This window comes from Tardiphaga sp., from assembly GCF_041424195.1.
Taxonomy (GTDB): Bacteria; Pseudomonadota; Alphaproteobacteria; order Rhizobiales; family Xanthobacteraceae; genus Tardiphaga.
Map to the genome: position 1 here is coordinate 56308 of NZ_JBGMOE010000070.1, position 40690 is coordinate 96997.

The window sequence follows — 40690 nt, forward strand, 5'->3', positions numbered from 1 at the left end:
GTCGAGAAAATCGAAGACGTGATTGTCCGCTCCGCGGAACAGGTGGCTGGCCAGATGCGCGCTGCCAAGGAAGCGATCTCCACTGTCATCTTCGGCCAGGAACGCGTCGTCGAAAACACACTGGTGACGATCCTCTCCGGCGGCCATGCGCTGCTGATCGGCGTCCCCGGTCTCGCCAAGACCAAGCTGGTGGAAACGCTGGGCGTCACGCTCGGCCTCGATGCCAAGCGCATCCAGTTCACCCCCGACCTGATGCCATCAGACATTCTGGGCGCCGAAGTGCTGGACGAGAGCATCGCCGGCAAGCGCTCGTTCCGCTTCATCTCCGGGCCGGTGTTCGCGCAGCTCCTGATGGCCGACGAAATCAACCGCGCCAGCCCGCGCACACAATCCGCGCTGCTGCAGGCGATGCAGGAACAGCACATCACCGTGGCCGGTGCGCGGCACGACCTGCCGAAGCCGTTCCATGTGCTGGCCACGCAGAACCCGCTGGAACAGGAAGGCACCTATCCGCTGCCCGAAGCGCAGCTCGATCGCTTCCTGATGGAAATCGACGTCGATTATCCGGATCGCGATGCCGAGCGCCGCATCCTGTTTGAAACCACCGGTGCCGAGGAAACCATCGCCAAGGCCGCAGTGACCGCCGACACGCTGATCACAGCACAGCGGCTGGTGCGCCGCCTGCCGGTCGGCGACAGCGTCGTCGAAGCGATCCTGACACTGGTGCGCTCCGCACGTCCGGGACCGGACGCCGGCGACGCCAGCAAGCTCATCGCATGGGGTCCCGGCCCGCGCGCCTCGCAATCGCTGATGCTGGCAGTGCGTGCGCGCGCATTGCTCGATGGCCGCCTCGCGCCCTCGATCGACGACGTACTCGACCTCGCCGAACCGATCCTGAAGCATCGTATGGCACTGACCTTCACGGCGCGTGCCGAAGGCCGCACGGTCGCCGATGTGATCCGTCAGCTCAAATCGCGGATCGGTTGATGGCCGCAGTGCCGGATCACGCCACGCAGGAGATCATCGCAGTCCGCCGCGCCGATGGCGAAAGCCGTACGCTTGCTGCATCGCTGCCGCGTCTAGTGCTGGAGGCCCGGCGCATTGCTGCGACCGTCATCCATGGCCTGCATGGCCGGCGCCGCGCCGGCCATGGCGAGAGCTTCTGGCAGTATCGTCGTTTCGTCTCCGGCGAGCCGTCGCAGAATGTGGACTGGCGCCGTTCGGCGCGCGACGACCATTTGTATGTCCGCGAGCAGGAATGGGAAGCCGCGCACACAGTTTGGCTGTGGCCGGACCGTTCGCTGTCGATGGCCTTTGCCTCCAAGGGCGCGCGCGACAGCAAGCTAGAACGCGCGCTGATCGTCACCTTCGCGCTGGCCGAATTGCTGGTCGCCGGCGGCGAGCGTGTCGGCGTGCCCGGCCTGATGAATCCGACCTCCAGCCGCAGCGTCATCGACAAGATGGCGCAGGCGATGCTGCACGACACCACCAACCGCGCCAGCCTGCCGCCATCCTTCGTGCCGTCGGCGCTGGCCGAGATCGTGGTGCTCGGCGACTTCTGGTCGCCAATGCCGGAGATCAAGGAGATGCTCGCTGGTCTGTCATCGTCCGGCGCGCATGGCGCGCTGGTGCAGATCGTCGATCCCGCGGAAGAAAGCTTCCCTTATTCCGGCCGCGTCGAATTCGTCGAGCCGGAAAGCGGCAATGTCATCACCGCCGGCCGTGCACAGACCTGGGCCGAGGATTATGTGGCACGCGTCGCCGCGCATCGCGAGGAAATCCGCGCCGAGACGGGCAAGCTCGGCTGGCTGTTCTCGACACACACCACCAGCCGCTCGGCCGCTGAGCTGCTGCTGTTCCTGCATGGCGGCATGATGGTCAACAAATCTGCCGGCGGCGGCGTCATGGTCAAGGCAGGACGTTCAACATGATCGGTGGCTTCCCGCTCGCCTTCGCCCAACCGCTGCTGCTGCTCGGCCTGATCAGTCTTCCCGTGCTGTGGTGGCTGCTGCGCGTGATGCCGCCGCGTCCGCAGCGCATCGCATTTCCGCCGACACGCTTGTTGTTCGACATCACGCCCAAGGAAGAGACCCCGTCGCGCTCGCCATGGTGGCTGACGCTGCTGCGCCTGCTGGCTGCGGCGCTCATCATCTTCGCCGCCGCCGGCCCAATCTGGAATCCGCAAACCGGCACGGCCGGCAGTAACGCACCGCTGACCATCCTGCTCGATGACGGCTGGAGTGCTGCAGCGAGCTGGGACGCACGCGTCAAGGCCGCAGACGAGCTGATCGCCAATGCCGACAGCAATCGCCGCGGCGTGGCCCTCGTTCCGCTGTCGGAGCCGAACCGCGACATCACAATGCTGCCCGGCGGCACTGCGCGCGTCGCACTGCGCCAGCTCTCGCCGAAACCTTACGCGATCGACCGCGTCGATACGCTGCCGGCGCTGGAGCGCTTCCTGAAAGCCACCGGCGACAGCGAAATCGTCTGGCTCTCGGATGGCGTCGACACCGGCCGCGGTGCGGATTTCGCGCAGGGCCTTGGAAAGACCATCGGCGACCGCACTCTGACCATCTATGACGGCGGCGCCACGCCGGCCCATGCGCTGGTGGCAGCAGAAAATGCTGCGGCCAAGATGACCGTGAAGGTACTGCGTGCCAATAGCGGCGGCCCCGATGGGGGCGTGGTGCGCGGCCTCGACCAGAAGGGATCGCCGGTCGGCGAGGCCAAGTTCCTGTTCACGCCGAATGATCGCGAGACCGAGGCCTCCTTCGATCTGCCGGTCGAACTGCGCAACGACATCGCAAGACTCGAAATCACCGGGGAGCGCTCGGCCGGAGCCGTGCAACTGCTAGACAAGCGCTGGCGCCGCCGCGCCATCGGCATCGTCTCAGGCGCCACCAGCGACACCGCGCAGCCACTGCTGGCCTCGACCTTCTATCTGACCCGCGCACTCGCACCGTTCGCCGATATACGGCTCGGCGATCGCGGCGCGCCGCAGCAGGCAATCACGCAATTCCTCGACCAGAAACTACCGATGATCGTGCTGGCCGATGTCGGCACGCTGTCGCCGGAAATCCGCGAGCGTCTGAATGCCTGGATCGATGCGGGCGGTGTACTGGTACGCTTCGCCGGTCCGCGCCTCGCGCAGGGCGATGACGATCTCGTCCCGGTGAAACTGCGCCGCGGCGACCGTAGCCTCGGCGGCAGCCTGACCTGGGAGAAGCCGCAGCATCTGGCTTCCTTTGCCGCCGATGGCCCATTCGCCGGCCTCCCTGTGCCGAAAGACGTTACCGTGAACCGTCAGGTGCTGGCCGAGCCGAATGCAGCACTGGCCTCGAAGAGCTGGGCCTCGCTGGTCGACGGCACACCGCTGGTCACAGGCGAGCGCCGTGGCAAAGGTCTTGTGACGCTATTCCATGTCAGCGCCGATATGCGCTGGTCGGACCTGCCGTTGTCTGGCACCTTCGTCGAGATGCTGCGCAGGGTCGTCGATATCTCCGGCTACACGTCCACGCCCGGCGCAGGTGTTGCCGGCGAGACCGGCGCGGAGACGGTTGCGCCGCTGCGTACGCTGGACGGCTTCGGTACCTTCACCCCGCCACCATCGACGGCCAAGCCGCTCGCCACTGACTATCGTGACCGCGCCACGCTCGACCACCCGCCGGGCTTCTATGGTCCTGCCGATGGTCCCCTGGCGGTGAATGCGCTGGCATCAGCCGATCGCATCGGCCCGATCGATTTCTCAGGCCTGAAGGCCAACCGCGCCAGCTACACCAATGCCGAACCGCGCGACCTCCGCGGCATCCTGCTGTCGACCGCACTGGCCCTGTTTCTGGTGGACGCGATCATCGTCGCGCTGCTCGGCGGCGCCATCGCGTCGATGTTCCGGCGCCGCGCCGTCTCGACCGTCCTTGCCGTGGCGCTCGCGCTCGGCACCATGATGGGTGCACCGGCGCCATCGCGTGCCGATCGGGCCAGCGACGATTTCGCTGTCAAAGCAGTGTCGCAGACTCGGCTCGCTTACGTCGTCACCGGGAATGCCGATGTCGACTCGATCGTGAAATCGGGCATGACCGGGCTGACGCTGTTCCTCGCACAGCGCACAGCGCTGGAAGCCGGCGAACCGGTCGGCGTCGACCCATCGCGCGACGAATTGTCGTTCTTCCCGCTGATCTACTGGCCGATCATTCCCGGCGCGGCCAAGCCGCCGCAGGATGCCATCAACCGCATTGACGCTTACATGAAACAAGGCGGCACGGTGCTGTTCGACACCCGCGATGCCATCGAAGCGCCGCCCGGACCGAATGGCGAATCGCAGACGCCGGGCATGCTGACGCTGCGCAACATCCTCTCCTCGCTCGATGTGCCCGAGCTCGAGCCGGTGCCGCGCGAACATGTGCTGACCAAGACCTTCTACCTGCTGCGCGACTTCCCCGGCCGTTTCAATTCCGGCCCGACTTGGGTCGAGACGCTGCCGCGCGACGACGGCGACGACGCTGCCTCGCGTCCGGCCCGCGGCGGTGACGGTGTGTCGCCGATCATCATCACCTCGAACGATCTCGCCGGTGCCTGGGCGATGCGCCCCGACGGCCAGCCGATGCTGCCGCTGACACCTGGCGAACCGCGCCAGCGCGAATTCGCATTCCGCGCCGGCGTCAACATCGTGATGTATACGCTGACCGGCAACTACAAGGCCGACCAGGTGCACGCGCCGGCGCTCATCGAACGTCTCGGACAATAGGAGCGCGACATGCAATACGGCATCGCGTTTACGCCTCTCGTCCCGACCATCGTGCTGTGGATCGGCCTCGCCGCCATCGTGGTGATCGCTGCGCTGCTGTTGTTTGGCCGCGCGCGCGGCGCTGCCGTGCGTGTGGCCGCATTGGCGCTGATCCTGCTGGCGCTCGCCAATCCATCCTTCACGCGCGAGGAGCGAGAGCCGCTGTCCTCGGTGGCAGCTGTCGTCATCGACAAGAGCCCGAGCCAGAGTTTCGGCGAGCGCGCGAAAGAAACCGAGGAAGCACAGAAGCAGCTCATCGACCGGCTGAAACAGGTCAAAGGCCTCGAGGTCCGTGTCGTCGAAGCCGGACAGGCGGATGGTGAGACCGACGGCACCAAATTGTTCGGCGCGCTGTCCTCCGCGCTCTCCGATGTCCCGACCGACCGCGTCGCCGGCGCTTTCCTGATCACCGATGGCCGCGTCCACGACATTCCGGCCAACCTCGCCGGCCTCGGCTTCAATGCACCGGTGCATGCGCTGATCACCGGCCGTAAAGACGAGCGTGATCGCCGCATCGCCATCACCGCCGCCCCGCGCTTCGGCATTGTCGGCCAGTCACAACGCGTCACGTTTCGCCTGGACGATCAGGGCGCCACCGGCGAGCGCGCCCGCGTCGCCATCCGCCGCGACGGCGATACGCTGAGCGAGCGCACGGTGCTGTCGGGCCAGACCGTCAGTATTGATATCGACATCAAACATGCCGGCCCGAACATCGTCGAGATCGAGGCCTCGCCGCTCGACAACGAACTCACCCTGGTCAACAACCGCGCCGTGATCGCCATCGACGGCGTTCGCGACAAGCTCCGCGTGCTCCTGGTCTCCGGCGAGCCGCATTCCGGCGAACGCACATGGCGCAATCTGCTGAAGTCCGACGCCTCGATCGACCTCGTCCACTTTACGATTCTGCGTCCGCCGGAGAAGCAGGACGGCACGCCGATCAACGAGCTGTCGCTGATTGCGTTTCCGACCCGCGAACTGTTTCAGCAGAAGATTCACGAATTCCAGCTGATCATCTTCGATCGGTATGCCCGCCAGGGCGTGCTGCCGATCGCCTATTTCGACAATATCGCACGCTATGTCCGCGCCGGCGGCGCGGTGCTGGTCTCAGCCGGTCCCGATTACGCATCGAACACCTCGATCTGGCGCACGCCGCTGGATTCGGTGCTGCCCGCCGAACCCGTCGGGGTCAGCGAGAAGCCGTTCTATGCGCATCTCAGCGATATCGGTAAGCGGCACCCGGTGACGCGCGGCCTTGAAGGCTCCAATTCCGAGCCACCGAAATGGAGCCGCTTCTTCCGCACTGTCGAGACCCGCAACACCACCACGCCGCCCGTCATGACCGGCGCCGATGGCCAGCCGCTGCTGCTGCTCTCGCGCTCCGGCGAAGGCCGCGTCGCTCTGCTGCTGTCGGATCATATCTGGCTGTGGGCGCGAGGCTATGAAGGCGGCGGCCCGCATCTCGATCTGCTTCGCCGCATGTCGCATTGGCTGATGAAGCAGCCGGACCTCGACGAGGAAGCGCTGAAGCTGCAGAGCCAGGGCAAGGATCTCGTCGTGCTGCGCCAGACCATGGGCGATACCGTGCAGCCGGTGACCGTCACCTCGCCATCCGGCAAGACCCGCGAACTGACGCTCAATGCCGGCGAGCCCGGCCTGTGGCGCGCGACCACGCCGGCCGATGAGCTCGGCCTGTGGCAGGCCACCGACGGCACGTTGAAGGCGCTGATCAATGTCGGCCCGATCAACCCGAAGGAATTCTCGGAAGTCACCTCGACCACCGAGATGCTGAAGCCACTGGCGCAGGCCAGCGGCGGCGATGCCCGCCGCATCAATGAAGGCTCGGGCGTCGAGTTGCCGCGCATCGTTCCGGTGCGCTCGTCGACGGTGTTCCGCGGCGACGGCTGGATGGGCGTGCACATGCGCGATGCCAGTGTGGTCCGCGGCGTCGGCGTTCTGCCGATGTTTGCCGGCCTGATCGGGCTATTGCTGCTGCTCGGCGCATTCGCTGCGACGTGGCTCCGGGAGAGCCGATAATACGAACCAATGGCGGCGCGGGTCATTGCGCCGCGAGGTTCATCTCCCGCGTGAGACGCCCCCATTTGGCGCTTTCCGAGCGGATATAGGCGGCGAAGGCTTCCGGCGTCATTGGTGCCGGCTGCGCACCGATCGTCCGCAGTTTCTCGATCACGTCCGGATCGCCCAGAGCCTTGACGAATGCGGCGTTCAAGCGCGTCACGATGTCACCAGGTGTCGCGGCGGGAGCGACGAGGCCGAACCAGCCCGTCGATTCAAACCCGGCAATACCTTGTTCATCGAGTGTGGGTACTCCGGGAAGGAACGGCACGCGCTTGGCGCTGGTGACGCCGAGTGGTTTCAATCGGCCGGCACGGATCAATTCCAACGAACTGGGGATGTCCAGCACCGCGAGCGGAATATGCCCGGCAAGGACATCGGTCACCGCAGGCCCTGTGCCCCGATAGGGAACCAGAGTCAGTTTGACATTCGTTGTTTGGAGAAACAGCGCAGCCGTCATGTGCATCACGGTGCCGTTGCCGCCATATCCCACCGATAGTTGCCCGGGCTTTGCAGCAGCAGCCGCAAGCGCCTCTTTCAGCGTGGCAAATGCGGCGTCAGGCGCTGCGACCAGCACAAACGGGATATCGGCAAGCAGCGTAATCGGTGCCAGATCCTTGATCGGATCGAAAGACGTCGACGGGCTAATGTGAGGGTTGATGGTCAATGCGCCTGCCGGCGCCACGCCGAGAGTGTACCCGTCGGGCTTGGCCTGCGCCACGGCCTGCATGCCGATATTGCCGCCCGCACCGCCACGATTTTCGATGATGAAGCCCTGCTTCAGATCTGCAGCGATGACCGGTTCAAGCGCACGAATAAAGATGTCGGCGCTGCCGCCTGGCGGGAAGGTGACGACAATCTTGATGAGTTGGTCAGGATACGCGGCCCACACAGGCGTCGTCGCACCGACCACGATCGAACAGGCCGCGCCCGCAAGCAACATCCTGCGGGTGGGAGCGAATACGGTCATGCGATTGCTCCCGAAACAGTATGCGAAGCCGAGCTTTCGTGTGGGGCTGCACTCCGATGAGCAGACACGGCTCTGCCGGTAATGAGTTCGATCAATGCTGCGGGATCCGACGGAGGGAGACGGCCACGCCAGGCAATATGCTGATCTGGCCGCACCAGCAGCAGTGTTTCATCGGGTTGCCCTGCATCGGCCTCCGCGATTGACAGATCGATCAGCGTCAGAGGAACTCCGTTGCGACGCGCGGCTTCGCTGAGCGCAGTCACGTCGCAGGTCGGATCGTAGCGCAACAGCGTATAGCCGGGCCCCATCGCGTCAAAGATCGAGCGGCCATCGCTTAGCCAGACATGCGGCATCCGCGCGCCCGGCGCCGTCGAAGGTTCAAAGTCACCCATCGTATAGGCCGGCGGTCCCTCGCCATCATAGGCGATAACCGGCGACTGATCGTAAAAATAGCCGAAGTTGAGTCCCGCGCAGCAATACTGCTTCACGTTCAGATCGTAGGCGGCACGGCCGACCGCGGCACGCGCCGCTCCACCCGCTTCGCTGTCTTCCTCGATCACCGCAGGTACTGCGCCGCGCTGGCTGATGCTGGCCAGCGCATGCTCCATAGCAAACCGCGACACCTGATCGGTGATCGGCTGACGTTCGGCCGCATAGGCATCGAGCAGACCAACATCAGCCCAGCCGTTGAGATGCGCTGCGAGCATCCAGCTGAGCGAAACCGCATCGGCGATACCGGCATTCATTCCGTAGCCGGCATAAGGCATCCAGAGATGCGCGGCATCCCCGCAGATGAAGGCGCGACGGTCGCGGAAGCGATCGGCGACGAGACGGCGCCCGACCCAGTCTTCCTTGCTGACGATCTTGTAATTGAAATCAGGTCCGACGCCCAGAATTGTACGGATAGACCAGTCGCGATCGACCGAGTCGAATTCCAGCTCGTCCGGTTTGAGGTGATTGTGGATCAGCCAACGGTCATGCCCGTCGATGGCAACGACAGTGCCGGTCCGGCGCGGATTGAGCGCCAGCACCATCCAGGCCGGTGTGTGCGACTGCATCAGGATCTTCAGATCCGGCGCATCGATAAGGGTCGACTGGACGCGCTGGATCACAGGCGTGCCGACAAAAGACGCGCCGATCAACTTGCGCGTCAGCGAGCGACCGCCATCGCATCCAATGAGAAATTTGGCACGGATGGTGAAGGATCGGTTCTCGGCGAGCGCACGAGCCTCGACCGAGACACCCGATATATCCTGATCGAAATGCACCATCTCGGTGCGGGACAGAATCGTGATCCTGGGATTGGCGGCTGCGTTCGCAAACAAGACAGGTTCCAGATAGATCTGGTTGATGCGGTGCGGCGGCTCGGGTGTCGGCCACCACGTGTCGGGTCCATCCGTTGCGGTGTAGCGTGTCGCGCGCGACGGAATGACGATCCGGCTGAGTTCGATGCCCGTTGCCGTCGTGCGATACGAACAATCATTGGGAAAGTCGGGCGGCAGACCGGCGTCGCGGATCTGGGCCACGATGCCGAGCCGGCGAAAAACCTCCATCGATCGCGCCGACACATGATTGCATTTGACATTGGGCGGCTCGCCGGCGTGCCGCGTCTCCAGCACGATCACGTCTATCCCTCTGGATGCGAGATCGAGGGCAGCGGTGAGGCCCACGGGCCCGGCGCCGACAATAACGACGGATGTCTCATAGTCTTGCATGGCTCGCTTCCTCGACCGCGTCTGCGCGCGTTACGTTGAAGCTAGCCACAACTCTTGATAAGAGAAGTCGCTTTTCCAGTATTGATTGATAAGATTACCTCATGAATATCACCCTTCGCCAACTGGAAGCGCTGGTCGCGGTCAGCCGCACGGGCTCGATGACGCGCGCAGCTCAAGAACTTCACATCACCCAGGCTGCGGTCAGCCTGCTGCTCCGCCAACTTGAATTGCAGCTGGGCCTGCCAATGTTCGATCGCACGACCCGGTCGTGTATACCGACCGCAGCCGGACGCGACGCAGTCCGAGCCGCAGAACGTATGTTGGGCGACGCGCTCAGCCTTACGCGTCAGATGCGCAGCCTGTCGGAAGCACGGAGCGGCACAGTCGTCTTCGTCGCATCGGCCGGTGCAGCCTCCGCGCTCATGCCGGCAGTGCTCGCGACATTCCGCACCGCTTATCCCGACGTTGATGTCATCATGCGCGATGTCGCATCCGATCAGCTTGTCAGCGCACTGCTCGCGTCGGACGCCGAATTCGCCATCGGCAGCGTGGATGGCCCGGTGCCCGAGGTGACGCTGACGCCTCTGGTGAGAGGACGTCTCAGCGCCATCGGCTGGCCAGGTTGCCCGATCGCAGCAATGCAAACGCTATCGTGGGATGAACTTGCTGATCTGCCGACCATCGCGATGCATCGCGACACGCTGATCCGCGCACAGATCGACAGACGATTGGGGCGCGACGGCAAGGTGCTGACCCCGACCCATGAAGTATCCCTCATCAACACGGCGCTCTCGATGACGGCGAAGGGCATCGGCTATGCGATCTTGCCCTCCTATATGATGCCGACCGAGCAATATCCGGGTCTGATCGCTTTCCAGCTCGTGCGACCGGCGATCACGCGGCAACTGTCCTGGATTCAGCAAACCGGGCGCAGCCTGTCACCCGCAGCGCTGCAGTTTCAGAAGACGACGGCGCATGTACTGGCCAGCGCGCACGCGACGGCCATTGCAAGGCGCCCGACGGGGTAACGCACAATTGCGATGTCGCTTGTCATGGGCATGGATTGGCCAACATCGATCGACGCCAAGCGTTGCCGTAATCCCACAGCCTGCCGGGTTTCTGTGTCCAGAGATGACTGACCGTTGACACCCGGCCACCTGCTACGCGATGTTACAATATAACATCGGCGCTGGTGGACCTCTCCGCCGCCCGATGCGGGGCGGCCTGTCGGCATGAAGTGGTTTCGGACGAATATCAGGAATGGGGCAAAGCTGGCGCTGTTCGCGCTGGCAGTGCAGCTTATTCTGTCGTTCGGCCATGTCCATGGCGCGACGGTGCATGCGGCACCTCTCGACGCAACCATCGCGCGCGCGGCCAGCGCTGCAGCGCAGACGCCGGCCACCCCCGATACCGACCACCATCATCGCGCCACCGATCCCTGCGCGATCTGTGCCGTCATGGCGATGGCGGGCACGGCGTTGTTCGCCACGCCGCCGGTTCTTCTGCTGCCGCGGGCCACCGTCTTGCTGCAGCGGATCACCGAAGCCGAATTCGACCATCTCGACGCCATCAGCGGCGCGTCGCAGCCGCGCGGCCCTCCTGCGTCCTGACACGACCTTTGACGATCGCTGCCGCGAATTCCTCGCGAACGGCGTAACCGAAGTCAGATTCGCGGTACCGCGAGTCCCGGCCCAAGCGCACAGACCGCGCAGCCGGTGAAGTCAGGACAAACCTATGTCGATTCAATTCAAGCGCGCCCTCCTGCTCGGCACATCCGCCGTCGTGGGACTGAGCTGCCTCCCGCCATCCGCGCTGGCGCAGACGCAGTTGCCCGCCGTGGAAGTCACCGCGCCGAGCCCGATCGTGCGCCGCAAGCCGGTGCCGTCGCGCACCGCGCATACCCACGTCACGCGCCCGGCGCCGAACCGCAATGCTGCCCCGGTGCCCGTTGAAGCGGAGCCTGTTGTACAAGCCCAGCAGGGCGAACTCCCGATCGTCACCGATCAGTTCGCCACCGTTACCGTGGTGCCGAATGACGAAATCCGCCGCTCCGGCGCCTCGACGCTCGGCGACCTCCTCGCCAACAAGCCCGGCATCACCGGCTCCGGCTACGCGCCGGGCGCGTCGAGCCGGCCGATCATCAGGGGCCTCGACGTCAATCGCGTCGGCATTGTCGAGAACGGCATTGGCAGTAACGGCGCATCCGATCTCGGCGAAGATCATTTCGTACCCGTCGATCCATTTGCCGCCAATCAGGTTGAGGTGATCCGCGGCCCCGCGACGCTGCGCTACGGCTCGCAATCGATCGGCGGCGTGGTCAGCGCGTCGAACAATCGGATCCCCGATGCGCTGCCGAACTGCGCCGTGGCGGCGCCGTTCCAGAGCTACGGCATGCCGGTGAAGGCGCCGGCCGCCGGTCTCGCGGCGCCGGGCTGCATGAATGCCGAAGTCCGCACCTCGTTCAGTTCGGTGGATCGCGGTGTTGATGGCGGCATCCTGCTCGATGCCGGTGGCGGCAATGTCGCCGTCCATGCCGACGTCTATGGCCGCAAGGCTGGCGACTACAACGTACCGAGCTATCCCTATGCCGAGCCCGGCCTGGCCTTCAACGGCAAGCAGCCAAATTCGTCGAACCAGTCGGCTGGCGCCTCGGTCGGAGGATCGTATTTCTTCACCGGCGGTTACATCGGCGCGGCGATCACGCAGAACAACACGACCTATCGCATTCCGGGCGCTGAAGGCGCGCAGGTCGGCACCCGTATCGCCGGACAGCAGACCAAGTTCACGGCCAAGGGCGAGTATCGTCCGGACGCCGCGGCAATCGAGGCGATCCGCTTCTGGGTCGGCGCGACCAACTACAAGCACAACGAGATCGGCCTTGCCGACGCCAGCGATCTCTTGTCCGACGGCGTGCGCCAGACCTTCACCAACAAGGAGCAGGAAGGCCGGCTCGAAGTGCAGATGATGCCCTTCAACGCGCGCTTCGCCACGATCACCTCGGCCTTCGGCCTGCAGGTCAATCATCAGGAACTGACGGCACCGAGCCCCGATGACATCGGCAGTCCTCTCAATGGTCTGTGGGATCCGAACAAGAACACAAGGGTTGCGGGCTACAGCTTCAACGAATTCAAGTTCACCGAAACGACGAAGGCGCAGATCGCCGGCCGCATCGAGCATGTCGAACTCTCCGGCACGACTCCGTCGTCGATTCCGAACGAGTTCGATCTCAACGCAGATCCGGGCGCAATCGGTCCGGCGGTCGGGCGTAACCTCACCTTCACGCCGAAGAGCGGAAGCATCGGCCTGATCCAGGATCTGCCGTGGTATGGGCTCTCCGCCAGCGTCACCGCGCAATATACCGAGCGAGCGCCGAAGCCCGCTGAACTGTTCTCCCGCGGCGGACATGATGCGACCGAGACTTTCGATATCGGCAATCCCAATCTCGGTATCGAGACGGCGAAGTCGGTCGAACTCGGCCTGCGCCGCGCTGCCGGCCCGTTCCGCTTCGAGCTCACCGGCTACTACACGCAGTATAACGGCTTCATCTATCGTCGCCTGACCGGCAACACTTGCGGAGATGGCGTCTGCCAGGCCGGCCTCGGCCTCGGACTGAACCAGGCGATCTATTCGCAGCGTGACGCCACCTTCCGCGGCGGTGAATTCCAGAGCCAGCTCGATGTTGCGCAGATCTATGGCGGCACATGGGGCATCGAGACCCAGGCCGACATCGTCCGCGCGACCTTCAGCGACGGCACCAATGTGCCGCGTATCCCGCCGGTGCGTGCCGGCGGCGGCCTGTTCTGGCGCGATGCCAACTGGTTCGCCCGCGTGAACCTGCTGCATGCCTTCGCGCAGAACGACATCGCTCCGATCGCGGAAACGCCGACATCGGGCTACAATCTGCTGAAGGCGGAAGTGAGCTACAAGACGCTGCTCGATCCGCGCATCTACGGCGCCAAGGAAATGACCCTCGGCGTTGTCGGCAACAATCTGCTCAACGAGAACATTCGCAATGCGGTGTCCTATAACAAGGACAACGTATTGCAGCCCGGGCTGAACGTGCGGGCTTTTGCGAGTGTGAAGTTCTAGAGCAACCTGCACTCGACATTCCGGGATGCGCCGACTTCGGCGCAGACCCGGAATGACATTGCTTGGTAGAGAAGTTACTTCGCTTGATGGAGAAGTTACTTCGCCGCGTCCCAGTCCGGCCGGACAGCGCCCGCAAGACCCGCAGCGGCTCCTGCCACCAGCTCCAGAACCAGCAGCCGGTTCTGATCGACGGGACCGGGCATGGTCACATTGCCCTTCGGGATCGCCTTGAACCCGACCCGGCGGTAATAGGGCTCGTCGCCAACCAGCACGATGAGCTTGTGGCCCTTCTTGCGCGCATCCTCGATGGCGCGATCCAGCAGCTTGCGGCCGACGCCGCGGCTGCGGAACGGCGGCTCGACGGTCAGCGGCCCGAGCAGCAGTGCCGGTGTATCGCCCACACAGATCGGCAATTGCCGGACCGAGCCGACGAGCAGCGTGCCAATCCGTGCCGTGAAGGACAGATCGAGTAGATGGCTGACATGTTCGCGCAGCCGGTAGGCTGACAGCACGTAGCGGCCCGGGCCGAAGGTGCGGGCATGCAGCCGCTCGATGATCTGGGCGTCGTTGGCGGTTTCCGCCAGGATGGTCAGAGAAAGGTCATTCATGTCGGGAGGCGGGATAGCATTTGGCGGGCGCGCGGTCCATTGCCCGGGCGGACGGGATCAGACCCGCCAGGTGGCGCTGATCGGCCTGCCGTCGAAGATCTCGGCCAGCCGCTGCCGGGTGCCCTCCGTGGTGTCGTGAGGCAGGGCATTGAGGGCGAAGAAGCCGGTTTCGGCGATTTCGCGATTGGGCTCGGGCAACCGGTCCTGCCGGAACTGCCTGACCACATAGACCGCCACATGGTCGCGGATCGAGACATGGCTGTTGAGAAACACGCCATGCAGAACCGGCTCGCCGGTGAGTTCGATACGGCCTTCTTCGCGCAGCTCCATGTCCAGCGCCTCGCGAAAGGTCTGGCCAACCTCGACGCCGCCGCCGGGCAGATACCAGCCGGTGACATAGGTATGCCGGACCAGAAACACGCGATTGGCGTCGTCGAGCACCACGGCGCGGACACCCAGGGTCATGCCGCGCGCGAAGCGGAAATAGAGGTGCACGCATTTGCGCAGGGTCGGCTCCAGCCGTTGCCGAAACGTCGGTGAGGTCATCGCGGCAAATTCCTGGCTGGCGACACGGTGGGTGCTTGCGTCATATGCCCCACCTTGCCAAAACATGCAGGGATTTCACAGGCATGAGGGCGCATTGAGCCGGCTTGTTCACACACGCGCAGGGGCGGATCGCTTCTTATGACGGCCTTCACCCTCGCGCATCTGTCCGATCCGCATGTTCCGCCGATGCCGGAGCCGCAATGGCGCGAGCTCCTGGGGCAGCGCGTGCTCGGTTACCTGAACTGGCGGCGCAACCGGCACCTGATCCACCGCCGCGATATGCTGGATGTCATCGTCAGCGACATGCAGGCGCAGCAGCCAGACCATATCGCCGTGACCGGCGATCTCGTGAACCTCGCATTGGCAGCGGAATTCCCACGCGCACGGCGCTGGATCGAAAGCGTGGGCACGCCCGATCATGTGTCGCTGGTCCCCGGCAATCACGACGCCTATGTGCGCGGAGCGGCGCAGCGCTTTGCCGAGACCTTCGGCGACTACATGCGTAGCGACGATACCGCCAAGACGCGCTTTCCATTCCTGCGCATCCGCGGTCCGCTGGCGCTGATCGGCGTGTCATCCAGTGTGCCGACCGCGCCCTTCATGGCCACAGGCTGGCTCAGGCCGGAGCAGCATGACGAGCTCGATCGCATGCTTGCGGCGCTCGCGGACGCACATCTGTTTCGTGTGCTGCTGATCCATCATCCGCTACGCTCACAGCATTGGCAAAAGCGCTTGACGGATTCCGACACGCTGCAGGCGCTGCTGAAACGCCATGGCGTCGAACTGATCCTGCACGGCCACGACCACATTCATTCGACCATGTGGTTCGACGGCCCGCAGCGGCGCATTCCCGCTATCGGCGTGCCGTCGGCGTCATCCATCGCACACGGCCGCAAGCCGGCGGCGGCGTATAATCTATTCGCCATCGAACGCGACGGCGAACGCTGGCGCTGCGAACAGACGGTGCGCGGATTCGGCGATGGCAACATGGTGCATGAGATCAAGCGGGTGATGCTGTAACGCCGCTTTCTCCAGGTCATTGCGGGCGAAGCAATCCAGTTCTTACTTTGTTTGCGGTCTTCTGGGATTGCCGCGTCGCTTCGCTCCTCGCAATGACCAGCGACTAGTGTCCGCGCACGGATACTAACAACGCCAGGGCAAATAACCCCGCGATGCCGACTACAATGCCAAACAGGAACGGCCAGAATCTGCTGCGCGGTTTCTTCACCGGTGTCGGCACAAGCGGCGGCCACGTGGTCACCATCGCATGTTCGCGTTCGATCATACGGCGCGCGACATAGTCGGTCACGGCTTTCACGATGACAGGAATATCATGAGCCTCCGCCAGCACCACGCGGCCATGGCGGGTGTCTTGCACGAAGCGATATGTGCGCTTGTCGCGCCCCATGGCGACATGGGCGACCATGTCAACCCACAGCCGCGGCGTGTCGCCCTGGCTGACGCCCCGGTCGAACATCTCGATGCCATCAGGAATCTCGGCAAACAGCGGATCGAGCGCCTCGTTGAGTATCTCGAGGCGCGCCACTTCGGCATCCCGCAATTCGACGACGACACCGGTGCGATCGGCTGCCTCGATACGGGCCTTGCGCAGGGCGTCGCGCAGACGCATCGGCTTGGCTTCCTCGACAGGCTTCGTCCCGTTACTCGCCACGCTGGACCTCTTTCTGGCTGCCTCAAGCGCGGCAGCCGCCCACATTAACCTATCAGCTACCATAAGTGCCGCAAAGACCGTTTGTTTCCAGTTACTTGCACCCCGAATGCACCAACGGCCCCACCCGGTTGCCCGGATGAGGCCGTTGATTTCCTTGGACGTTTTCTTATGCGGCAAACCAGCGACAGGCTTGAGACAATCCAGCGGCCGTAACGCCGCGGCGATGTCAGCCTCAAGCGACCTTGTCAGTCTTAGGCGACCTGGCGGCTCGGCTCTTCGACGATGGAAAAGCGGACGCCGGCACGGTGGCGATTCTCTTCAGACACAATCTTCCAGGCCTCTTCGGCCTGCTTGCGCGTCTTGAACGGACCCTGCACCTGGGCCGAGCCTTCGACCAGCTTGTGGAAGTTCATCGAGCCGAACTCGCCGCCGATGACCCAGAAATTGCTGCCGTGTGACATGTCGTGCTCCTGTTCTATCTTCCAAATCGACATTCGTGACATGCGATGCATTCACCGTGTGAAGAGATAACTCCATATCGGCCAAATCCGCCAGATAGCTTGCGTTTGAATGGTGATGTGATGTAACATAGCGACTTGTAATAATGTCAATTTGTCAATTTTGTCACAATTACCAGCCGAGCGGCGACTCGGAACCAGGAATTGACGCATATGGCGGGCGAGTCGGGCAAGAAACTGTTCGTGGGACCGCGCTTCAGGCGCATCCGGCAGCAACAGGGCCTGTCCCAAACCCAGATGGCCGAGGGTCTCGGGATTTCACCAAGCTATATCAACCTGATCGAGCGCAACCAGCGGCCGGTCACCGCGCAACTCTTGTTGCGACTGGCTGAAACCTACGACCTCGATCTGCGCGACCTCGCGACTGCGGATGAGGATCGTTTCTTTGCAGAGCTGAACGAGATCTTTTCCGATCCGCTGTTTCGCCAGATCGACTTGCCGAAGCAGGAATTGCGCGACCTTGCCGAACTTTGTCCCGGCGTCACGCATTCGTTGCAGCGGCTCTATGCAGCCTATACCGAAGCGCGGCGAGGCGAGACCATGGTGGCGGCGCAGATGGCCGATCGCCAAGAGGGCGCGCAGTTCGAGGCCAATCCGATCGAACGCGTGCGCGACCTCATCGAGGCCAACCGCAACTACTTTCCCGAACTCGAGCAGGCCGCCGAAGGGCTGCGCGACGAAATCAACGTGCCGTCGCAGGATCTGTTTGCGGCGCTGAGCACGCGGCTGCGTGACAAATACTCGATAGTCACCCGCATCATGCCGGTGGACGTCATGCGCGAAACGCTAAGGCGGTTTGACCGGCATCGCCGGCAATTGCTGATCTCGGAAATGGTCGATGCACCCGGCCGCGCGTTTCAGGTCGCGTTCCAGATCGGCCTCGTCGAGTGTTCGTCCAATTTCGAAAGCATCATCGGCCGCGCCGGACCGCTCGACGACACGCCGCGCCGGCTCTATCGCATCACGCTGGCGAACTACTTCGCCGCCGCCGTGCTGATGCCTTACGGCGCGTTTCATGCCGCGGCAGAAGCGTTGAGCTACGACGTGCAGGTGCTCGGCCAGCGCTTCAATGTCGGCTTCGAGCAAATCTGCCATCGCCTGACCACGCTGCAGCGGCCGAACACGCGCGGCGTGCCGTTCTTCATGCTGCGCGTCGACAATGCCGGTAACGTCTCGAAGCGGTTCTCGTCCGGCACCTTCCCGTTTTCGAAATTCGGCGGCACCTGCCCGCTGTGGAATGTGCACTCGACCTTCGACACGCCGGACCGCCTCCTGAGCCAGGTGATCGAACTCCCGGACGGCAGCCGCTACTTTTCGCTGGCGCAGACGCTGCGCCGGCCCGCGGCGCCGCATCCCCAGCCACAACCGCGCTTCGCCATCGGCCTCGGCTGCGAGATCCGCCACGCCGGCAAGCTCGTCTATTCCGCAGGCCTCGATCTGGAAAAAACCGAAGGCACGCCGATCGGCGTCAATTGCCGCCTCTGCGAACGCGAGAACTGCAGCCAGCGCGCCGAGCCGCCGATCACGCGCAGCCTGATCCTGGACGAGAACACGCGGCGGGTGTCGAGTTTTGCTTTTAGTAATGCGCGGGAGTTGTAGTCGGACTGGTTCTTCGAAGGCCCCCCTCACAGTAACGGCGGAAATGGAAACACCGTCATGGCCGGGCTTGACCCGGCCATCCACGTCTTGCTTGGTAGCACTCGGACGAAGACGTGGATGCCCGGCATATGCCGGGCATGACGACGGAGAGAACGATTCATGCTGCGCATCCGGCTATCGACCAGACTTGCAATCCTCATTGCAGCATTGACCTTTATCTCCCTCGCCTCCCCCGCCTCCGCCCAACGCGGCGCGTCCTGCCATGGCGGCCAGAGTTTCGATCAATTCCTCGCCGGGCTGAAACAGCAGGCCGTCACTGCCGGCGTATCGCAGCGCGCGATGGCGGAGGCCTCGCCTTACCTCGTCTACGACCAGGGCATCGTCAACCGCGACCGTGGGCAGCGGGTATTCGGGCAGTTGTTCACGCAGTTCGCCGGACGCATGGCCGCAGACTACCGGATGCAGAACGGGCAGCTCAAGATCAAGCAGAACGCTGCAGCCTTTGCGCGTGCAGAGAAAGAGTATGGCGTACCGCCAGCGGTCATCGCCGCGTTCTGGGCGCTGGAAAGCGACTTCGGCGTGCAGATGGGCAATCTGCAGACGCTGCGTTCGCTGGTGTCGCTGGCCTATGACTGCCGGCGCTCGAAGATGTTTCAGGACGAGACCATCGCCGCGCTGAAGATCATCGATCGCGGCGACTTGTCGCCGGCGGAGATGATCGGATCATGGGCCGGCGAGCTCGGCCAGACGCAATTCCTGCCAACGCATTACTTCAACTATGCCGTAGACTATGACGGCGATGGCCATCGCAATTTGCTGCGCAGCCCCGCCGACGTGATCGGCGCCACCGCCCACTATATTTCCACCGGCCTGAAATGGCGGCGCGGCGAACCGTGGTTGCAGGAGGTGCGGGTCACCGACAACGTGCCGTGGGATCAGGCCGATCTCACCATCCAGTTGCCGCGCGCCAAATGGGCGTCATTCGGCGTCTCCTATCCCGACGGGCGGCCGCTGCCGAATGACAGCATGCCGGCCTCACTGCTGCTGCCGATGGGACGGCACGGCCCCGCCTTCCTCGCTTACGCTAATTTCGCCGCCTATACGGAATGGAACAACTCGCTGATCTATTCGACCACCGCGGCCTATCTCGCCACCCGCATCAATGGCGCATCCAAGATGCGGCAGCCCTCCGCCCCTGTCGCGCAGCTGTCACATCCCGAATTGCGCGAGCTGCAGCAACTGCTGGCAAAGCGCGGCTTCAATGTCGGTAAGATCGACGGCATCCTCGGCCAGCAGAGCCGCACGGCCGTCAAGGCCATGCAGGTCAAATTCGGCCTGCCGGCGGATTCCTGGCCTACGGCCGAGTTACTCGCTGCATTGAGATCCGGGCGCTAAGTCAGATCCGAGAAACGGTATCCACTTATCGCGATCATCCTCGAAATTTCTTCTCTTTTGTGAGGCCGCGGCGGTTGAATTCGGCTGGCCGCGCCCCAAGTCCATGCAGCAGCATCTTTCTCGAAACCCGCCGCTGTGCCTCGAAACACATCACAAAAGAGCATCCACATGCCGTTCTATGATTCTGTCGTGCCCGCCTATCTGCAGATGCTGGGCAGCTTGTCCGCGAGCCTGAAAAAGGCCGAAGCCTATGCTGCCGCAAGGAAGATCGAGCCCGGCGTCCTGCTCGGCACACGGCTCTTCCCGGACATGCTTCCGCTGAGCCGGCAGGTCCAGCTCTCCTGCGATTTCGCCACCAAGGGCAGCGCGCGCCTCTCGGGCAGCGAAGTGCCGGCGGTACCGGACACCGAGACGACCTTCGATGAATTGCAGGCGCGCATCACCAGAACCGTCGATTATCTGAAGAACTACAAGCCCGCCCAATTCGACGGCGGAGAAACCCGGGAGATCACCTTCCCCACCGGCCCCGGCAAGACCACCACCATGTCAGGCCAGGAATTCCTCACCAGCTTCTCGCTGCCAAGCTTCTATTTCCACGTCACCACTGCCCACGGCATCCTGCGGATGTGCGGTATCGATGTGGGCAAGCGCGACTTCCTCGGCGCGCAGTAAGACGCGCGATCGCCACAGGATAATCGACTGCCGACGGCACGATGGAGAGATCATGATCATTCAATTCACCATCGCCACGACTGCTTTATTCTGAACGAAAAAACACGCAGCACAGAGGCATTGCCAAGGCGCTGCGCGATCCCCAATTCGATCTCGTCCTTCATCGACTGGAAAACTTACATGAGCACGTCCAAACTGTTTGAACCCTATAAACTCGGCAACATCACACTTTCGAACCGCACTGCTATGGCGCCGCTGACGCGCAATCGTGCGATCGAGGGCTTCGTGCCGAACCCGCTCGCCGTCGATTACTACAGCCAGCGCGCCAGCGCCGGCCTCCTGATCACCGAGGCCAGCCAAATCTCCCAGCAGGGTCAGGGCTATCAGGACACGCCCGGCATCTACACGAAGGAGCAGGTCGCCGGCTGGAAGAAGGTGACCGATGCAGTTCACGCCAAGGGCGGCCACATCTTCATCCAGCTCTGGCATGTCGGCCGCATCTCACATACCAGCCTGCAGCCGAATGGCGGCGCGCCAGTCTCGGCTTCGGCGATCGCCGCCAAGACCAAGACCTTCGTCAACAACACCTTCACCGACGTCTCCGAGCCCCGTGCGCTCGAGCTCGCCGAAATCCCCGGCCTGATTGATGACTACAAGCGCGCCGCCAGGAATGCGGTCGAGGCCGGTTTCGACGGCGTCGAGATTCATGCTGCCAATGGCTATCTGCTCGAGCAGTTCGCACGCAACTCGACCAACAAGCGCACGGATGCCTATGGCGGCTCGCTGGAGAACCGCGCCAGGCTGATCCTCGAAGTGGCTCAGGCCGTGAGCAGGGAAATCGGCGGCGCCAGGACCGGCATCCGCATCTCACCGGTCACGCCGGCCAATGACGCGGCCATCGACAGCGATGCGCAAAAGCTGTTCGATTACATCACCGACGGGCTCAGCGCCGAGAAGCTGGTCTATCTCCATGTTGTCGAAGGCGCGACCGGTGGCCCGCGTGACAATGCACCGTTCGATTACGCCAGCCTGCGCAAACGCTTCAAGGGTACCTATATCGCCAATAACGGCTTTGATCTCGCGCTGGCCAACAAGGTGCTCGCTGCCGACGCAGCCGACCTGATCGCCTTCGGCAAGCCTTTCATTTCGAACCCGGATCTGGTCGAGCGCCTGAAGTCCGGCGCGCCACTCAACGATGCCGACAAGGCGACGTTCTATGGCGGCGGCGCGAAGGGCTACACGGATTATCCGGTGCTGGGCGCGAAGCAGGCGGCGGAGTGAGCACGCCATTCCGGTTCGCGCGCAAGAGCGCGCGTCCGGGAATGACAGCAAAAGAAAAGGCCGGGATCGCTCCCGGCCTTTTTTGTTGTTCAGAAAACTCGCTTTAGTTCGAAGCGCGCTTCTGCGGAGGCGATGCAGGCCACGACTTGATCAGGGTGTCGTAGTCCACCGTCTCGCCCTTCGGCTTCTCGTTCGCCAGCTTGCGCTGGGGCGCGATATTGCCGTCCTTGGCGGACTTCGCGTACCAGAACTCGGCGGTTTCCTTCTTGTTCAGCTTCGGTCCGCATTCGCCCTGAACCTTGGATCGTTCAAGACGTTCGAGCACCGAATCCTGCGCTGCAGCCAGCGAGTCCATCGCCTGCTGCGGGGTCTTCGCACCGGACGACGCATCGCCGATGTTCTGCCACCACAACTGTGCCAGCTTCGGATAATCCGGGATGTTGTTGCCGGTCGGCGACCACTGCACGCGGGCTGGCGAGCGATAGAACTCGATCAGACCACCGAGCTTCGGTGCACGTTCGGTGAATGACTTGTCCCAGATGTCGGACTCACGAATGAAGGTGAGACCGACATGGCTCTTCTTCAGGCTCACCGATTTGGAGGCGATGAACTGCAGATAGAGCCAGGCTGCCTTGCGGCGATCCGCCGGAGTCGACTTCAGAAGCGTGGCTGAACCCACGTCCTGGTAGCCGAGCTTCATGCCCTCCTTCCAGTACGCACCATGCGGCGACGGAGCCATGCGCCACTTCGGCGTACCATCGGCATTCATGACCGGCAGACCGGGCTTCACCATATCGGCGGTGAAGGCGGTGTACCAGAACATCTGCTGCGCGATGTTGCCTTGTGCGGGCACCGGACCCGACTCCGAGAAGGTCATGCCCTGTGCCTGCGGCGGAGCATATTTCTTCATCCAGTCGAGATACTTGACGATCGAATAAACGGCAGCCGGACCGTTGGTGTCACCGCCACGCTCGACGGAGGAACCGACCGGACGGCAGCCTTCCATGCGGATACCCCATTCATCGACGGGGAGGCCGTTCGGAAGACCTTTGTCGCCATTGCCGGCCATGGACAGCCAGGCGTCGGTGAAGCGCCAGCCGAGCGAGGGATCCTTCTTGCCGTAGTCCATGTGGCCATAGACCTTGACGCCGTTGATCTCCTTGATGTCGTTGGTGAAGAACTCGGCAATATCTTCATAAGCCGACCAGTTCACGGGAACGCCGAGATCGTAGCCATACTTGGCCTTGAACTTCGCCTTGTAGTCAGGATTGGTGAACCAGTCGTACCGGAACCAATACAAGTTCGCGAACTGCTGGTCGGGCAGTTGGTACATTTTCTTGTCGGGCGCGGTGGTGAAGGACGTGCCGATGAAATCCTTCACGTCCAGCATCGGATCGGTGACGTCCTTGCCCTCGCCGGTCATGTAATCCGACAGCGCGATGGTCTGGCCGTAGCGGAAATGCGTGCCGATCAGATCCGAGTCGTTGATCCAGCCGTCATACACATTCTTGCCCGACTGCATCTGGGTCTGCAGCTTTTCGACCACGTCGCCTTCCTGGATCAGGTCGTGCTTGAGCTTGATCCCGGTGATTTCGGAGAACGCCTTGGCCAGCGTCTTGGATTCATATTCGTGGGTCGTCAGGGTTTCGGAGACGACGTTGATCTCCATGCCCTTGAACGGCTCGGCAGCCTTGGCGAACCACTGCATTTCCTTCAGCTGCTCTGCCTTCGACAGCGTCGACGGCTGGAATTCGCTGTCGATCCACTTTTGCGCCGTGGCGTCGTCGGCCTTCACGGGCAGAGCCAGCGTCACGGTCGCAGCGATCAGCGCTACGGCGCTGGTCATCATGATGGCGCGCGTCGATCCACGCCTGGTGAGTGTCGTCAGTTGTCTCATCGTGTCCTCCCTCGTTTATGTTTCAGACCCGGATTGATCCCGCGTCTGACCTTCCTCACTCGTCAGACGGTGCGAAAAATCGCCACCGCCGAGACCAGCGAAATCAATGTCGCGAACCACAGGTTCGAGATTTCAAGACCTTCCTCGCCGATCGGCAGCGTCGCGATTGGATCGCTGCCGACAAAGCCGATCCACAACAGGTGGATGACCGCCGCCGCGATCAGCGACAGGAACAAGCGGTCGCCGCGCGTGGTGGGAATGCGCAGGATGCCGATGCGCTCGGCTTCGGGATAGGCAACCGCGAGCCACGTCATCGTGGCCAGCGTAATCGCCAGCAGCGCGAAGAAGATCGCGGTCGGCGGCGTCCAGGCCATCCATGCGATGTTTTCCATGACGACCTCCTAGACTCTGCCGAGCGCGAAACCGCGCGCGATATAATTGCGGACGAACCAGATGACGAGGGCACCGGGAATGATGGTCAGCACGCCGGCGGCGGCGAGCAGGCCCCAGTCCATGCCGGAGGCCGACACGGTGCGCGTCATCACGGCGGAGATCGGCTTAGCATTCACCGAGGTCAGCGTGCGCGCGAGCAGCAATTCGACCCAGGAGAACATGAAGCAGAAGAAGGCAGCGACGCCGATGCCCGATGCGATCAGCGGCACCAGAATCTTCACGAAGAACTTCGGAAACGAATAGCCATCGAGAAACGCCGTCTCGTCGATCTCGCGCGGCACGCCCGAGACGAAACCTTCGAGGATCCAGACTGCGAGGGGCACGTTGAACAGGCAATGGGCCAGTGCCACCGCCCACGGCGTGTCGAACAGGCCGATCGCCGAATAGAGATTGAAGAACGGCAGCGCGAACACCGCGGGCGGCGCCATCCGGTTCGACAGCAGCCAGAAGAACAGGTGCTTGTCGCCGAGGAATCGATAGCGCGAGAACGCATAGGCCGCGGGCAGCGCAAAGGAGATCGACAGGATGGTGTTGATGATGACGTATTTCAGCGAATTGATGTAGCCGGAATACCAGCTCTCGTCGGTGAAGATCCGGGTGTAATTTGCCAGCGTCGGCGCATGCGGCCACAGCGTCATGGTCGAGACGATTTCGCCATTGGTCTTGAAGCTCATATTCACGAGCCAGTAGATCGGCAACAGCAGGAAGATCAGGAACAGCGTCAGGATAACGCGGCGACCGGGGATCGTATGCATCAGACCGCTCCCTCGCGCCTGGTGTGATCGACGCCGACATTGGTCATCACGGTGTAGAACACCCAGCACACGATCAGCACGATGATGTTGTAGACCAGCGACAGCGCCGCGGCCTTGCCAAGATCGAACTGGCCGAGCGCGATCTTGACGAGTTCGATGGAGACGAAGGTGGTCGAATTGCCGGGTCCGCCGCCGGTGACGACGAAGGGCTCGGTATAGATCATGAAACTGTCCATGAAGCGCAGCAGCACGCCGATCAGCAGCACGCGGTTGAGCTTCGGCAGCTGGATAGCCCGGAAAACTGCCCAGCGTGACGCACCGTCGATCTGTGCCGCCTGGTAATAGGCATCGGGAATCGATTTCAGGCCCGCATAACACAGCAACGCGACGAGGCTGGTCCAGTGCCAGACATCCATGACGATGACTGTCGCCCAGGCATCGAACTCGTTCGATACGTAATTATAGTCGATGCCCATGTGATTGAGCGTGTAGCCGAGCAGGCCAATGTCGGGACGGCCGAATATCTGCCAGATGGTGCCGACCACGTTCCATGGAATCAAAAGCGGCAGCGCGAGGATCACCAGGCAGGCTGCGACGCGCCAGCCGTCACGCGGCATCGACAGCGCGACCAGAATGCCGAGCGGCACTTCGATGGCGAGGATGATCGCAGAGAACGCCAGATTGCGCAGCAGCGACGCGAAGAAGCGCCCGCCGAGATCGCTGGAGGGATCGAGCAATTCCTTGAACCAGCCGACACCGTTCCAGAAGAACTGGTTATTGCCGAAGGTGTCCTGCATCGAATAGTTCACCACCGTCATCAGCGGCAGCACGGCGGAGAATGCCACGATCAGGAACACTGGAAGTACCAGGAACCAGGCTTTTTGGTTGACTGTCTTGTCCATCACGCGGCCCCTTCGACGAGACGGCTATTGGCATAAACGTGCACCCGCGACGGATCGAACACCAGCCCGACATCACCGCCGGAGACAGAAAATCCGGCGGGCACGCGCGCGGCAACCTTCACGCCGCCAATGCGCACCCGCGCGAAGCTGATGCGACCGAGATCATCGATGCGCTCGACCTGCGCCCTGAGCAAGCCCGGCGCGGGCGCCGCAACATGGACGAATTCGGGGCGAATGCCGATTTCGATTGTCGCGCCCGCTGGCATCTGATCGTAGCTGCCATTGAGCGCGATGACATGACCGCCAATGCGTGCCTCGCGGCCACTGACCTCGGCAGGCACGATATTCATGCCGGGCGATCCGATGAAATAGCCGACAAACGTATGCGCCGGCTTGTCGAACAATTCCTGCGGCGTGCCGGACTGCACGACGCGGCCGTCATGCATCACCACCACCGTATCGGCAAATGTCAGCGCTTCCGTCTGATCGTGGGTCACATAAATCATGGTCAGATCCAGCGCGCGGTGCAGCGCCTTCAACTTCGATCGCAATTCCCATTTCAGATGCGGATCGATCACCGTGAGCGGCTCATCGAACAGCACGGCGGCGACATCGGAGCGCACAAGACCACGCCCCAGCGAAATCTTCTGCTTGGCGTCCGGCGTCAGCCGCGTCGCCTTGCGGTTCAAATACGGCGTGAGGTCGAGCAGTCCGGCGATTTCTTTCACGCGGGCGTCGATCTGCGCGCGCGGCACGCCGCGATTCTTCAGCGGAAATGCGAGATTCTCGCCGACGGTCATGGTGTCGTAGATGACGGGAAACTGGAACACCTGCGCGATGTTGCGCTTCTGGGTCGACAGCGGCGTGACGTCCTTGCCGTCGAAGAGGATCTGGCCGCGCGACGGCGTGACGATACCGGAGATCAGGTTCAGCAACGTCGTCTTGCCGCAGCCGCTTGGTCCGAGCAGCGCATAGGCGCCGCCCTGCCGCCACGTCATCGAGATGGGCTTCAGTGCAAAAGATTCCGGATCGGCATCGTTGCCGCTGTAGGATTGCGCGAGATCGACGAGATCGATGCGGGCCATGTTACGCTCCCTGCGCCATGTTGGGAGCGGCGACCAGACGATCGCTACCATCGAAGACGAACAGATTTTCAGGATCGAGCACGGCGTCGAGCATGTGGCCTGGCTCGAATTCATGCACACCCTGCAGCACCGCAACCCAATTGGCAGCATCACGCTTCAGATGGACGAAGCTTTCCGACCCGGTGATTTCGGTGACCGTCACTTCCGCCGGAAATGCATGCCGTCCGGCAAGACCACTGGCGACTTCGAGCTGATGCGCGCGGAAGCCAACGCGATAGCTGCCGTCGGCGAGGTTGGCATAGAGCCCGCTGGCGGGCGCCGTCGCACCGCCGGCATACTGCACGTTGCCGTTCTTCTTCTCGATCGCAACAAGATTGAGCGGTGGGTCGGAGAACACTTCGGCGGCCTTGAGGGTCTCCGGATGCCGATAGACTTTCGAAGTCCGGCCGACCTGCAGGACCTGGCCTTCCCACAGGCACACGGTGCTGCCGCCCAACAGGAGCGCTTCCGATGGCTCGGTGGTCGCGTAAACGAAGATCGCGCCGGAGGCCTCGAAAATCTTCGGCAGTTCGGTGCGCAGCTCTTCGCGGAGCTTGTAATCGAGATTGGCGAGCGGCTCGTCGAGCAGCACGAGATCGGCGCCCTTGACCAGGGCCCGGGCAATCGCCGTGCGCTGCTGCTGGCCGCCGGAGAGCTGAAGCGGCGTGCGTTTCAGATAGGGCTCGAGCTTGAGCAACGCCGCGGCCTCGTGCACGCGGGTTTCAATCTCGGCTTTGGGCTTGCCCTGCACGCGCAGCGGCGACGCGATGTTCTCATACACCGTCAGCGACGGGTAATTGATGAACTGCTGATAGACCATTGCCACCGAGCGCTTGCGGATGTCGATGCCAGTGACGTTCTTGCCATCGACCAGCACGCGGCCCTGCACCGGCTTGTCGAGCCCGGCCAGCAATCGCATGATCGAGGTCTTGCCGGCCAATGTCGGCCCGAGCAGCACATTCAGGGTGCCACGCTCCAGCGTCAGCGAGACGTCACGGATCGTCGTGACGCCATCCACCATCTGCGAGACGTGATCGAGCGCAACGCTCATGACCGCGCTCCCGCTTCACGCATCGAACCGGCAGGCTGGGTGCGATTGACCTGCAGCCATTGATCGAGCGCCGCGATCTCACCCTTCGACAGGCGCAGGCCCAGTTTGGAACGGCGCCAGACGATATCCTCGGCACTGACGGCCCATTCATTGGCCATGAGATAGCGCACTTCCCGCTCGCAGAGCGTTGCACCAAAGGCCTGACCGAGATCGGCCGCGGACTTCGCGACGCCCAGCATCTTCGCGGCGCGCGTGCCATAGGCATGCGCCAATCGGTTGGCATGCGTCCGCGTGAGGAACGGATAGTCGCGCAACAGTTCTGCGATCAGCGCATCGACCGCGGAGACATCGAAATCGCCCCCGGGCAGCGAGGCGCCTGCCGTCCAGCCTTCCCTGGCCTTGGTGCCCTTGAGATAAGGCGCGAGCTTCTGCAAGGCTTCTTCGGCGAGGCGGCGATAGGTCGTGATCTTGCCGCCATAAATCGACAGCAGCGGCAGTCCGCCAGGCAGATCGAGTTCGAACACATAATCGCGCGTCGCCGCCTTGGCCTCATTGGCGCCGTCGTCATAGAGCGGACGGACACCGGAATAGGTCCACACCACGTCTTCGGCGAGCACGGGCCTGGCGAGATATTCGCTCACCGACTTGCAGAGATAGTTGATCTCATCGGCGGAGATTTTCACGTCGGCGGGATCCCCGTGATAGTCGATATCGGTAGTGCCAATCAGGGTGAAATCGTCCTGATAGGGAATCGCAAATACGATACGACCATCAGCATTCTGGAAGATATAGGCGCGGTCGTGGGCGTAGAGCTTCGGCACCACGATATGCGAACCCTGCACCAGACGGACTTTCGCCTTTGCATTGACGCCGGCGCCGACCGCCAGAACATTCTCGACCCACGGGCCGCCGGCATTGACCAGCGCGCGCGCGCTGATGGTTGAGCGTTCGCCCGTCGACGTGTCCTGCACCGTGACCTGCCACAGGCCATCGGCCTGTCGAATCTCGGTCGCGCGCGTACGCGTCCGGATCACAGCGCCACGATCGGCGGCATCACGGGCGGTCAGCACCACGAGGCGGGCGTCATCGACGAAACAATCGGAATATTCGAAACCGCGGGTGAAGCGGCCGGGAGCCAGCGGCTTGCCGGTCTCGTCTTTGGTGAGATCGAGCGTACGGGTGGCCGGAAGAAGTTTTCGGCCGCCGATATAGTCGTACAGGAACAGACCGAGCCGCAGCAGCCAGGCCGGGCGCAGCCCAGCATGATGCGGCAGCACAAAGCGCAGCGGACGGATGATATGCGGCGCGATCTGCCAGAGGATTTCGCGCTCAAGCAGCGCGTGGCGAACCAGTTTGAAGTCGTAATATTCGAGGTAGCGCAGGCCGCCATGGATAAGCTTGGTCGACCAGGACGACGTCCCGCTGGCCAGATCGTTCATCTCGCAGAGGAAGACGGAATTGCCGCGGCCGACAGCATCGCGGGCAATACCGCAGCCGTTCACACCGCCACCAATGATTGTAAGGTCGTAGATCTGACCCACCCCGTCTCCCCTCCTGCGCCAATTGTCTGGCGCCTTCCTTGGGACGCGCCATCTTCGCTTTCAGCGATTTGGCTTTCGCTTTTCATTAAAGCACAACCAAAAGCGAAAGCAACTGGCGTTTTCGGGGTCTGAACAGCTCTAAAGCGGGGTCGGTTCCGGTTCCAGATCGTCGGAATCATCCGCCGACCCCGGTAAAGCCGCGATCACCTTGACGCCCCGGCTCCGGCAGATCTCCTGCAAGGACGGCGGCAACGGCACGTCGGTCACGAAGGTCTGGACCTGGCTGATATGGGCGATGCGAACGGCGGCCGAGCGCCGCAATTTGGTCGAATCGCACACCAGCATGACGCTGCGGGCATTGGCGATGATCGCCTGCGCCGCCTGCACCTCGCGATAGTCGAAGTCGAGGAGCGCGCCCTCCTCGTCGATTGCCGAGGCGCCGATGATGGCGTAATCGACCTTGAACTGGCCGATCAGCTTGATCGCCGTGGAGCCGATCACCGCGCCATCAGAGCGACGCACGGTGCCGCCGGCCACGATCACCTCTATATGCGGATGCCGATAGAGCATCATCGCGACATTGAGGTTGTTGGTGATGACCAGCAGGTTTTCGTGATTGGTCAGCGCGCTCGCCACTTCCTCGGTCGTGGTGCCGATATTGATGAATAGCGACGAGCCGTTCGGAATCTGTGCGGCGGCGGCGACCCCGATCGCCTTCTTCTCTTCGGCAGCCACGAAGCGCCGCGCTTCATAGGCAAGGTTCTCCACACCGGACGCGACAATGGCGCCGCCGTGAATACGCGTCAGCAGCCGCTGGTCACAGAGATCGTTGAGATCCTTGCGGATGGTCTGTGCGGACACCTCGAACCGGCGCACGAGGTCGTCGACCATCACGCGACCGAAGGCGCGCGCATGGTTCAGGATTTCGGATTGGCGATGGGTCAGGCCAGCAGTCACAGCAGCACCTCGGAGCAAACGATTCCATGGTGCGGTTGTTGGCGGCGATGGTCAACGCGGCAATGCAGCGTCGTTAAGCCGTCACGGTCGTCTGAGCGCCCTGCGCGGCGAACTGGAAGGCGGCACGTTCGGCTTCACGCGCATTGCGAAAGAGCTGGCCTTCCATGGGGTTGAAACGATGAGACGCGGCGAAGAACCGGTAGCCGTCGGGATCGCGAACGACGATACCGGCAGCCTGCGATGAGACTTCGATGATGTAAGTGTCTGACATGGCGGCCCCCACGCGATAGGCGAAGCATATTCCGGGCCATTAACCTGGAAGGGGGGATTTCGTTCCCGCGTCAGTCTGAAATCATTCAGGTCGCAATCGTCCCGTCGGGGCGCTTGATCGGTTGCGGGCGGCCGGCCTCGTCGATGGACACGAAGGTGAAATTGCCATCTGTCACCAGGATCGGGGCGCTTTCGTTGCGGCGCAGAACCCAGGCCTCGATATGCACCGTCAGCGAGGTGCGGCCCATGCGTACCAGGTCAGCATGCACTGAGACGACATCGCCGACATGAACGGCCTTGCGGAAGGTCATCGCCTCGATGGCAACCGTGACGGTGCGCGTCTTGGCTACTTTTGCGGCGAAGATACCGCCGCCAAGATCCATCTGGCTCAGTAGCCAGCCGCCAAAAATATCGCCATTGGCATTGGTATCCGCCGGCATCGCCACCGTGCGGATGGTAAGATCGCCTGTCGGTTCCGCACCCAGTCCCGTCACTGGCTGCGTCTTTGATTCATTCATCTGCAAAGCCTGCCGTAAATTGCGTCATCATCTAAAGGTCTCCCAGCCGGCATCCGGCGCGAATCGATCGCCAAACTTGGCAGCGAGAGTCCGCAGCGTCGCGGTGATATTCTCGGTTCCGCGCGTCCGCGCATAGTTCAGCGGGCCGCCGCGGAACGGGGCATAGCCGGTGCCGAAGATCATTGCGCCATCGACTACATCGGGATTGTCAACGATGCCTTCGCGGAGACAGGCGACGCAGACATTGGACATCGGCAGCACCAGGCGATCGATCATCTCCTGCGTCGGCCGCGCCATGGCAACTGCGCTGGAACTCTTCTCGGCCTTGCCGTCACGCCACGTATAGAAGCCCTTGCCGGTCTTCTTGCCGAGCTCACCCTTGTTGACCTTCTCGCGCAACCAGGCCGGCGTCGGCGGCAGCAGGTCGCCGAACCTGGAGCGCAGCATGTCGCCGACCGCCAGGCAGATGTCGAGACCGACCTGATCGGCCAGTTCAATGGGTCCCATCGGCATGCCGAACTGCTCGGCGGCGGCGTCGATGGTTTCCTTGTCGACCTTCTCCTCCATCAGCATCATCGCCTCGAGCATGTAAGGCGTCAGCGCACGATTGACGAGGAAGCCGGGCGAACTCTTCACCGGCAGCGGCAGGCGATCGATGGCGCCGACAAAGGCCGTGGCCTTCCTCAGCATCTCCGCATCGACCCCGTCATGGCTGATGACCTCGACGAGCTGCAGACGCGATACCGGATTGAAGAAGTGCAGGCCAAGCAACCGCTCCGGCCTGGCGAGCGTGCTGCGCAGATCCTGCAGCGGGATGCTCGACGTGTTGGTGGCGAGAATTGCATCCGGCTTCATGCGCGGCTCGATACCGGCATAGACTTTCTGCTTCAACTCAAGCTTCTCCGACACCGCCTCGATGATCAGGTCGGCGTTGCGAACGCCCTCGCCGTCCATATCGGGGATCAGGCGATCCAGCGTGTCGCGCTGGTCGGTGCGCTTGCAGATAATCTTGCTGTAGAGATCGGCGGCGCGCCTGATCGCACCGGCGATCGGCTCGGGCTTCATGTCGGCCAGCGTCACGCGTATGTCCTGATGCGCGCACCAGGCCGCGATGTCGCCGCCCATGGCGCCGGCGCCGATCACATGAACATGCTTGATTGTATTGCCGTCGCCGGCGAGCTTCTTCATCTGCTCGCGCAGGAAGAACACGCGGATCAGGTTCTGCGCCGTCGGCGTCACCATCAGCCGGGCAAAGGACGCCTTCTCGGCGTTCAACATCGCGGCACGGTCGCCGCCATGTTTCTCCCACAGATCAATCAGCGCGTAAGGCGCGGGATAATGTTCGCGCGGCGCTGCTTTCCCGGCCTCGGCCACCATGCGCGAGGCGAGAATGCCGCGCACCGGCGAGAAGTTCATGATCGGGATCAACGGACTCGGCTTGGCGCGCTTGAGCTTGCCGAACACTGCATCGCGCACGGCGTTGCGGACATGGCGCTCTTCGGTCACCGCATCGACAAGACCGATCGCTTTTGCCTTGCGGGAATCGATGGTCTTGCCGGTCAGCATCAGCGGCATCGCCTGCATCGGACCCACCAGATCCGTGAAGCGCGCTGTGCCGCCCAAACCTGGATGCAGGCCGAGCATGACTTCCGGGAAACCGAAGCGCGCACCATCGATAGCGATGCGCATCTGGCAAGCCAATGCCACTTCGAGACCGCCACCGAGACAGAAACCGTGGATCACGGCCACCGTCGGAATCTTCAGCGCCTCGAAGCGATCGATCACCGCATGGGCGCGGCTGATCTGCGTTTCCACTTCCGACGGGTCGCTGGCACCGCGAAATTCATTGACGTCGGCGCCCGCGATGAAGCCGGAAGGTTTGGCCGAACGGATTACGATGCCGGTCGGACGCTGGGCTTCCAGCGCATTCAGCACCTGATCGAATTCTTCCAGCACCACAGCCGACAGCGTATTGGCGCTGGCATCCGCGCGATCAAACAACAGCCATGCGATGCCATCGGCATCGCGCGTCAGCTTGAAGTGGCGATAGGCGCCTGATGCGTCGGGAGCAGGCCCGAGTTCCAGCACGCGATCCCCAAGAACGTCCATGATCTTGCTGTCCATGACGCCCTCACACCGTCTCGATCAACATCGCACCACCGAGGCCGCCGCCGATACATTCGGTAGCGATTCCCCGTTTGGTGCCGAGCCGCTTCATCGCATTGACGAGATGCAGCACAATGCGGTTGCCTGACGTGCCGACGGGGTGGCCGAGGCTGATCGCACCGCCATCGACATTGAGCCTGGCGCGATCGATCTCGCCGGCAGCGCCATCGAGGCCGAGCACTTCGCGGCAGAATTTCTCGTCCTTCCAGGCGGCGAGACAGCCGAGAACCTGCGTCGCGAAGGCTTCGTTCAATTCCCAGGTCTCTATGTCCTGAATCGTCATGTTGTTGCGCTTGAGGAGGTCGTTCGACGACAACACCGGACCGAGCCCCATAATCGACGGATCGAGCGCCGACCACTGGCTATCGACGATCACAGCCTTCGGCGTGAGACCATGTCTTGCTACCGCTTCTTCGGACGCAAGGATGGTCCATGATGCACCATCGGTGATCTGCGAGGAATTTCCGGCAGTGACCTGCCCCCAGGGACGTTCGAATACCGGCTTCAGTGTTGCGAGCTTGTCGACCGACGAATCCGCGCGAACGCCGTCATCGTGGTCGTAGAAATTGCCCTTGCGATCGAAGGCGGTCTCGACTTCGCCCTTCAGCCAACCCTGTTCCTGCGCATGGGCAAGGCGCCTGTGGCTTTCGACGGCATAGGCATCAGCCTGCGCGCGCGTGATGCCGAACAAATGCCCAACCTTTTCGGCCGTCTGGCCCATATTGAGGTCGGTGATCGGATCGGTAAGCCCGCGTTCGAGGCCGATGACCGGCTTGAAATAAGCCGGCCGGGCCTTGGCGATCGCCGCCACCTTGCCGAGCACACCCTTGGCCGTGGCAAGCCCGGCGAACCAGCGCACACCGTTCTGCGGCCACACCAGTGGCGCGTGGCTGAGCGCCTCGGCGCCGCCGGCGAGAATCAGATCGGCATTGCCTTCGCGGATATAGCGATAGCCGGTATCGATCGACTGCATGCCGGAGCCGCAATTGATCTGCACGGTGAAGGCGACCATCGCCTCGCCCATGCCAAGCCGAAGCGCGGCGACGCGCGCCGGGTTCATCTCGTCGGCAATGACATTGACGCAGCCGAGGATCACCTGATCGAAGGCATCGGGTGCAAATGGCTGCCGCGCCAACAGCGGGCGGCCACATTGAACAGCAAGATCGACAGGAGTGAAAGGGCCGGGGCCGCTGCGCGCTTTCAGGAACGGCGTGCGGCTGCCATCGACGATATAGACTGGTCTTGTCATGAGGGTCTTGCCATCAGCTTGCTGCCCGCTGCTCACCAAGTTCCTGGAAGAACTGGCGCACGTTATCGGACTTCTTATAGCCGGGCGACAGCTCTTCCGGCGCAAAGTGATCGACCTCGATCACCAGCTTGACGGCTTCCTGCGCGGCGGCGAGCTTTTCGCCCTCGGCCTGAGTGATGACGCCCTGTGCCACTGCATCCTTCCAGTTCTTGAGCTTTGCCGTGCGGATGCGCTTGGCAATATCGTCACTCGATGTCACCAGTTTGAACGCCTTCTCCAGCCGCGCCAGCCCGCGATCGTCGTCAACATGCGAAAGGTCTGGCGTTAGGCGATCGCGCGTCGCCGACGGCTCCAGGATCATCTGGGCACAGCGATGCACCACACGATCCGACGGGCCGAGCACCGAGGCGCCATAGGGCTGCACCACGAATTTCAGGATCGCGGCAACGAAGCGGTTCGGCAGATTGGCCAAAATCTCCGCCAAGCGGTTCTCGATGGTCTTGAAGCCGGATGCCATGCACCATTCGAGCGCCGGCAGATCGTCCTGCTGGCGGCCTTCGTCCTCCCAGCGTTTCAGGGCTGCGGACAGCAGATACAATTCAGAGAGAATGTCGCCAAAGCGCGCCGACAGCATTTCCTTGCGCTTCAGCGCGCCGCCGAGCGTCAGTAGCGCCATATCGGCACACAATGCGAAGGCCGACGAATAGCGCGAGAGCTGGCGATAGAACTGCGTGGCATCGCCCGCATCCGGTGCCGGCGCGAACATTCCGCCGGTCCAGCTGCGCCCCCACGCGCGAAACAGCGTGGTGACGCTGTGGCCTACATGTTTCCAGAACGTGGTATCGAAGGCGTCGAGGCCCTTTGTCTTGTCGGGTTCGCTGAGCGCGTTCATTTCGTCGAGCAGATAGGGATGCGCACGGATGGCCCCCTGCCCGAATACGATGAGATTGCGCGTCAGGATGTTCGCGCCTTCCACGGTGATGCCGACCGGCACTGCACGATAGAGATTGCCCATATAGTTTTGGGGGCCGTCGATCACAGCCTTGCCGCCATGGATGTCCATCGCATCGTCAATGGCAAGGCGCATGCGTTCGGTGGCGTGCAGTTTCATGATGCCGGAGATCACAGCCGGGTGGCGGCCTTCGTTGAGCGCCGCGGATGTCAACCGACGTGCCGCATCGAGCAGATAGGCCGTGCCGGCGATGCGGGCGAGCGGCTCCTCGATACCCTCGAACTTGCTGATCGAGATGTTGAACTGCTCGCGAATGCGGGCATAGGCACCGGTCGTGCGGGCTGCATAGGCGGCGCCGGCCGCCGACAGCGACGGCAATGAGATGCCACGGCCGGCGGCGAGCGCCGACATCAGCATCTTCCAGCCCTGACCAAGCCGCTCCTGGCCGCCGATGATGTAGTCGAGCGGAATGAACACGTCGCGGCCCCAGTTCGGGCCGTTCTGGAACACCTGCATCGACGGCAGATGACGCTGGCCGATCTCGACGCCCGGAAGGTCGTGCGGGATCAGCGCAACCGTGATGCCGAGCTCGTCCTGATTGCCGACGAGATGATCGGGATCATAGGCCTTGAAGGCGAGACCGATCAGCGTCGCGACCGGGCCGAGCGTGATATAGCGCTTGTGCCAGTTGAGGCGCAGGCCCAGAACCTCCTGGCCTTCGAACGTGCCCTTGCAGATGATGCCGCTGTCGATCATCGAGGCCGCGTCGGAGCCCGCTTCCGGGCTGGTGAGGCCGAAACAGGGAATGTCGCGTCCATCGGCGAGGCGCGGCAGCCAGCGCTGGCGCTGCGCGTCGGTGCCAAATTTCATGAGCAATTCGCCTGGGCCGAGCGAGTTGGGCACCATCACAGTGACCGCGGCGACCACCGAACGCGACGAAATCTTCCGGACCACTTCCGAATGGGCATAGGGCGAGAAGCCGAGACCTCCGAATTCCTTCGGAATGATCATGCCGAAGAACTTTTCGCGCTTGATGAACTCCCAGACTTCCGGCGGCAGATCGCGCAATTCCCAATTGATCTTCCAGTCGTCGATCATTTCGCAGAGACGATCCACAGGCCCGGTCATGAAAGCCTGCTCTTCAGCCGTCAGCGTCGCGGGCTTGACGGCGAGCAGCTTGGCCCAGTCCGGATTGCCGGTGAACAGGTCCGCATCCCACCAGACGTCGCCGGCTTCCAGCGCCTCGCGCTCGGTATCGGACATTTTCGGCAACACGCCCTTGGCCCAACCGAAGATCGGCTTGGTGAGGTAATCGCGGCGCAAGCTGGACGAGCTCATGGAGGCTTCCTCTCGATCGCGGCGGCCGGCAGTCCGGGCGGACAGCGGGCGCCAAAAGGCAGACGCTCTTAGCGGGACGGTGTCGGTGTCACTTTAGCTTTCGCATTGAAATTTAAGCGAAAATCGGACAGCATCGAGCCATCATTAACGGCAGGATACCGCAACGGTTCCCGAAAGGCGATTTTCCACCGCGTGACCAGTGGTCGCGCGACCGAAACGCCGAAAGAACAGACAGCCTCAGTCCGGGCGGGCCATCTCGAACATGGCGTCCTGCTTGATATGGAAGTAATCGCCGCGGCGGCCGGCGCGCAGAATCGGGCCGGCGAGCGCGGTCTGGTACACGCCATCCACAATCAGGGTCTTGTCGATATGCACGGCGACCACCTCCCCCATGGTGAGGAAGGCGTTGGCCGAGGCGCCGTTCGCGCCCTTGAGCTCGATGACCTGGGTGACCTTGCACTCGAACGCGACCCGGGCTTCGCCGACCCGTGGCACATTGACCAGCTTGCTCGGCACCGGCGTCAGACCGGCAAGCTCGAATTCATCCACTTCCGGGCCAACACTCGCGGACGTCGCGTTCATCTGCTTGGCCAGATCCATGGTGGCCAGATTCCAGACGAATTCCTTTGTCGCCTGCATGTTGCGGGCGGAATCCTTGAGGCCGATGCTGGAGAAACCGATCAGCGGCGGGGTGTAGTTGAAGGCGTTGAAGAAGCTGTAGGGCGCCAGATTGACATGGCCGTTGGCATCCCGCGAAGACACCCAACCGATCGGGCGCGGGCCGATGATGGCATTGAAAGGATCGTGTTTGAGGCCGTGGCCGTTGGCGGGCTCATAGGAATGCAGATCGAATGCGGTCACGCGAAGATCCCCTGAATTGACGTCAGGAAGATCGTCTAGACCCGCGGTGCCAGCCCGGCAAGAACGAAGTCGATCATCTGGTCCAGGGTCGGGCCGGGCTTCTCGGCGCATTGCGCGATCATCTGCGGGTGGAAATACCGCAGCATCGCCGTGCATGTGCACATGGCGGCCAGTTCGACGTCAGGGGCATGAAATTCGCCCTTGGCGGCGCCATCCGCGATGACGCCACCGATGGTGCCGGTGATCCGCTCCATATGGGCCGTGCAAACCTCCCAGCTCTCTTCCATGGCGATGGCGACCATCTCATGCAGCTTGGCATCGCCAACATAGCGCTCGGCGTTCATCTGATGGATCGTCGTCAGCAACTCACGAAGTCGTTGCGCCGCGGGCTCCGGGTTGGCAACGATCACCCCGGCGGCCTCTTCGACTTCCCCCATCAGCCGCTGCGCGACGGCAGAAATGATCGACTTCTTCGAATCGAAGAAGCGATAGACATTCGCTGGCGACATCCGCAGCACCTTGGCGATATCAGCCACGGTGGTCTTCTGGTAGCCGATTTCACGAAACAGCTTTTCCGCGACCACAACGATGCGGCCCCGCATATCGGCTTCAACGTGATCAGAAATCAGGGTCATCTCGGACAGCAGTCTTCAATTATTCGGCAGCAAGCGGAAAGGCCTGTTGCTTGTCGTGATGTTGCGGTGCGTGATGATCGACATCCTCACCCGATCCGCGTTCATCCAGGCTCTTGCGAAACCATAGCGCATAGAGACCCGGGAGATACAACAACGTCAAGAACGTCGCCACAAACAATCCACCCATGATGGTGACCGCCATCGGGCCCCAGAAGGCCGAACGCGACAGCGGGATCATCGCCAGGATGGCCGCCAGCGCCGTCAGGATGACCGGACGCGCACGGCGCACGGTCGCCTCGATGATGGCTTCGCGGCGGGTCAGGCCGTGCTGCACGTCGGTTTCGATCTGATCCACCAGAATGACGGCGTTGCGCATGATCATGCCCGCCAGCGCAATCAGGCCGAGCAGTGCCACGAAGCCGAACGGCTTGTTGGCAATGTTCAGCGCCAAAGAGGCACCGACGATGCCGAGCGGCGCCGTCAGGAACACCAGGATCAGCCGCGAGAAGCTCTGCAACTGCACCATCAGAAGCGTCAGCATGATGATCATCATCAGCGGAAACAGCACGGCAATAGAGGCATTGCCCTTGCTGGATTCTTCCACCGCGCCGCCGATCTCGATACGGTAGGCCGGCTGCAGGCTGTCGCGGATTTGCTGCAGTTGCGGCCAGATCTGGTTGGTGACATCCGGCGGCTGCACGCCATCGACGACGTCGCCACGTACGGTGATCGCCATGTCGCGGTTACGGCGCCAGAGGATCGGCTCTTCATGGGCGTATTCGATCTTCGCCACCTGCGACAGCGGCACCGGGACGCCGTTGCGCGACATGATGGTGAGATCGCCCACACGGCCGAGGTCGAGACGCTCCGAGGGCACGGCACGGGCGACAACGCCGACCTTCTCGATCCCGTCTCGCACGGTCGTGACCGAGGCGCCGGAGATCAGCATGGCCAGGGATTGTGACAGCTCCTGCGGCGTCAGGCCGAGCGCACGGGCGCGGTCCTGGTCGACCACCAGCCTGAGAGACGGCGTCTGCTCGTTCCAGTCGAGCTGCGGATCGACCATGTTCTTGTTGGCGCGCATCACTTCGCGCACTCTGTAAGCGATATCGCGCACGGTCGCGGTATCCGGCCCGATGACGCGGAACTGGACGGGGAAACCGACCGGCGGACCGAAATTGAAGCGATCGACACGCACGCGCGCTTCCGGGAGCTGGCCATCGGCGACGGCCTTCTCGATCCTGGACTTGATGCGCTCGCGTGCCTCGACATCCCTGGACACGATCACGATCTCAGCGAAGGCCTCATTCGGAAGTTGCGGATTGAGGCCGAGCCAGAAGCGCGGCGAGCCACGGCCGACATAGGCCGTGTAGGTGGCGATGTCCTTGTCGTCCTTGAGCAGCTTCTCGGCGTCCTTGACGGCCTTTTCGGTTACGCCGAATGCCGTACCTTCCGGCAGACGCAACTGCAGGAACAGTTCGGGGCGTTCAGACAGCGGGAAGAACTGCTGCTGGACATGGCCGAAGCCGACAATGGCCGCAATGAAGATACCGACGGTGGCAGCCACCACCTTGACGCGGTGCGTGACGCACCACTGCACGACGCTGCGCAGACTGCGATAAATGCGCGTCTCATAGACCGCATGCGGATCGTAATTGGCCTTGCCGTGAGCAGCAAAGTTCGGCAGCAACTTGACGCCGATATAGGGCGTGAAGATCACCGCGACGAACCATGAAGCGATCAGCGCAATCGCGACCACCCAGAAGATGCCACCGGCATATTCGCCGACTGCGGAATTGGCGAAGCCGATCGGCAGGAAGCCGACAGCCGTGATGAGCGTGCCGGTTAGCATCGGAAACGCCGTCGACTCCCAGGCAAAGGACGCCGCGCGCACGCGGTCCCAGCCCTGCTCCATTTTCACCACCATCATCTCGACCGCAATGATCGCGTCGTCGACAAGGAGGCCGAGCGCGATGATCAGCGCGCCTAGCGTGATGCGATGCAGGTCCATGCCCATCGCATTCATGACCATGAAGACGATGCCAAGCACCAGCGGCACCGACAGCGCCACCACGATGCCGGTGCGCCAGCCGAGCGCCA

General features: G+C 62.8%; 34 protein-coding genes (1 of these 34 cut by a window edge). 12 read left to right on the forward strand and 22 right to left on the reverse strand.

What is annotated here, in order from left to right; translation table 11 throughout:
• The 4 genes in view from ACEK02_RS11125 to ACEK02_RS11140 are tightly spaced (at most 9 nt apart) and all read left to right on the forward strand, a layout consistent with a single transcriptional unit that may run on beyond the window.
• On the forward strand, window positions 1-987 hold the 3' portion of the coding sequence (locus ACEK02_RS11125) for an AAA family ATPase (RefSeq protein ID WP_371421765.1). 18 nt of this gene lie to the left of the window's left edge; the window shows 987 of its 1005 coding nt (coding positions 19-1005); its start codon lies beyond the left edge, outside the window; its stop codon occupies window positions 985-987.
• Window positions 987-1931: a DUF58 domain-containing protein gene (locus ACEK02_RS11130; protein ID WP_371421766.1), complete on the forward strand. Its 945-nt coding sequence runs from the start codon at window positions 987-989 to the stop codon at window positions 1929-1931. The genes ACEK02_RS11125 and ACEK02_RS11130 overlap by 1 nt, the downstream gene beginning before the upstream one ends.
• Window positions 1931-4744, forward strand: coding sequence for a DUF4159 domain-containing protein (locus tag ACEK02_RS11135; protein WP_371421800.1), 2814 nt, complete (start codon window positions 1931-1933; stop codon window positions 4742-4744). The genes ACEK02_RS11130 and ACEK02_RS11135 overlap by 1 nt, the downstream gene beginning before the upstream one ends.
• Before the next feature lie 9 nt (window positions 4745-4753).
• Window positions 4754-6817, forward strand: coding sequence for a hypothetical protein (locus ACEK02_RS11140; protein WP_371421767.1), 2064 nt, complete (start codon window positions 4754-4756; stop codon window positions 6815-6817).
• A gap of 22 nt (window positions 6818-6839) precedes the next feature.
• On the opposite strand, the gene ACEK02_RS11145 is transcribed toward ACEK02_RS11140, so the two are convergent.
• Together ACEK02_RS11145 and ACEK02_RS11150 are read right to left on the reverse strand one after the other, a co-directional pair.
• On the reverse strand, window positions 6840-7826 hold the full coding sequence (locus tag ACEK02_RS11145; protein ID WP_371421768.1) for a Bug family tripartite tricarboxylate transporter substrate binding protein: 987 nt from the start codon (window positions 7824-7826) through the stop codon (window positions 6840-6842).
• Window positions 7823-9541 (reverse strand): FAD-dependent oxidoreductase, encoded by a 1719-nt coding sequence (locus ACEK02_RS11150; RefSeq protein WP_371421769.1) that lies wholly within the window; start codon window positions 9539-9541, stop codon window positions 7823-7825. The genes ACEK02_RS11145 and ACEK02_RS11150 overlap by 4 nt, the downstream gene beginning before the upstream one ends.
• A gap of 101 nt (window positions 9542-9642) precedes the next feature.
• Between ACEK02_RS11150 and ACEK02_RS11155 the strand changes: the two genes are divergently transcribed.
• The 3 genes from ACEK02_RS11155 (at window position 9643) to ACEK02_RS11165 (ending at window position 13630) form a co-directional block, all read left to right on the forward strand.
• A complete protein-coding gene (locus ACEK02_RS11155) occupies window positions 9643-10569 on the forward strand; it encodes a LysR family transcriptional regulator (RefSeq protein ID WP_371421770.1) in 927 nt (308 codons plus the stop codon).
• Between the two features lie 204 nt (window positions 10570-10773).
• A complete protein-coding gene (locus ACEK02_RS11160) occupies window positions 10774-11151 on the forward strand; it encodes a DUF2946 family protein (protein ID WP_371421771.1) in 378 nt (125 codons plus the stop codon).
• A 124-nt stretch (window positions 11152-11275) separates the two neighbouring features.
• Entirely contained in the window at window positions 11276-13630 is a 2355-nt protein-coding gene (locus ACEK02_RS11165; RefSeq protein ID WP_371421772.1) for a TonB-dependent receptor, read from the forward strand.
• A 95-nt stretch (window positions 13631-13725) separates the two neighbouring features.
• On the opposite strand, the gene ACEK02_RS11170 is transcribed toward ACEK02_RS11165, so the two are convergent.
• Entirely contained in the window at window positions 13726-14238 is a 513-nt protein-coding gene (locus ACEK02_RS11170) for a GNAT family N-acetyltransferase (protein WP_371421773.1), read from the reverse strand.
• Window positions 14239-14295: 57 nt separating this feature from the next.
• Complete coding sequence (locus ACEK02_RS11175; protein ID WP_371421774.1) at window positions 14296-14784, reverse strand: NUDIX domain-containing protein; 489 nt, start codon at window positions 14782-14784, stop codon at window positions 14296-14298.
• A gap of 138 nt (window positions 14785-14922) precedes the next feature.
• Between ACEK02_RS11175 and ACEK02_RS11180 the strand changes: the two genes are divergently transcribed.
• Window positions 14923-15804 carry a metallophosphoesterase gene (locus ACEK02_RS11180; RefSeq protein WP_371421775.1) on the forward strand — a complete coding sequence of 294 codons (882 nt, stop codon included), beginning with the start codon at window positions 14923-14925 and terminating at the stop codon, window positions 15802-15804.
• A 103-nt stretch (window positions 15805-15907) separates the two neighbouring features.
• On the opposite strand, the gene ACEK02_RS11185 is transcribed toward ACEK02_RS11180, so the two are convergent.
• Together ACEK02_RS11185 and ACEK02_RS11190 are read right to left on the reverse strand one after the other, a co-directional pair.
• Window positions 15908-16414, reverse strand: coding sequence for a hypothetical protein (locus ACEK02_RS11185; protein ID WP_371421801.1), 507 nt, complete (start codon window positions 16412-16414; stop codon window positions 15908-15910).
• A 293-nt stretch (window positions 16415-16707) separates the two neighbouring features.
• Window positions 16708-16917, reverse strand: coding sequence for a hypothetical protein (locus tag ACEK02_RS11190; RefSeq protein ID WP_371421776.1), 210 nt, complete (start codon window positions 16915-16917; stop codon window positions 16708-16710).
• A gap of 210 nt (window positions 16918-17127) precedes the next feature.
• Between ACEK02_RS11190 and ACEK02_RS11195 the strand changes: the two genes are divergently transcribed.
• The 4 genes from ACEK02_RS11195 (at window position 17128) to ACEK02_RS11210 (ending at window position 21921) form a co-directional block, all read left to right on the forward strand.
• Window positions 17128-18573 (forward strand): short-chain fatty acyl-CoA regulator family protein, encoded by a 1446-nt coding sequence (locus tag ACEK02_RS11195; protein WP_371421777.1) that lies wholly within the window; start codon window positions 17128-17130, stop codon window positions 18571-18573.
• Window positions 18574-18732: 159 nt separating this feature from the next.
• Window positions 18733-19968, forward strand: a complete 1236-nt coding sequence (locus ACEK02_RS11200; RefSeq protein WP_371421778.1) for a lytic murein transglycosylase — start codon at window positions 18733-18735, stop codon at window positions 19966-19968.
• Between the two features lie 168 nt (window positions 19969-20136).
• A complete protein-coding gene (locus tag ACEK02_RS11205; protein ID WP_371421779.1) occupies window positions 20137-20640 on the forward strand; it encodes a DUF1993 family protein in 504 nt (167 codons plus the stop codon).
• Window positions 20641-20820: 180 nt separating this feature from the next.
• Complete coding sequence (locus ACEK02_RS11210) at window positions 20821-21921, forward strand: alkene reductase (RefSeq protein ID WP_371421780.1); 1101 nt, start codon at window positions 20821-20823, stop codon at window positions 21919-21921.
• Window positions 21922-22024: 103 nt separating this feature from the next.
• Here ACEK02_RS11210 and ACEK02_RS11215 read toward each other — a convergent pair whose 3' ends face one another.
• The 16 genes from ACEK02_RS11215 to ACEK02_RS11290 all read right to left on the reverse strand — a co-directional run.
• Complete coding sequence (locus tag ACEK02_RS11215) at window positions 22025-23818, reverse strand: ABC transporter substrate-binding protein (protein WP_371421781.1); 1794 nt, start codon at window positions 23816-23818, stop codon at window positions 22025-22027.
• 62 nt (window positions 23819-23880) lie between these two features.
• A complete protein-coding gene (locus ACEK02_RS11220) occupies window positions 23881-24210 on the reverse strand; it encodes a DUF2160 domain-containing protein (RefSeq protein ID WP_371421782.1) in 330 nt (109 codons plus the stop codon).
• Between the two features lie 9 nt (window positions 24211-24219).
• Entirely contained in the window at window positions 24220-25026 is an 807-nt protein-coding gene (locus ACEK02_RS11225; protein WP_371421783.1) for a carbohydrate ABC transporter permease, read from the reverse strand.
• Window positions 25026-25928 (reverse strand): carbohydrate ABC transporter permease, encoded by a 903-nt coding sequence (locus ACEK02_RS11230; RefSeq protein ID WP_371421784.1) that lies wholly within the window; start codon window positions 25926-25928, stop codon window positions 25026-25028. Before ACEK02_RS11230 ends, ACEK02_RS11225 begins: the two co-directional genes overlap by 1 nt.
• Entirely contained in the window at window positions 25928-27013 is a 1086-nt protein-coding gene (locus ACEK02_RS11235) for an ABC transporter ATP-binding protein (protein WP_371421785.1), read from the reverse strand. The genes ACEK02_RS11230 and ACEK02_RS11235 overlap by 1 nt, the downstream gene beginning before the upstream one ends.
• Before the next feature lies 1 nt (window position 27014).
• Entirely contained in the window at window positions 27015-28103 is a 1089-nt protein-coding gene (locus ACEK02_RS11240; protein ID WP_371421786.1) for an ABC transporter ATP-binding protein, read from the reverse strand.
• Entirely contained in the window at window positions 28100-29644 is a 1545-nt protein-coding gene (gene glpD / locus ACEK02_RS11245) for a glycerol-3-phosphate dehydrogenase (protein WP_371421787.1), read from the reverse strand. Before glpD ends, ACEK02_RS11240 begins: the two co-directional genes overlap by 4 nt.
• A gap of 138 nt (window positions 29645-29782) precedes the next feature.
• On the reverse strand, window positions 29783-30601 hold the full coding sequence (locus tag ACEK02_RS11250; protein WP_371421788.1) for a DeoR/GlpR family DNA-binding transcription regulator: 819 nt from the start codon (window positions 30599-30601) through the stop codon (window positions 29783-29785).
• 73 nt (window positions 30602-30674) lie between these two features.
• Window positions 30675-30872 (reverse strand): hypothetical protein, encoded by a 198-nt coding sequence (locus ACEK02_RS11255; RefSeq protein ID WP_371421789.1) that lies wholly within the window; start codon window positions 30870-30872, stop codon window positions 30675-30677.
• 85 nt (window positions 30873-30957) lie between these two features.
• Window positions 30958-31389 (reverse strand): acyl-CoA thioesterase, encoded by a 432-nt coding sequence (locus ACEK02_RS11260; protein WP_371421790.1) that lies wholly within the window; start codon window positions 31387-31389, stop codon window positions 30958-30960.
• 27 nt (window positions 31390-31416) lie between these two features.
• Window positions 31417-33513: a 3-hydroxyacyl-CoA dehydrogenase NAD-binding domain-containing protein gene (locus ACEK02_RS11265; RefSeq protein WP_371421791.1), complete on the reverse strand. Its 2097-nt coding sequence runs from the start codon at window positions 33511-33513 to the stop codon at window positions 31417-31419.
• Window positions 33514-33520: 7 nt separating this feature from the next.
• Window positions 33521-34804, reverse strand: a complete 1284-nt coding sequence (locus tag ACEK02_RS11270) for an acetyl-CoA C-acetyltransferase (RefSeq protein ID WP_371421792.1) — start codon at window positions 34802-34804, stop codon at window positions 33521-33523.
• 13 nt (window positions 34805-34817) lie between these two features.
• A complete protein-coding gene (locus ACEK02_RS11275; protein WP_371421793.1) occupies window positions 34818-37094 on the reverse strand; it encodes an acyl-CoA dehydrogenase in 2277 nt (758 codons plus the stop codon).
• A 237-nt stretch (window positions 37095-37331) separates the two neighbouring features.
• Window positions 37332-37955, reverse strand: coding sequence for a flavin reductase family protein (locus tag ACEK02_RS11280; protein ID WP_371421794.1), 624 nt, complete (start codon window positions 37953-37955; stop codon window positions 37332-37334).
• Between the two features lie 35 nt (window positions 37956-37990).
• Entirely contained in the window at window positions 37991-38590 is a 600-nt protein-coding gene (locus tag ACEK02_RS11285) for a TetR/AcrR family transcriptional regulator (RefSeq protein ID WP_371421795.1), read from the reverse strand.
• A gap of 19 nt (window positions 38591-38609) precedes the next feature.
• Window positions 38610-40690 (reverse strand): efflux RND transporter permease subunit (locus tag ACEK02_RS11290; RefSeq protein ID WP_371421796.1); only part of this gene is annotated, 2081 nt, incomplete at its 5' end.

Excerpts from the sequence above, each read along its gene's own strand:
- ACEK02_RS11205 (WP_371421779.1), top strand. The coding sequence starts at position 20,137 with ATGCCGTTCTATGATTCTGTCGTGCCCGCCTATCTGCAGATGCTGGGC.
- ACEK02_RS11220 (WP_371421782.1), bottom strand. The coding sequence starts at position 24,210 with ATGGAAAACATCGCATGGATGGCCTGGACGCCGCCGACCGCGATCTTC.
- ACEK02_RS11185 (WP_371421801.1), bottom strand. The coding sequence starts at position 16,414 with ATGCGTCTGCGCGACGCCCTGCGCAAGGCCCGTATCGAGGCAGCCGAT.
- ACEK02_RS11150 (WP_371421769.1), bottom strand. The coding sequence starts at position 9,541 with ATGCAAGACTATGAGACATCCGTCGTTATTGTCGGCGCCGGGCCCGTG.
- ACEK02_RS11240 (WP_371421786.1), bottom strand. The coding sequence starts at position 28,103 with ATGAGCGTTGCGCTCGATCACGTCTCGCAGATGGTGGATGGCGTCACG.
- ACEK02_RS11190 (WP_371421776.1), bottom strand. The coding sequence starts at position 16,917 with ATGTCACACGGCAGCAATTTCTGGGTCATCGGCGGCGAGTTCGGCTCG.
- ACEK02_RS11170 (WP_371421773.1), bottom strand. The coding sequence starts at position 14,238 with ATGAATGACCTTTCTCTGACCATCCTGGCGGAAACCGCCAACGACGCC.
- ACEK02_RS11165 (WP_371421772.1), top strand. The coding sequence starts at position 11,276 with ATGTCGATTCAATTCAAGCGCGCCCTCCTGCTCGGCACATCCGCCGTC.
- ACEK02_RS11215 (WP_371421781.1), bottom strand. The coding sequence starts at position 23,818 with ATGAGACAACTGACGACACTCACCAGGCGTGGATCGACGCGCGCCATC.
- ACEK02_RS11275 (WP_371421793.1), bottom strand. The coding sequence starts at position 37,094 with ATGAGCTCGTCCAGCTTGCGCCGCGATTACCTCACCAAGCCGATCTTC.
- ACEK02_RS11140 (WP_371421767.1), top strand. The coding sequence starts at position 4,754 with ATGCAATACGGCATCGCGTTTACGCCTCTCGTCCCGACCATCGTGCTG.
- ACEK02_RS11175 (WP_371421774.1), bottom strand. The coding sequence starts at position 14,784 with ATGACCTCACCGACGTTTCGGCAACGGCTGGAGCCGACCCTGCGCAAA.
- ACEK02_RS11265 (WP_371421791.1), bottom strand. The coding sequence starts at position 33,513 with ATGGACAGCAAGATCATGGACGTTCTTGGGGATCGCGTGCTGGAACTC.
- ACEK02_RS11130 (WP_371421766.1), top strand. The coding sequence starts at position 987 with ATGGCCGCAGTGCCGGATCACGCCACGCAGGAGATCATCGCAGTCCGC.
- ACEK02_RS11285 (WP_371421795.1), bottom strand. The coding sequence starts at position 38,590 with ATGACCCTGATTTCTGATCACGTTGAAGCCGATATGCGGGGCCGCATC.
- ACEK02_RS11180 (WP_371421775.1), top strand. The coding sequence starts at position 14,923 with ATGACGGCCTTCACCCTCGCGCATCTGTCCGATCCGCATGTTCCGCCG.
- ACEK02_RS11160 (WP_371421771.1), top strand. The coding sequence starts at position 10,774 with ATGAAGTGGTTTCGGACGAATATCAGGAATGGGGCAAAGCTGGCGCTG.
- ACEK02_RS11155 (WP_371421770.1), top strand. The coding sequence starts at position 9,643 with ATGAATATCACCCTTCGCCAACTGGAAGCGCTGGTCGCGGTCAGCCGC.
- ACEK02_RS11235 (WP_371421785.1), bottom strand. The coding sequence starts at position 27,013 with ATGGCCCGCATCGATCTCGTCGATCTCGCGCAATCCTACAGCGGCAAC.
- ACEK02_RS11195 (WP_371421777.1), top strand. The coding sequence starts at position 17,128 with ATGGCGGGCGAGTCGGGCAAGAAACTGTTCGTGGGACCGCGCTTCAGG.
- ACEK02_RS11200 (WP_371421778.1), top strand. The coding sequence starts at position 18,733 with ATGCTGCGCATCCGGCTATCGACCAGACTTGCAATCCTCATTGCAGCA.
- ACEK02_RS11260 (WP_371421790.1), bottom strand. The coding sequence starts at position 31,389 with ATGAATGAATCAAAGACGCAGCCAGTGACGGGACTGGGTGCGGAACCG.
- ACEK02_RS11225 (WP_371421783.1), bottom strand. The coding sequence starts at position 25,026 with ATGCATACGATCCCCGGTCGCCGCGTTATCCTGACGCTGTTCCTGATC.
- ACEK02_RS11210 (WP_371421780.1), top strand. The coding sequence starts at position 20,821 with ATGAGCACGTCCAAACTGTTTGAACCCTATAAACTCGGCAACATCACA.
- ACEK02_RS11255 (WP_371421789.1), bottom strand. The coding sequence starts at position 30,872 with ATGTCAGACACTTACATCATCGAAGTCTCATCGCAGGCTGCCGGTATC.
- ACEK02_RS11145 (WP_371421768.1), bottom strand. The coding sequence starts at position 7,826 with ATGACCGTATTCGCTCCCACCCGCAGGATGTTGCTTGCGGGCGCGGCC.
- ACEK02_RS11270 (WP_371421792.1), bottom strand. The coding sequence starts at position 34,804 with ATGACAAGACCAGTCTATATCGTCGATGGCAGCCGCACGCCGTTCCTG.
- ACEK02_RS11230 (WP_371421784.1), bottom strand. The coding sequence starts at position 25,928 with ATGGACAAGACAGTCAACCAAAAAGCCTGGTTCCTGGTACTTCCAGTG.